We start from the raw sequence: 52331 nt of genomic DNA, 5'->3' as shown, positions 1-52331 counted from the left end.
TGGGTCGGTTCCAACAGGGATTCGGGCGACACGTTGAGGAACAGCTTGCCCTCGAGCTTGAGGTCGCGGAAGCGCGCGCAGGCCTTGCGCCGGCAGAGCAGCTCCAGTTGGCTCAGGCGGCCGCTGCTGCGGGCGATGCTGAACAGTGGCAGGGGCGAGTGCAGGGGGCCGTTGGATGGGCCGCGCGTAAGGGCTTCGTAGCCCACCAGGCGCCTTTCCGAAAGCGACAGGATGGGCTGGAACAGGCAGTGCAGGTCGCCGTGAGCGAGGATCTGGTCCAGCGCGCTCAACTGCTCGGTGACGGTCATGACGGTTCTCGGTGGCTGGAAAAGCAAAGGGCCGGTTTCCCGGCCCTGTGCATTTCACGACAGTGTCATGACTGTTTGATGTCATCCGATCAGTGTTTGGCCACCTGAGAGTCCAGATTCAGGTAGTCGATCAGGATATGCCCGGACTCGGTAAGGTAGGCGTCGTCCTGCGGTTTGGTCTTGTCCTCTTCCGGCAGGGCGTTCTCGTCTTCCTTCTTCAGCTCCTTGAGCGGCTCCTGGCCCTTGGATTTGCGCAGGGCGTTCTCCATGGCCAGTTGGCGGTTCTCGATGCTGGTCTGCTGGGCGCGACGCTTGGCTTCGTTGAGGCTGACGGTCTTCTCCTTCATCAGCTCCTGGGCCAGGGCGAGGCGCTCGCGGGCGTAGACGAAGTCCGCGTTGTGCTCGGTGCGCGCGTCGTGGCGGGCGCGCAGCTGGTCGAGGAACGGCTTGAACGGATCGGCCTGGGCCTTCAGTACCGGCTTGATGGTGTCCCACGGCATCGAGTCGGGCAGGGCGCTTTCGCCGATTTCCTTGTCGTCGACGATGGACGGGTAGCCGATGTCCGGGATCACGCCCTGGTGCTGGGTGCTCTGGCCGGAGACGCGGTAGAACTTGGCCAGGGTCAGCTTCAGCTCGCCGTGATTGAGCGGCTGGATGGTCTGCACGGTGCCCTTGCCGAAGGTCTGGCCACCGACGATGAGCGCGCGGTGGTAGTCCTGCATGGCGCCGGCGAAGATCTCCGAGGCCGAGGCAGACAGGCGGTTGACCAGCACGGTCATCGGGCCGGTGTAGAACGCCTTGCCCTCGTCATCGTTGAGCACGTCGACGCGGCCGTCGCTGTTGCGCACCAGCACGGTCGGACCCTGGTCGATGAACAGGCCGGTCAACTCGGTGGCTTCCTGCAGGGAGCCGCCGCCGTTGTTGCGCAGGTCGATGACGATGCCGTCGACCTTGTCCTTCTGCAGTTCGGCGATGAGCTTCTTCACGTCACGGGTGGTGGACTTGTAGTCCGGATCGCCGGCGCGATAGGCCTTGAAGTCGAGGTAGAACGCGGGCACGTCGATGATGCCCAGCTTGTAGTTCTTGCCTTCGTGGTCGATGGTGATTTCCGACTTCTTCGCCGCCTGGTCTTCCAGCTTCACCGCCTCGCGGGTGATGGTGACGATCTTGCTGGTCTGGTCGTTTGGCGCGTTGGTGGACGGAATCACTTCCAGGCGGACCTGCGAGCCTTTCGGGCCCCGGATCAGCTTGACCACTTCATCCAGACGCCAGCCGACCACGTCGACCATCTCGCCCTTGCCCTGGGCGACGCCGATGATCTTGTCGGAAGTGGCGATCTGCTTGCTCTTCTCGGCGGGGCCGGCCGGTACCAGGCGCACGACCTTCACATAGTCGTTGTCGCTCTGCAGTACGGCGCCGATGCCCTCGAGCGAGAGGCTCATGTTGATGTCGAAGTTTTCCGCGCTGTCCGGCGACAGGTACTGGGTGTGCGGGTCGTAGGTCTGCGCGAAGGCGTTGATGTAGGCCTGGAAGATGTCTTCGCTGCGGGTCTGCTCCAGGCGCATCAGCTGGTTCTTGTAGCGCTTGGTCAGCTGTTCCTGGATGGCCTTGTTGTCCTTGCCGGCGATCTTCAGGCGCAGGACTTCGTCCTTCACCTTCTTGCGCCACAGGTCGTCGAGCGCCGCGCTGTCTTTCGCCCAGGGCGATTTCTCGCGGTCGATTTCCAGCGACTCGTCGGTCTTGAAGTCCATCTTGTCGACGCCCTTGTTCAGGGTGGCCAGGGCGAAGTCCAGGCGCTCCTTCAGGCGGTCGAGGTGACGCTTGTAGATGGTGAAGCCGGGCTCCAGTTCGCCGCTTTTGAGGAAGTCGTCGAACTGGGTGCGCCAGGGCGCGAACTGGTCGATGTCGGCCTGGGTGAAGTACATCCGCGCCGGATCGAGCGTCTTCAGGTAGCTGTCGTAGATCTTCGCCGAGCGCTCGTCGTTCAGCGGCGGCTTGTTGTAGTGATGGCGCTTGAGCAACTCAACGATGTTGAGGCTGGCGATCACTTGATCCCGGTCAGGCTGCAGGCCGTCCCAGACGTTCGGGCTGGTGGTTGCCGCGAACGAGGAAAAGGCGGTTGCGCCGAGGATGAACAACAGGGCGGTACGGGGCAAAAATCGCTTCATGCTGATTCGACTGATCGCGGAGTTATGACGCATATTAGGCCTTAATTGGCGGCGCCGGGTTCAATCGCAGGTGAATTCGGCGCGAAGAAAGGGCCCGACCTTTCGGATCGGGCCCTGCAGGATCACTATGGAGGCAGCGTGAACGCATTGCAAGGCATCGAAGGGCGAGTGGAGTGGGCCGAGCGCCCGAACCCTGCTTGCGCACAAGGACAGATCCGCATCCAGGTCGCCGCCGCGGGACTCAACCGCGCCGACCTGCTGCAAGTGGCCGGGCTCTACCCGCCGCCGCCGGGGGCTAGCGACGTCATCGGCCTGGAATGTGCCGGCGTGGTGACCGAAGTCGGTGCCGGCAGTACCTGGCAGGTGGGCGACCGCGTCTGCGCCCTGCTGGCCGGCGGCGGCATGGCCGAGGAAGTGGTGGTGGACCAGCGTCATGCGCTACCGGTGCCTGCCGGTTTGAGCCTGGCCGAGGCTGCTGCGCTGCCTGAGGTGTACGCCACCGCCTGGCTGAACCTGTTCATGCTTGGCGCTTTGCAACCCGGTGAAAAAGTCCTGCTGCATGCGGGCGCCAGCGGCGTAGGCTCGGCGGGCATCCAGCTGTGCAAGGCCTTCGGCAGCCCTTGCTGGGTCAGCGTCGGTTCAGCCGATCGCCTGGCCTACTGCGAGGCACTGGGGGCCGAGGGCGGCGCGTTGCGTGGCGAGAGCCTCGAATCGCTTCGGGATTTCGCTCCCTTCGATGTGATCCTCGATCCGGTGGGCGCGAACTACGCCAAGCTGGACCTGGAAATCCTGGGTCGCGATGGTCGATGGGTGGTCATCGGCCTGATGGGCGGTCGCAAGGCCGAGCTGGACCTGGCGCTGCTACTGGGCAAGCGGATTCAACTGATCGGCTCGACCCTGCGTTCGCGCGATGCCGACTTCAAGGCCCAGCTGATCGCCGAGCTCGGGCAGAAGGTCTGGCCATTGTTCGAAACCGGCAAGCTGAGCCCGCAACTGGAGCGCACCTTCCCGGTCCGCGATGCGCAAAGCGCGTTCGATGCGCTGGCGAGCAATCAGGTGCAGGGCAAGGTGGTCGTGCTGATCGACGAGAGCCTGAGCTGAGTCGACGTCTTACGCAGGGAGCGCGAATTTGATGTCTGACTCACAGGAGCTTGCAGATGGCCTCCGGAGCGCGGGTTTCTGTTCTGGAGCTTGCCCAACTGGCTGAATGGCCCGTTGTGCCTGCTGCAGATGGCTCTGGGTATTGCCGCCACCATGGTGAGCCTGATGCTGTTCATGCTCACCTTGCCTAAAGAACCCATTTGGATCGTGCCAGGATTCATCGTGGGGTTTTCTGCGGTTTTCCTGGCGGTCGTCACTCATGAGTTTGGTCACTTTCTGGCCGCGCGTTGCTGCAGGATCGCGGTATTGCGCGTGCGGGTCGGCCGCTGGGATGTGCGCATACTCCGCCATGGCTGGAAACTCAGCCGGCGCCCGAAAATTGAGCCGCGATTGGGAGGCTTCGTCATGGCCTTCATGGACCCGCGTGGTGCTTGGCGGCGCCAGCAATTGTGGTTCGTCGCAGGCGGCCCTCTCGCGAACCTGACGCTCGCGGCAGTCGCGGGTCTGGGCGCGTTGCTGGTGGGGAATGGATCAACTCGAGGGGCATTGCTGGCGCTGGCGGCCGCCAACGTTTGTCTGGGCATCGCCAATCTGCTGCCGACACAACGCAAGGCAGTGACCAGCGATGGCCTTTGGCTGTTGCGCTGGTGGCGCGGCCTGGATATCAATCATCCGCAATTGGCGTTCATGCGTCTGATGGGGCTCGCCTGTGCAGGGAAGTGCTCTGACGAGCTTCCTGAAAAGGACCTTCGCTTGCTGGAGATTCAGGAGCAGCCCATGCCGCTAATGGCCCTGTATATCCGTCTCAGGGCACTTCTCGTTCAGGGGAGATGGCAGGAGGCCATGGGTCTCGGCATCGCGTTCCAGGCATATCGCTCCAGCCTTCCTGAGGCCTTGCAGCGTGCCTTGTACGAGCTGCTGCGTTTGATGCTGGTGGAGTTGTCCTTTGCCGAGGCCATGGCGCGGCGGGATGCATCGGGTCTGGTCGACGACTTATTGGTGCCGCGCCTGCGCAGAGAGTACGCCGGTATCTGGGCGCGCTGTCTGGCACTTCGGGCTCAGCTGGCAGGAGATGAAGAGGAGCTGCATCGGCAACTGGCATTGGGGCTCGAGCATGCCGCAAATTCGCCGGATCTTTCCCTTGAAAAGGAAGAGTCGCGAATTCAGCACTGCATGCTCCAGTCATTGCTGGGCTGAACAGCTTACTTCCAGTTCAGAACGTCCCAGCCCATCTTCTGCGCATGCTCCAGCAGCACAGGGTCGGCATTCACCACGTGCGGGTTGCCCACCAGCTTGAGCAGCGGCAGGTCGTTGCGCGAGTCGGAATAGAAGTGTGCGTCGGCCAGTTGGCTGTCGTCGCCTTCGAGCTGGTCGAGCAGGCGCAGCACCTTGCCTTCGCGGTAGGTGAGGGTGCCGACAGTACGGCCGGTGTAGTGCCCGTTCAGCACTTCCAGGTCGATGGCCAGCACTTCGTCGATGCCGATACGTGCGGCAATGGGTTTGACCAGGTGCACGCCAGAGGCGGAGATCACCAGCGGGCGGTCGCCGGCTTCGCGGTGGCGGGCGAGGGTGGCGCACGCGTCGCTGTGGATCAGCGGCTCGATCACGTCCTCGACGAAGGCTTCGACATCGCGCTCGATTTCCTCCACGCTGCGCCCGGCCATCGGTTCCAGGGCGAAGGCCATGTAGTCCTCCATGGGCAGTTTGCCCTGCGCGTACAGCGCCATCAGTTCGGCGTCGCGCTTGAGGAACGACTCCGCGTCGACCCAGCCGAGATCGGCCATGCGCTTGCTCCACAGGCTCGCGCAGTCGCCGTCGATCAGGGTGTCGTCGAGGTCGAATATCACCAGGGCCATCAGGCCACCTCCCGAATGCTTTCAATGTCTACGTGCAGGCCGAGCGTGGTGCCGGCTGGGTACAGGCGCTCGGCGCTGCGGTTGAGGACGTCCACGGTCAGCTCGACGCCATTGGCGTCCACCCGGTAGCGGATCACGTTGCCCAGCAGGCTGTGGGAGAGTACCCGAACCGGAATGCCCTCGCTCGCTTCGGCGCTCAGGCGCAGGGATTCGGGGCGGATCGCCACCTGTTGGCGGAAGGGGCGGTCGAGCAACCGGGTCGCCTGGGCCGCGTCGAGCAGGTTGTAGTTGCCGATGAAGCCGGCAGCGAAGGCGTTTTCCGGCGCGGTGTAGAGGGTTTCCGCATCGCCGCTCTGGACGATGCGTCCGGCATTCATCAGCACGATGCGGTCGGACAGCGTCAGCGCCTCTTCCTGGTCGTGGGTGACGAAGACCGTGGTCAGTTTCAGTTCCTGCTGGATGCGCCGGATCTGTTCGCGCAGGTGCTTGCGGATGCGTGCGTCCAGTGCCGACAGCGGCTCGTCGAGCAGCAGCAGGCGCGGGCGGGTGACCAGTGAGCGGGCCAGGGCGACGCGCTGGCACTGGCCGCCGGAGAGCTGGTGCGGATAGCGAGCGGCGAGTGGGCCGAGTTCGACCATTTCCAGCACCTCGGCCACGCGCTGGGCAGATTCCGCTGCCGGCACCTTGTGCATGCGTAAACCGAAGCCGACGTTCTGCTCCACGGTCATGTTGGGGAACAGCGCGTAGCTCTGGAACACCATGGCGATGCCGCGCTTCTGCGGGCTCTTGGGCACGATGTCCTCGCCGTCCAGCAGGATGCGCCCGCTGTCCACTGCGGTGAGGCCGGCGATGCAGCGCAACAGGGTGGACTTGCCGCAGCCGCTGGGGCCGAGCAGGGTGACGAACTCGCCGCTCTCGGCGGCGAAGTCGATGTCCTGGAACACCGTGGTGCTGCCGTAGCTCTTGTTCAGTGTCTCGACGCTGAGGAAGCTCATGCCTTGTCCTTGCTTAAACGGTTCGCCGCCCAGGTGAGCAGCAGGACGAAGAGGAAGTACGAAACCACCACCGCGCTGGTGTAGTGGCCACTGCTGTTGCGCATGTTGTTGAGGAACACCTGCAGGGTTTCGTAGCGGGTGCCCACCAGCAGGTTGGCGAAGACGAACTCGCCGATGAGGAAGCTGAAGGACAGGAACAGCGCCACCATCAGGCCCTTGCGCAGGTTCGGCAGCACCACCAGCAGGGCGGCCTGCCAGGTGCTGGCGCCGAGCAGGTGGGCGGCGTCCATCAGGTCGTGCAGGTTGATCGCCTGCAGGTTGTTGCTGATCGCCCGGTACATGAAGGGCAGCGCGATGGTGAAGTAGCAGCCGATGAGGATCCATGGCGTGCCGACGATGGGTACCGGGCCCGAGGCGTAGAGCTGAAGCAGGCCGACCGACGAGACCACCGGCGGCACCGCAAAGGGCAGCAGGATCAGTACGTTCATCAGCGCGTCCAGGCGCGGGAAGTAGTAGTGGATGACGAACATCAGCGGCAGGACCAGCGCCACGCTCAGGATCAGCGCGCCGAAGCACACCAGCAGCGATTGGCCGAAGGCGACGAGGAAGCGCGGGTCGCTCCACAGGGTCAGGAACCACTTCAGGGTCAGCCCGTCCGGCAGCACGCTGGCGCTCCAGGAGGTGGCCAGCGAATAGAGCAGGGTGGCGGCCAGCGGCACCAGCAGGATCAGGAATAGCGCGTAGACCACCACGCGGTGGTACAGCGCGTTAGCGTTTCTCGACATGGTAGCTCCGGCGCAGCAGCCACTGGTGGGCCAGGGTAATGATGCTCATCAGGCCGACCAGCACCATCGCCAGGGCGCTGGCCATGTTCGGGTCGAGGAACACGTCGCCCGAGACCAGCCCAGCGATGCGGATCGGCACCACGTTGAAGTTGCCGGTGGTCAGCGAGTAGACCGTGGCGTAGGCGCCCAGCGCGTTGGCCAGCAGGATGACGAAGGTGCCCAGCAGCGCCGGCGTCAGCACCGGGATGCCGATGTGCCGCCAGAACGCCCACTGGCTGGCGCCCAGTAGGGCGGCGGATTCGCGCCAGTCTTCGCGCAGGGCGTCGAAGGCCGGGTAGAGCAGCATCACGCCCAGGGGAATCTGGAAGTAGGTGTAGAGGATGATCAGGCCGGTCTTCGAATAGAGATTGAAGTCCTCGATGATCCCCGCCTGTTTCAGCAGCAGCGTGATGGCGCCGTTGAAGCCCAGGATGATGATGAAGGCGAAGGCCAGCGGCACCCCGGCGAAGTTGCTGGTCATGTTGGCGAAGGCCATCACGAAGTCGCGCAGCTTGCTGTCCACCTGGCGCAGCGAGTAGCTGCCAAGGATGGCGATGAACAGGCCGATCAGGCTCGACCACAGCGAGATTTCCAGGCTGTAGCGGATCGCCTGGAGGTAGAAGGGCGAGCCGAAGATCTCGCTGAAATTGCCCAGGCCCCAACCGTCGCCGGTGCGCACGCTGTTGATCATTACCCACAGCAGCGGCGCGAGCTGGAAGGCGAAGAAGAACAGCGCGAAAGGCAGCAGGCAGAGCAGGGCGAACAGTTTTCCGGTGTTCGATCTCATGCCTTGAGCAGCTCCCGGCAGACCGGTTTGTCGTGGGGCGCGCCGAGGATCTCGCACAGCGTGCCGCAGAGTTCGACCTGGCGCGGGCGTGCCTGATCATCGAGGCTGAATGCCTCGCCGAAGACGAACAGCGGCACTTCGCGCTCCTCGGGGAGGATGCCGCCGTGGCTGCGGTCGTCGTTCATGCCGTGGTCGGCGGTGACCATCACCTGGTAGCCGGCGGCCAGCCACTGGTGCAGGTATTCGGAAAGAATGATGTCGGCATGCCGCGCGCTGTTGCGGTACTGCGGCGTGCCGAGGCCGTGCTTGTGGCCGGTGTCGTCGATGTTCATCGGGTGCACCAGCAGGCAGTTGGGCGCGTGCCGGCGGCGCAGCGACTCGGCATCGGTGAACAGGTGCGAGTCGGGGTAGTGGTCGGTCCAGTAGAAGTGGCCGTGCTGGATCGGCAGGGATTCATCGGCGGTATGACGGTCGCGCGCCGGGTCGAAGGGCGTGCGGTTGTACAGCTCGCTGACCCAGTGATAGGCCGCCGCGGCGGTGGTCAGGCCGGCGTCGCGGGCATAGTGGAACAGGCTGCGCTGGTTCGACAGACGCGATACATCGTTGTGCAGGATGCCGCTATCGATGGGGCGCACGCCGGTGAGGATGCATTCATAGAGCGGGCGGGACAGCGACGGCAGCTCGCATTCGAGCCGATAGAGCTGGCCGCGGCCGGCGTTGCACAGGGCTTGCAGGTGGCCCATGCAGTCGTGGGCGACGCTGTAGTTGAGGCCGTCGAGAACGACCAGGATGACGTCGTGGCGCATGGGCGGGGCCTTGGTCAGACGCGGCCGCCCCGGCGCGAACCGGGGCGGCTGGGCGTCACTGCATGTTGATGATGACGTTTTCCTGCCACTGGCGCGGCAGGCGCTTGGAGGTTTCTTCCCAGGCCTTGGGATCCTTGATCGGTTGGGCCTTGGCGTACTGCTCGTTGGGCAGCAGCTTGGCCTTCACCTCGGCCGGCAGGGTCAGGTGCTCGGCGCGGATCGGACGGGCATTGCCCTTGGCCAGGTTGATCTGGCCGGCGTCGCTGAAGATGTACTCGCGGGCCAGCTTGGCGGCGTTCGGGTTCTTCGCGTACTTGTTGATGATGGTGGTGTAGCCGGAGATCACCGAGCCGTCGGAGGGGATCAGCACCTCGAAGCGCGACGGGTCGATCTGGTCGCGGTAGCTCAGGCCGTTGAAGTCCCAGACGATGCCGACTTCCACTTCACCCTTCTCCAGGGTGTTGATCACCGGGTTGGTCAGCGACAGGCGGCCCTGCTTGGCCAACTGGGCGAAGAACTCCAGGCCCGGCTTGATGTTCTTCTCGTCACCGCCGTTGGCGATGCTGGCGGCCAGCACGCCGTTGACGGCCTGGGCGGCGGCGCTGACGTCACCGATGGTGACCTTGTACTTGCCCTTGAGCAGGTCGGCCCAGCTGTGCGGAACGTCCTTCACCAGCTGCTTGTTGACGATGAAGGCGATGGTGCCGGTGTAGGCGAGTGCCCAATGGCCGTCCTTGTCCTTGGCCCATTCCGGGACCTGGTCCCAGGTGCTGGGCTTGTAGGGCTGGCTGACGTCCATCTGCATCGCGATGGGCCCGAAGGCGGCGCCGACGTCGCCGATGTCGGCGCTGGCGTTTTCCTTCTCGGCCTTGAACTTGGCCAGCTCCTGGGCCGAGCTCATGTCGGTGTCCATGTGCTTCAAGGCGTACTTGCTTTCCAGGTCCTTCCAGGTGTCCTTCCAGTTCGCCCAGCTGTCGGGCATGCCCACGCTGTTGACCTGGCCTTCCTTGCGGGCAGCGGCTTCCAGCGATTGCAGATCGGCGTTGGCCGCCATGGCGAGGCCGCTGCCAAAGGCAATGGCCGATCCCAGCAGTGAAGCAAGCAAGCGTTTCATTCGGTGCTCCTTCGGTTCAGTGTTTTCAAGCGTGGTCTAGATCAGCAAGACGCAGGCCAATCTAAGCGGGGCGGATGACAGTTTGATGTATGCCCCAGGCTCGCCGGCCCGGCCTCGAGCGCCCAGCGGGGTATCGGGGAAAAGCGTAGACCATGGCCAATGCCTTGATCCGCCTGGGCTACGCTGATGTCGTTAACTGGCATGGGCGCTGCTTGCAAAGGCACTGTCACGGGACGGTCATCGGGCTTTCCTAGGATAACGACACCCCATCGGGGGTAAGAAATGCCCTGTTCTGGGGCTGGACTAGTCCAAAAGAGGGAATCGAATGCGCGATACGGCGCTACCCACGGTCACGGCGATCTGCCGCGCACTCATCGAACAGATCGACAGCGGCCTGCTCAGCGCAGGCGGCAAGCTGCCGGCCGAGCGCAAGCTGAGCGAGCTGTTCGATACCACGCGCATCACGTTGCGCGAGGCGCTGGGGCAACTCGAGGCGCAAGGCCTGATTTACCGCGAGGAGCGTCGCGGCTGGTTCGTCTCACCGCCGCGCCTGCTGTACAACCCGCTGGTGCGCAGCCACTACCACGCGATGGTGGAAGGGCAGGGACGCGTGCCGGCGACTGAGGTGCTGTCGGCGCGGCAGGTGCCCGCCAGCGCGGCAATCTGTGAGCTGCTGGAGCTGCCGGCGCTGTCCAGCGTGTACCAGATTCGTCGCGTACGACGAGTGGATGGGCGGCTGGTGCTCTACGTCGAGCACTACCTCAACCCGGCTTACTTCCCCGGCATCCTCGACAGCGACCTGACCTGCTCACTGACCGAGCTGTATGCCAGCCGCTACGACATTCGCTATGGCCGCGTGCGCTTCGACATGGTGCCAACCGCGTTGCACGGTGAAGCCGCCAGCGTACTGCGAGTCGCCGAGGGCAGCCCGGCGCTGCGCATCACCCGCATCAACGGTGATCAGCACGGACGCATCATCGATTGCGATCTGGAGTTCTGGCGACACGACGCCATTCACGTGAGTGTGGAAGTGCCGGATTGATCGCCTGCCGTCGAGCCTGAGTTGTAGGGAGTTATGGACTCGCCGGCCAACTCCGATTCATCAGCTTGCGCCGAACGGCTCCCTCTCCCTTCAGGGAGAGGGCGGGGGAGAGCGAGCTCCACGCCATTCTGAGGCTGGGTGGTTCGTGTGCAAGCTCGCTCCTACAGGATCAAAGGCCGATTCAGCGATCCGGATTCCACTCCGGATAGGCCGGAATCCCATCCTGCGCCAGCCAAGGCCGGTCGTGGGACACCCAGATATGCCGCGCTGGCCGAGAGCCCGGATCCTCGTCCAGGCTGGCTACCCGCACGATGACGTGAGGTTGGCCGTCGCGCTCGGCGATCAGCTGCGTGCCGCAGCGCGGGCAGAACTTACGCAGCTTGCCGGGCGAGGATTCATAAGCTGCCAGCTTGTCCGCGCCACGGGTCCAGCGAAAGTGCTCGCGCATGACCCCCGCCGTACTGGCAAAGGCCGCCGCGTGCGCCTTCTGGCAGGTCCGGCAGTGGCAATGGCCGATAGGCATGTCCAGGCCGTCGATCTCGTAGGCGATGTCGCCGCACAGGCAGCTCCCGCTGAAGGGCATGGCTGGCTCTCCTCGAAGACTCTTCATACAAAAACGCCCGGCGGGGCCGGGCGTTCGGGTCAGGGCAGGTCGGCGCTGTCGTAGAAGGCGCTGAGGACCTTGGCCAGGTAGTGCAGGTCCTGGCTGCCGGCCAGTTCGCGGATGGAGTGCATGGCGAAGGTTGGCAGGCCGATGTCCACGGTACGCACGCCGATCTGGCTGGCGGTGATCGGGCCGATGGTGGAGCCGCAACCCATGTCGCTGCGGGTCACGAAGCTCTGCACCGGCACTTCGTTTTCCAGGCACAGGTGGCGGAAGAAGCCGGCGGTCTCGCTGTTGGTGGCGTAACGCTGGTTGCTGTTGATCTTGATCACCGGGCCGCCGTTGAGCTTCGGGCCGTGGTTGCCGTCGTGCTTGTCGGCGTAGTTCGGGTGTACGCCGTGCGCGTTGTCGGCCGAGACCAGCAGCGAGCGCTGTACGGTACGGGTGAAGGCGTCGCCTTCGGGCAGCAACCGGCGCAGCACTTGCTCCAGGAACGGACCATCAGCGCCGCAGGCGGAGCAGGAGCCCACTTCCTCATGGTCGGTGCAGACCAGCACGCCGCTCTGCTCGTCACTGCTGCCCAGCAGCGCCTGCAGGCCGGCGTAGCAGGACAGCAGGTTGTCCAGGCGGGCACCGGCGATGAACGCCTGGTCGAGGCCGATCACGGCCGCGCGCTGGGTATCGTAGAAGCTCAGCTCGTAGTCGAGGATGGCGTCGGCGGTGATGCCGTGCTCCAGCTGCAGCTGTTCGCCGAGCAGGTCGCGGAAGTCGCGGGTCTCGCCGGCGGCGACCTGGGCGAGGATCGGCGGCAGCTCGGTCTGCGCGTTGATCGACCAGCCGAGGTTGGCTTCGCGGTTGAGGTGGATCGCCAGGTTGGGGATCACCGCAATGGGCGCCCTGAAGTCGATCAGCTTGCTTTCCACCTTGCCGGCCAAGCGGAAGGTGACGCGGCCGGCCAGGGACAGGTCGCGGTCGAACCAGGGCGCGAACAGCGCGCCGCCGTATACCTCGACGCCCAGCTGCCAGTAGCCGCTACGCACCAGCTCGGGGTTCGGTTTGACGCGCAGGCACGGGCTGTCGGTGTGGGCGCCGACCAGGCGCAGGCCGTTCTCCAGCAGCGGCGCGGTGCCGAGCTTGAAGGCGATCAGCGAGGAGTCGTTGCGGGTGACGTAATAGCGGCCACCAGCTTCGGTGCGCCAGGCATCGCGCTCGTCCAGGCGCTGGTAGCCGGCCTCTTCAAGGCGGAGGGCGAGGGCCTGGGTGGCGTGGAAGGGGGTGGGGGAGGCCGCGAGGAAATCGATCAGGCCCTGGTTGAGTTCTGCACGCATGGGTAACTCCGGACAGCGAATGGCCGGAAGTTTAACGTAATTGGGCAAATCTGCGGCCAGGGGAGGACGTTGTAGAAGCGAGCTTGCTCGCGAACCGCCCTGGCTCCGACTTCAACCTCGGTTCGCGAGCAAGCTCGCTCCTGCAGTTCGGTGATGCAGGTAGAGCGGATACAGGCGATCAGAACGGTGTGGGCGACTCGAAGCGCAGGCGCTCGCCGGTCTGCGGGTGGGTCAGGGCCAGCATGCTGGCGTGCAGGCACAGGCGGTCGCGCAGGGTCAGGGCTTCGCCTTCGGCGTACAGGCGGTCACCCAGCAGCGGGTGGCCGATGGTCAGCATGTGCACGCGCAGCTGGTGCGAGCGACCGGTGATTGGCGTGAGTTCGACGCGGCTCCAGTTGCCGTGGCGCTCCATGACCCGCCAGAAGGTCAGCGCATGACGGCCCTGTTCGAAGTCCACCACGTGGCGCGGCTTGGTTGGCGGGTCGTAGCGCAGCGGTGCCTCGATGCGGCCACTGTCCAGTTCCGGCTCACCCCAGCACAGGGCGGTGTAGGCCTTCTCGGTCTCGCGGTCGTGGAACTGGCGGGACAGCTCGCGGTGGCTGTCGGCATCACGGGCCAGCACGATCAGCCCGGAGGTCTCCCAGTCCAGCCGGTGGACGATGCGCGCTTCCGGGTAGCCGTTCTCCTGCAAACGGGTGATCAGGCAGTCCTTGTTGTCGTCCGCCCGGCCGGGCACGGAGAGCAGCAGGGTGGGCTTGTTCACCACCAGCAGGGCGGCGTCCTCATGGACGAATTCGATCTGGGAAAGCGGCATGGAAGCTCTTGCGCGAATAAGAATGACGAAAACGACTGCGGCGGCCGAAGCCGCCGCAGGTTCACCACAGCCGGATCAACGCTCCGGCAGGGTGATGTTGAGTTCCAGGATCGAACAGCTGCCCTGGTTGGCCAGCTCGACCTGGACTTGTTCCTGGTCGATGGGCACGTATTTGCGGATCACTTCCAGCAGGTCTTTCTGCAACTGCGGGAGGTAGTCCGGTTGCGAACGGTTGCCGCGCTCGTGGGCGACGATGATCTGGAGTCTTTCTTTCGCGATGGATGCGCTGTTTTGCGCCTTCCGGCTGCGGAAGAAATCTAAAAGGCTCATTCACGTCCTCCGAACAGTCGTTGCAGGAATCCTTTCTTCTGCACATCGAGGAACCGATGGGGCATTTCCTTGCCCAGCAGTCGCTCGACGGCGTCGCTGTACGCCTGGCCAGCATCGCTCTCTTCATCGAGGATGACCGGTACGCCCTGGTTGGATGCCTTCAGCACGGCCTGGGATTCCGGGATCACGCCGAGCAGACGGATGGCCAGGATTTCCTCGACGTCCTCGACGCCGAGCATTTCGCCCTTGGTGACGCGCTCGGGGTTGTAGCGGGTCAGCAGCAGGTGTTCCTTGATCGCGTCCTCGCCTTTCTCGGCGCGGGCGGACTTGCTGGCCAGCAGGCCGAGCATGCGGTCGGAGTCGCGGACCGAGGAGACTTCCGGGTTGGTCACGACGATCGCCTCGTCGGCGTAGTACATGGCCAGGTGGGCGCCTTTCTCGATGCCGGCCGGGGAGTCGCAGATCACGTAGTCGAAGGACTGCTTGAGTTCTTCGATGACCTTGCCGACGCCTTCCTGGGTGAGGGCGTCCTTGTCGCGGGTCTGGCTGGCAGCCAGTACGAACAGGTTCTCGAGGCGCTTGTCCTTGATCAGGGCCTGGGTCAGGGTGGCTTCGCCGTTGATGACGTTGACGAAGTCGTAAACCACGCGGCGTTCGCAGCCCATGATCAGGTCGAGGTTACGCAGGCCCACGTCGAAGTCGACGATGACGGTCTTGTGGCCGCGCAGGGCCAGGCCGGTGCCGATGGCTGCGCTGGTGGTGGTTTTACCGACGCCACCCTTACCGGAAGTGACTACGAGGATCTTGGCCAAGGTGATTCACCCCAAAGAAAAAACGAAGAATTCTGGTCCCTGAAAGTCGCGGCAGTATCCGTTAAAGGCGGGTGATGTTCAACACGTCACCCGACAGGCTGACGTGCACCGCCTGCCCCCATTGCGGACTGCGTCGAAGGTCTTCGGCGACCTTGTAATTACCAGCGATGGACACGAGTTCCGCGGCCAGCTGCTGGCAGAAAATACGTGCGCTGGTATCGCCCTTGACACCTGCCAGGGCGCGTCCGCGCATCGGACCGTACACATGGATATTTCCGTCGGCGAGAAGTTCCGCACCCGGGCTGACGGGGGCGAGCACGATCAGGTCGCCGCCAGCGGCGTAGATCTGCACGCCGCCGCGGACCGGAGTGGTCACCAGCTTGGTCGGGCGGACGACCGGTGCCGGCGGTTCGGCGGGCTTTTGCTCAGCGGCTTCCTTGGCCGGCTCCAGCGTTTCGGCAGTTGCCTCGGCGGGCGCTTCTGCGGCGTTCTCCGGCTTGGCCTCGGTGGACTGCTCAGCTGGTTTCTCGGCCGGTTTCTCGGCCTGCACGCCAGCGCCGGCGGCCTGCTCGACCACTTTTTCCGAAAGTTTTTCGCCGCGCGGGCGACGTACCGGCGCGGCGCCGGTCACCTGCGGGACGGCGTCCTTGGGTTCGACCGGGCGCTCGCGGGAGGAGCCCGACGGCGGCAGCACGGGGATGTCGAACATGGTGGCTAGGCGGATGTCTTCCTCGCGGCTGGCGCGGATGGCCAGGGTGCGCAGGCCGTGGCGGCGGCAGATGTCCAGCACGCCTTGCAGGTCGAGCTGGCCTTCGCCGTCGGGCAGCTTGTCCAGCGCCAGCACCAGCGGGGTGTCGCGGAAGAAGTTGGGGGCCTGGGCGACCTTGTCGGCGAGCTGGCGGTCCAGGCGCGGCAGGTCATTGTGGGCCAGTTCCAGAACGGTGACGGCCAGCATGCTGCCCTTGAGCTGGAATACGGGATCGTGGTCGAGAAGGTCGGCTTGGCTCATGGTCAGGCTGCATCACTAAATGGTGTGGACTTATAACGGAGCGCCCCGGCAGCCGCAAGCGTGGCGCACGGCCAGGGCCTGAAGGCGGGCGCGGTGTGCGCCGGCAAGGTAGAATGTCGGGCTTTGACCTAGCCGGAAAGTTCCATGGACCGCCCCACCTTTCGCCGTGAGTTCCTCCATCCCCGCCACTGGCCGCTCTGGCTCGGCCTCGGCGTGCTGTGGCTGGTGGTGCAGCTGCCGTACCCGGCGCTACTGGGCCTGGGCCGCGGACTGGGGGCGCTGATGTACCGCGTGGTCGGCAGCCGCCGAGCGATCGCCGCACGCAATCTGGAGTTGTGTTTCCCGGAACTGTCCGCCGCCGAGCGCAAGCGTCTGCTCAAGGAAAACTTCGCATCCACCGGCATCGCCTTCTTCGAGATGGCCATGAGCTGGTGGTGGCCCAAGGCCCGTCTGGCCAAGCTCGCCCACATCGAAGGCATCGAGCACCTGAAGAAGGCCGAGGCCGAAGGCAAGGGCGTGATCCTCATGGCCATGCACTTCACCACCCTGGAGATCGGCGCGGCGCTGCTGGGCCAGGTGCAGACCATCGACGGCATGTACCGCGAGCACGATAACCCGGTGTTCGACTTCGTCCAGCGTACCGGCCGCGAGCGGCATAACGCCGACGCTACCGCCATCGAGCGCGAGGATGTGCGCGCCATGCTCAAGGTGCTGCGCGCCGGCCGGGCCATCTGGTACGCGCCGGACCAGGATTACGGCGCCAAGCAGAGCCTGTTCGTGCCGTTGTTCGGCATCCAGGCGGCTACTGTCACCGCCACCACCAAGTTCGCCCGCCTGGGCCGCGCGCTGGTGCTGCCCTTTACCCAGTCGCGCCTGGCTGACGGCTCGGGCTACCGCCTGACCATCCATCCGCCGCTGGAAGATTTCCCCGGCGAGAGCGAAGAGGCCGACTGCCTGCGTATCAACCAATGGGTGGAAAGCGAGATTCGCCGTCAGCCCGAGCAGTACCTCTGGGCGCATCGGCGCTTCAAGAGCCGCCCCGAGGGCGAGCCGAAGCTCTACGACAAGAAGTAGGCCGGGGCGGTCTACGCTGGTAACGACGCGACAAGGACTTCAGCTGTGACCGACTCCGCCACTGCACCGACTTCCCCGGCCGTCACCGGCCTCATACTTTCCGGCGGCGGCGCGCGGGCGGCCTACCAGGTCGGCGTGCTGGCCGCCATCGCCGAGCTGCTGCCCGAGGGGGCGGAGAATCCCTTCCCGGTGATCGTCGGCACTTCAGCTGGCGCCATCAATGCCGTCGGCCTCGCCTGCGGTGCGCTGTCCTTCACCGGCGCGGTGGAGCGCCTGACCAAGGTCTGGAAGGGTTTTCGCACCGGGCAGGTGTACCGTTCCGACTGGCCGGGCGTGTTCAGCCAGGCCTTCAAGTTCCTCGGCCACAGCCTGCTCGGGCTGGGCAAGCGCGAGCCGGTGGCGCTGCTGGACAGCACCCCGTTGCGCTATCTCCTGGAGCGCGAATTGGACCTGTCCGGCATCGCCGCCGCGGTGCGCCGCCGCAACCTGCGCGCAGTGGCAGTCACCGCATTCGGCTACGAGTCCGGGCAGGCGGTGACCTTCTACCAAGGCCGCGCCACCATCGATCCGTGGCTGCGCCACCGGCGTATCGGCGTGCCGACGCGCCTGCAGATCGAGCATTTGCTGGCCAGTTCGGCGATTCCGTTGCTGTTCCGCCCGGTGAAGATTCTCCGCGAGTTCTTCGGCGACGGTGCGGTTCGGCAGCAGGCGCCGATCAGCCCGGCGTTGCATCTGGGCGCCAACCGCGTTCTGGTGATTGGTGTGAGCGGCAATCCCACCGTCGGCAGTGCCAACGAGTCCGTGGCGAACTACCGTACCGGCCAGCCGCCGAGCCTGGCGCAGGTAGGTATCCATCTTCTCAACAGCACCTTCATCGACAGCCTGGAAGGCGATATCGAGTTGCTGCACCGCATCAACTTCCTCAGTTCGCTGGTCCCCGAGGAGGCGCGCCGCTCGACGTTGGGGCTGGCGCCGGTGGACGTGCTGCTGATTTCGCCAAGCCGGCCGCTGGACGAGATCGCCGCGCAGTATCGCCACGAACTGCCGCGCGCGTTGCGCCTGTTCCTGCGCGGGCCGGGGGCGACCAAGGCGAGCGGGGCGGGCGTGCTCAGCTACCTGCTGTTCGAGCCGGGCTACTGCAATGCGCTGATCGATCTGGGGTATCGCGATGCCATGGAAAAGCGCGCGGAGATCGCGCGCTTTCTGGGGATGGAGGAGTGGTCGCTGTAGGAACCCTTCGTGGGATGGCGTGGAGCGAAGCGATACCCATCATTTTTCCGGCCGCTCCGGACGATGGGTATCGCAAGCTCCACCCATCCTACGAAAGCTCATTGGGCTTCAGTCAGACCGCGAAAACGCCATCGCGGTAGTCGCGCAGGGCCTGCTCGATTTCCTCGCGGCTGTTCATCACGAACGGGCCGTACTGCACGATGGGCTCATTGAGCGGCTTGCCGGCCAGCAGCAGGACGCGCGCGCCTTGGTCGCTGGACAGCTGGATCTTGTCGCCCTGGCCCAGGCGCACCAGGCGGTTGGTGGCGACGTTCTCGTTGCCGCGCTCGCCCGGTACCTGCAGCGAACCCTCATAGACGTACAGCATCACCCGATGGCCCGCCGGAATCTGCGGAGCCACCGAAGTGCCCGCCGGCAGGACCAGATCGTAATAGTGCGGTTCGGTGCCCGGACGCTGTACCGCGCCATCGACGGCGGTCTCGCCGTCGTCGAAGCGCCCGGCGATCACGGTCACGCCCACACCTTGCCCGGTGGTCACGCGCGGCACGTCTTCCGGCTCGATATCGCGGTAGCCGGCCGGGGACAGCTTGTCCTTCGCCGGCAGGTTCAGCCACAGCTGGAAGCCACGCATGGCGCCTTCCACCTGCTCGGGCATCTCGCTGTGGATGATGCCGTGGGCCGCCGTCATCCACTGCACGCCGCCGGGCTTGAGCAGGCCGGTATTGCCCAGGTGGTCTTCGTGGCGCATGCGCCCTTCGAGCATGTAGGTGACGGTCTCGAAGCCGCGGTGCGGGTGCGAGGGGAAGCCGGCGATGTAGTCGTCGGGGTTCTGCGTGTCGAACTGGTCGAGCATCAGGAACGGATCGAAGCGTTCGATGCCCGCACCGCCAATGACGCGGGTCAGGCGCACGCCGGCGCCGTCGGAGGCCGGGTGGCCGATGTGCTGGTCGATCACGGTACGTAAACGGGTCATGGGGACCTCCTTGATCTGTGAATGGAGATCATCCTAGTCCCAATTGATGGATAAATGGTTGCGAGTTTTTCAGCTTACCAATCGATAAAATAGATGTATTAATGAAAAGAAAACCGCCGCCCAAGGGCGACGGTTCCGATTCACTCCTGAATCTGCAGGCGCCGGGCTTCGGTGTAGAAGTAGCGCAGCTTCTCGTACTCGAAGGGCGTGTTCATCTGCCCGTAGCGGAAGCCATTGCTGTAGCGCTTGTCGATGATCTCCAGCACCGGCAGTTCCCAGTACTCGCGGCTGATCTCCGAGTAGTCCAGGTAGTTCACTTCGCGGGCGGCGACGAAGTCGGTGACCAGCCCGCCGGTGTCGCGCAGGTTGGACGGGCCGAGGATCGGCAGCATCAGGTAGGGGCCATCGGGGACGCCCCAGTAGCCCAGCGTCTGGCCGAAGTCCTCGCTGAGCTTGGGCAGGCCCATGGCGGTGGCCGGGTCCCACAGGCCGCCGATGCCGAAGATGGTGTTGAACAGCAGCCGCGCGGTGCTGTTCGCCGCGCGCTGGGGCTTGAGCTGGGCAACGCTGTTGAGCAGCGTCGGCACTTCGCCCAGGTTGCTGAAGAAGTTGCTCACGCCAGTACGCACGAAGTGCGGGGTGACGTACTCGTAGCCGTGCACCACGGGCAGGAAGACCCACTCGTCGAAGCGGTAGTTGAAGTGATAGACCCGGCGGTTCCACGACTCCCAGGGGTCGTAGACGTTGAGCGCGTCGAAGGTGGCGCGCTCGAACTCGCGCTGGTCCAGGCCGGGGTTGAACTTCAGTGCGTCGAGCGGGTGCTTGAAGCCGTCGTCGTCCGGCGCCATGTCGAACTTGGTGGTGATGGGCGTCTGTACCGGTTGCGCGGTCTCGGCCTGGGCGACGCCGCAGGCCAGCAGCAGGGCAAGAGTCCAGGAATGGCGGAGTGGCATGGAGTCAGTTCCCTGTCTGCGCGGTGGCCAGGCCGTCGGCCGGAGCACCCTGTCCCTTGAAGAAGCCCAGCATGTCCTGGGCGTTCACGCGGTAATTGAGGTTGCCGCAGTGGCCGCCGCGTGGGTAGAGCGTCAGGCGATCACCAAAGGTGCGGCGCAGGAAGCCGATATCGCCCGGGCCAAGGATGACGTCGTCGGCGTTGTGCATGACGGCGATCTTCGGGCTCTGCTTCAGGTAGTCCTGGACCCCATACAGGCTGACCTGGTCGACCAGCTGCGGGAGGCTGCCGCCGTCGTACTTGGCGCGCCATAGCGGCATCAACTGGTCGGTCATGTAGCACTCGAAGTCGCACTGCATGGCGCGCTTGAAGAACGGCGTCAGGCTGGTGCCTTCGGTGATCGGGTACTTGGGCGGGGTGATCAGGCCGCGGCGGTTGATCAGGTCGGAGGTGAAGGCGATGTCGGCGGAGGAGAAGCGGAACACCGCGCCGATCAGCATCGCCATCTCTTCATTGGAGAGGTGTTGCTTGGACTGCTGCAGGTCGAAGAGGAAGGCGTCGTTGAGGTCGACGTAGCCCTTCTGGTTGAAGTAGCGGGTCAGCTTGGCCAGGATCACCTGGTAGAAGGTGTTGGTGTCGTTGATGCCCTTGACCTGGGTCTGCACCAGCTTGTCGAGGTTGCTCACCGAGGTGTAGAGGTTCACCGGCGGGTTGAGCAGCAACACTCGCTTGAAGTTGAAGCTGCGGCGGGTTTCGTCGAGCTTGCTGACAAAGGCTGCGTGCAGCGCGCCCAGGCTGTAGCCGGTCAGGTAGTAGTCGCTGACAGGCAGGTCCGGATGCTGCGCGCGCACCGCCTGCATGACTCTGTACAGGTCGTCGGCATCGTCGGGCGTGTAGCCGGGAGTGGCGACGTGGGAAGCGCCGACCATGAAGTCCCAGCTGGTCGGCGAGGACAGTTGCACCACGTGGTAGCCGGCGCCGTAGAAGAGGCGCTTGAGGTACTCCGGCGTCGTGCTGGCATAGTTGGCGCCGGTGCCGGCAATGATGAATACCAGCGGCGCCTTGTGGTTCTGCCAGGCCAGGCGGTAGTGCAGCTTCTTCACTGGCCAGAAGTTGCTCGGCAGCTCGTACTCGCGCTCGGGGCGCAGCTTGAGTGCGTAGTCCGACTGGCGGATGTCCTCGTCCGCCGGCAGTTGCGGGCGCAGCTCCGGCGGGGTGGTGGCGATGGTCGCCTCGAACGGGTTGATCAATGGGTAGCCGTAGCTGGCCTGATCCACATCGCGGGCAAATGCCGGCCCGGCGAGTCCCAGTGCGAGGCAACCGATCAGGGCAGCCAAGCGGTCAAGAAATGTCATGGTTCGGAGTCCTTTCAAGAGGAGGCCAACTCAAAGGTGACCGGCGATTAAGACCAGCACATTTCCGACAAGTGCAACTTGCTTGTCAGCCTTTGCGCGCGAGGTCCCCGAGTGCGTCACCGGTTAGACGATAGACGCTCCATTCGTCCTGTGGGCGCGCGCCCAGGCTGCGATAGAAACCAATGGCCGGTTCGTTCCAGTCCAGCACCGACCATTCCAGCCGGCCACAGCCACGTTCCACTGCCAGCCGCGCCAGCTCCGTGAGCAGTGCCTTGCCCAGGCCGGCGCCACGCGCCGCGGGGCGCACGTAGAGGTCTTCGAGGTAGATGCCGGGCTGGCTCAGCCAGGTGGAGTAGTTGTGGAAGAACAGCGCAAAACCCTGGGGCGCGCCGTCCACCTCGCCGATCAGCACCTCGGCGTAGGGGCGCGGGCCGAACAGGTGGTCGTGCATGCGCTGGGCGTCGGCCTTCACCTCGTGGACCAGCTTTTCATAGTCGGCCAGCTCGCGGATGAGGTCGAGAATCAGCGGGATGTCGTCGGGGACGGCAGGGCGCAGGGTGGCACGAGGCATCGGTAATTCCTTGCAGGGCGGGATCGCAGCGAGGATGCCCAAAGGCAGGCGCGGCTGGCAACCGGGCGCTTCAGTAATGCTCCAGGCTTTCCACCCAGACCAGCTCGCAGGCGCCGGCGCTGGTGTCCTCGCGGGTCAGCGAACTGACCCAGCGCCAACCGTCATCGCCCTCCACGCGTACCAGCTTGCCGGAGAGGCGAATGTGCTCGCCGGCGCTGACCTGGGCCAGGGTGCGCGCCACGTCGTCATTGGCCGGGATCATATGCATGTTGGCGGCATGGGTCTCCAGCTCCCGGCGGGGAATCGGCAGCTTGTCGGCGTGCCAGTAGAACCAGCGGTTGCCCTGGGTGATACGGATATCGGCCAGCACGCGCGGATCATCCATCGGCCCCCAGCCCAGGGCGAGATCGGTGGGCGACAACTCCGCCTCGCGACCCAGGCGGTAATCCTCGCGGCCCAGCACGCGCGCCTCGATGCTGAAATCCTCCAGCGGATAGATGGAATAGCGCTCCAGGCGGAAACCGCCATTGGCCAGTGTCTGGCTGTGCTGCTGCGGCGCCTGGGGACGCTCGGTCGGCCAGAGCCACCAGAAGCTGCCCGCCAGGCAGGCCAGCAGGAACAGGGTCGATCGTTTCATCGAAGGCTCCATTACTGGGCGAAGTCTAGGCTGCAACCGGCCCCCCTTGCATCGGCCCTTGCGCTGGTTATGCTGGGCGCCGATTTCCCGCCTGCCCGGAGTAGTGGCGCCATGTCCCGTCGTTTGCCCCTGATCCTCCTGCTGCTCGCCCTGGCCCTGTGGCTGGCCGCCAGTTATGGCGTACGTTTCGGGCTGATGGAGGATGGCCGCTGGGTCGGCATCTGCGCCGACGAGGCCGCGCGCTGGGAGTGCGGCGTGCGTTCGCAGCTGGGTTGGGCGATCCACTTCGGCGTATTCGGCAAGCTGGCCCTGGGGCTTTCGCTGCTGGCGTTCTTCGTGCCGCGCCAGGCCGGCTGGTGGCTGGCGGTGCTGGCGATGCTGGTCACGCTGCCGGCGTTGGTGCTGTACAACGCCGGGCTCGCGGTGTTCGCGGTGGTATTGGCCGGGTTGCGCCTGGTGCGGGCAGCAGGACGCTGAGTCAGGCCTTTTGCGGCGCCAGCCGTCCGCGTAACAGTGCGCCGAGCAGGAGCAGGCTCACCGCAGCCCAGCCCAGTGCCTGAAGATTGCTCAAGCCTTCCAGCGCCAGCTGTGCCGGAATCCCGGCGGCAATGATCAATGCCAGCAACAGTGCTTCTCGACGTGGTGTCGCAACCGGCCGGCACAGATAGACCAGCGCCGGGAACAGCAGTGCCGCGCTGGGGAAGCTGCGGTAGCGCGCGTCGAAGACCATCCCGAGCATCAGTACCGCGCCAGCGAAACCGGCCGCCGCCAGCCACAGGCCGGCGTGGCGCTGCAGCCAGCCGAACGCCTTCGACCGCCAACCCGCGCGGGCTGACAGCGCCAGGCTGATGTGCAGCAGCACCAGCAGGTTGAGGCCCACCAGTGCCGCCGACCAGAGCCACTCGCCCCAGAAGCGGCTGGTGATCACCGACAGCTCCAGCCACAGGCCGATGCAGCCGGCGCCGAGTGCGCCAACCAGCGGCAACAGGAAGGCATGGCGGGCAGAGGCGGGGCGGCCGCCGACGAGCAATCCAGCGAGCAGGATCACGCCGGAAAGTCCCAGCCAAAGCGGCCAGCCCGGCAGGTTGCTGACCGGCCCGGCGAGCACGCCTTTCTCCTCGCGATCGGCGCTGAACAGGCCCCAGTAACCGCCCACCGCGCCTTCGCTCTGGCGTTTCCAGGGCTGGTCGAAGGCTTCGATCAGGTTGTAGCGCCAGCCTTTCTCCTCCGCCATGTGCACGAAGCCGCGGATGAAGCGCGCCTCGTTGACGCGGCTGGGCAGGGCGGTTTCGCGCTGGCGGCCTTCGCTGGGCCAGCCGGTTTCGCCGATCAGGATGTCCTTGGGGGCGAACTCGCGGCCGAAGTCTTCGCGGATCTTCGCCACGTGGGCGAGTGCATCGTCGATCCCGCTGGGATTGTCTTCCCAGTACGGCAACAGATGGATGGTGACGAAGTCTACCGCCGGGGCGATCTCCGGGTGCTGGTGCCAGAAGTCCCAGACGTCGGCGTAGGTCACCGGTTGGCGCACACGAGCCTTCACCTTGTGGATCAGCCCGGCGAGGTAGCGCCCGGTAACTTCCTTGCGCAACAGGGTCTCGTTGCCGACGATCACCGCCTGTACCACGTCCGGGTACTGGTTGGCCGCCTTGATCAGTGCCTCGACTTCCCTATCGGTATCCACCGGGTTGGCATTGACCCAGGCGCCGAGCATCAGCTTCAGGCCGTGCTTGCGCGCCAGCGCCGGGATGCCTTCCAGGCCGGTCATGGAATAGGTGCGCACGCACTCGAAGCGCGTTGCCAGCAGCGCCAGGTCGGCGTCCATCTGCCCCGGGCGCAGGACGAAGGGCTGGTCGAAGGGCGACTGGTCCTTGGCGAACGGGCTGTAGGACGCGCATTGCAGCTTGTGTGTGGGCGTGGCCGCGTCGGGCAGGGCCACCGGTTTGCCCAGGCCGTACCAAAGGCCGCCGAGGGCGATCAGGGCAAGCAGCAGGGCGAGAAGGTAAGGGAGAAGCGGAAAGCGCGAGGACTGGGGCATGGGGGCACGCGAACCGTGGCGAGGCGCGCATCTTAGCAACGCCGCTCGCCGCCGTCAGTGCCCGTGCGAGGCGTTCACGCGTGGCGGTGAATCCAGTTGTGCGTCGGCTGGGCCGCGTTGCCCTCGATGCGCTTCCAGAACTTCTCGTGGAAGTGGAAGCCCACCGCGTTGCACAGCGGCTCGACGATCGCCACCAGGCCGCCCACGGTGATGCTGCCGGTCAGCGCGTAGGCGACGCTGAAGGCGATGGCGAAGTGCATCAGGGTGAAGGTGACGGTCTTGAGCATGGTGGCAATCCTCCAGTCGAGAATGATTCTCCGTTGCTGAAAGACTACTGCGCGGGAACCCCGCCGGGTAATCGAGCCTCTGTATGGAGGCGATAGGCCGGCACCTTCGTCGCGGATGGAATGGCGCGGTCGTGGATGGACGGATTCTGTCGTGGATCGGACCGTTTGGCGTCGTTCTCAGAGCAGTTCGCCAGCAGCGGGCGCCGATCATGAAAGGGCGGCCAAGACCGCGAATGGCGCCGGGTCCACTCGGACGCCGCAACGAAAAATCACGGGGAGAAAACCATGTCTATGATGCGACGCCTGTTGGGCCTTGGCGCAGGGCTGGTGCTGTCGGCAGCGGCCGGGCTGGCCGGTGCGGCGGCCAAGCCGGAAATCACCATCGGTTACGTGGACGGCTGGTCGGACAGCGTGGCCACCACGCACGTGGCCGCCGAGATCATGCGCGAGAAGCTCGGCTACCAGGTCAAGCTGATGCCGGTTGCCGCCGGGATCATGTGGCAGGGCGTGGCGCGCGGCAAGCTCGACGCCATGCTCTCGGCCTGGCTGCCGGTCACCCACGGCGCCTACTACGAGAAGATGAAGGACAAGGTCACCAACCTGGGCGTGAACTACCCAGGTGCGAAGATCGGCCTGATCGTGCCCGAATACGTGAAAGCCAACAGCATCGAGGACCTCAAGGCGCAGAAGGATGACTTCGGCGGCCGCATCGTCGGCATCGACGCCGGCGCGGGGGTGATGCTCAAGACCGACCAGGCGATCAAGGACTACGGCCTGGACTACAAGCTGGTAGCCAGTTCCGGCAGCGGCATGATCGCCGAGCTGACCCGCGCGGAGAACGACAAGAAGGCCATCGCCGTCACCGGCTGGATTCCGCACTGGATGTTCGCCAAGTGGAAGCTGAAGTTCCTCGAAGACCCGAAAAAGGTCTACGGCGAAGAGGAGCATGTCGACAGCGTCGCCAACCCGGCGCTGGAGAAAAAGGCGCCGGAAGTCTGGGCCTTCCTGAAGAAATTCCAGTGGAAGGACGGCCAGGAAATCGGCGAAGTCATGCTCGCGGTGCAGAACGGCGAGAAGCCGGAAGTGGCCGCCAAGAAATGGGTCGAAGCGCATCCGGATCGCGTGAAAGAGTGGCTGTGATCTTCTAGGCCGAACTGACGCGAGCAACAGAAGAATCCCCCGCGAACGCCATCGTTCGCGGGGGATTTTTTTATTCCGAGGCGTCTATTCCGGGCTTGTTCGCAAGAGAGGGCAAATCGCTACGACTAAAGTCGTCTGGAGCGCTTGCAGCGGACACATAAATTAGGGATCGACGACATCCGCGTCATCCCCGCTGTGAGGACAAGAACAAAATGAACGACAGCATCTACCAGCGGATTGATACCAATCCGCGCTTCAAAGAGTTGGTGGCCAAGCGCGAGCGATTCGCCTGGCTGCTCTCCCTGATCATGTTGGGCCTGTACGTGGTCTTCATCCTGCTCATCGCCTTCCAGCCGCAGCTGCTCGGCGCGAAGATCAGTGCCGATTCGTCCGTCACCTGGGGCATCCCCATGGGCGTCGGGCTGATCCTCTCGGCCTTCGTGCTCACCGGCATCTACGTGCGCCGGGCGAACGGTGAATTCGACCGCCTCAACCAGGAAATCCTCAAGGAGGCCCAGCAATGAAAGGCCGTATCGCCGCGGCCCTCGCGCTGGCCGCATTCGCTCCCGCACTCTGGGCTGACGCCCTCACCGGCGAGGTACAGCGCCAGCCGCTGAACGTCTCCGCCATCGTCATGTTCGTCGCTTTCGTCGGCCTGACCCTTTGCATCACCTACTGGGCCTCCAAACGCAGCAAATCCGCCGCTGACTTCTACACCGCGGGCGGTAGCATCACCGGCTTCCAGAACGGCCTGGCGATCGCCGGCGACTACATGTCCGCCGCCTCCTTCCTCGGCATTTCCGCGCTGGTGTTCACCTCCGGCTACGACGGCCTGATCTACTCCATCGGCTTCCTCGTCGGTTGGCCGATCATCCTCTTCCTGATCGCCGAACGCCTGCGCAACCTGGGCAAGTACACCTTCGCCGACGTGGCGTCCTACCGCCTCAAGCAGAAGGACATCCGCACCCTGTCCGCCTGCGGCTCGCTGGTGGTCGTGGCCTTCTACCTGATCGCGCAGATGGTCGGCGCCGGCAAGCTCATCGAGCTGCTGTTCGGCCTGAACTACCACGTCGCCGTGGTCCTGGTCGGCATCCTGATGGTGCTGTACGTGCTGTTCGGCGGCATGCTCGCCACCACCTGGGTACAGATCATCAAGGCCGTGCTGCTGCTCTCGGGCGCTACCTTCATGGCGATCATGGTGCTCAAGCACGTCAACTTCGACATCAGCACCCTGTTCTCCGAAGCCATCAAGGTCCACCCGAAAGGCGAGGGCATCATGAGCCCCGGCGGCCTGGTGAAGGACCCGATCTCCGCGTTCTCCCTGGGCTTCGCGCTGATGTTCGGCACTGCCGGCCTGCCGCACATCCTGATGCGCTTCTTCACCGTCAGTGACGCCAAGGAAGCCCGCAAGTCGGTGTTCTTCGCTACCGGCTTCATCGGCTACTTCTACATCCTGACCTTCATCATCGGCTTCGGCGCGATCCTGCTGGTCAGCACCAACCCGGACTTCAAGGACGCCACCGGCGCCCTGCTGGGCGGCAACAACATGGCCGCCGTACACCTGGCCGACGCCGTGGGGGGCAGCCTGTTCCTCGGCTTCATCTCCGCCGTGGCCTTCGCCACCATCCTCGCGGTGGTTGCCGGCCTGACCCTGGCCGGTGCCTCGGCGGTGTCCCACGACCTGTACGCCAGCGTGCTCAAAGGCGGCAAGGCCAACGAGAAGGATGAGCTGCGCGTGTCGAAGATCACCACTATCTGCCTCGGCGTGGTGGCCATCGTCCTCGGCATCCTGTTCGAGAAGCAGAACATCGCCTTCATGGTCGGCCTGGCCTTCTCCATCGCTGCCAGCTGCAACTTCCCGGTACTGCTGCTCTCCATGTACTGGAAGAAACTGACCACCCGTGGCGCGAAGATCGGCGGCTGGCTCGGCCTGATCACCGCGGTGACCCTGATGATCCTCGGCCCGACCATCTGGGTACAGATCCTCGGCCACGAGAAAGCCATCTACCCGTACGAGTACCCGGCGCTGTTCTCCATGGCCGTGGCCTTCATCGGCATCTGGTTCTTCTCCATCACCGACAAGTCCGCCGCTGCCGACGAGGAGCGTGCACGCTTCTTCCCGCAATTCATTCGCTCGCAGACCGGCCTGGGTGCCACTGGCGCCGTTGCCCACTGATCGCTTGAGCTAACCTGCCGGGGCCGGAGGTGGAAACACCTCCGGCCCTGCTTTTTTGACAGGGATGGATAACGGATGTCCGACGATTTCAACTTCACCTCACCTCCCTTCGATCAGCTTCGCGCGCTGGAGCGCGAGCAGCTGCGCGATGCATTGAGCGTGGGTTACTACACGGTCGACGAAGTACTGCTCGAGGCCGGTGCGCCGGTGCCTTGCCTGTTCGTCCTGATGAAGGGCGTGATCGAAGAGCGCGGCGAGGACGGCAGGCTGTTCGCGCAATACGGCGCCGAAGACCTGTTCGATGTTCGCGGATTGCTCTCGGGCAGCAGCAAGCACCGATACCAGGCAGTGGAAGAAAGCATCGTCTACGAACTGCCCGCGGCGGTTTTCCATCAGCTCTGCGCGGACAATCCCGAGTTCGCGCGATTCTTCCGCGCGGACCTGGCCAGCAAACGCCAGCTGGAGCGTCGCGACGGGCAGAACCTGGCCGAATTCATCCTCACCCGCATCGCCCCCGAACACCTGTTGCCGGCCATCGAAGTCGAGCCCACGTTGCCGCTGGGCGATGCGGCGCGCCTGCAGCTGAGCCGCGGTGCCGATGCCTTGCTGGTGCGCGAGGACGGTGCGCTGGGCATCGTTACCCGCACCGACCTGATGACTGCACATTTCCGCGATGGCTTCAGCGAGGCGCAACCCATCGGCCCGCTGGCGCACCGACCGCTGAGCCATGTCGAGCTGGGTGACTTTCTCTTCGACGCGATGATCCTCATGACCCGCCAGCGCATCGAACGCGTGGCGGTGTGCGAGGAGGGCAGGGTGGTTGGCCTGCTGCACCTGACCCAGGTGCTCAGCCTGTTCTCCACCCATTCCCATGTGCTGGCGCTGCGCATTGCCCGCGCTGAAAGCGAAGCCGAATTGCGCGCCGCCGCGCAAACCCTGCACACCCTGATCGCCACGCTGGCCGGCAATGGCATCCGCCTGCGCTTCATCATGCAACTGGTCAGTGCGCTCAACGAACAACTGCTCGAACGCCTCTTCGAACTGCAGGTACCGCCGGTGCTGCGCGGTCGTTGCTGCCTGCTGGTGATGGGCAGCGAAGGGCGCGCGGAACAGCTGCTGAAGACTGACCAGGACAACGCCCTGATCCTCGACGACGGCCTGCCGGTGGAGCAGGGGCTGTTGCTGATGCAGCGATTCTCCGCCGCTTTGCTGGAGTTCGGCTATCCGCCGTGCCCCGGCGGCGTGATGGCTAGCCGGCCGGAGTGGTGCAAACCCTTGTCGGAGTGGCAGCGCGAGTTGCGCGAGTTGCCGTTGCAGGGGCGCCCGGAGCAACTGATGCGCCTGTCGATTCTTGCCGATGCCTGGCCGGTGGCGGGCAACCGACGGCTGTTCGACAGCCTGCGCGAAAGCCTGGGTGAGCTGGCTGGCGACAGCGGCCGCTGGATGAGCGACCTCGCCTTGCCGGCGCTGCAATTCGACACACCACTGACCTTCCTCGGCCAACTCAAGACCCAGGATGCGCAACTCGACGTGAAGCGCGGCGGCATCTTCCCCATCGTCCACGGCGCCCGCGTGCTGGCCGTGCGTGAAGGCCTGGAGGAGCGCGGCACGCTGGGCCGGCTGACTGCGCTGAAGGCGCTCGGCGTGCTGGACGAGTCGCTGGTGGACAACCTGGTCGAGTCCTTCGAGCTGTTCCTTCAACTACGCCTGCGCCAGCAATTGGACGGCAAGCGTGACGGTCGCGAGCAGGGGCTCGACGTTTCCCGCCTGAGCCGCCACGAGCGCGACCTGCTGCGCTTCGGCTTGCACACGGTGAAGAAGTTCAAGCAGAGCCTGACCCGCCAATTCCATCTGGAGACCCGATGAACGCCTGCGTCGCCGCCCCCGATCCGCATTGGTCCGCCTGGCGCCGCCGCCTCTACTGGTGGCGGCATGATCCGGCCGAGGCGGAGGAACTGGTGTCGCTGGACCTGGAAACCACCAGCCTCGATCCGCGCAAGGCCGACATCCTCAGCATCGGCGCCGTGGTGATCCGCCGTGGCAAGCTGATCCTCGGCGAACGCCTGGAGCTGCTGGTGGAACCGCCGCCATCGCTGGACGGCGAGTCGATCCGCATCCACAAACTGCGCCGCGCTGACCTCGAAGGCCAACTGCCGCTGGCGGAGGCGCTGAAGCGGGTACAGGCGTTCATCGGCGACCGCCCGCTGCTGGGTTATTACCTGTCCTTCGACGTCGCCGTGCTGCGCCGGCATCTGCGCGAGCAACTCGGCGCGCGGCTGGACAACCCCCGCGTCGAGGTCTCCGAGATCTACCACCGCAAGATGAGCCGGCGTTTTCCCGACCTGCACCTGGACCTGCGTTTCGACACCCTGGCGCGCAACCTGGAAATCCCCATCGAAGGCCGCCACACCGCCATCGGCGATGCGCGCACTGCCGCGCTGATGTTCCTGCGCCTGCGCAAGGGCTCATTACCCCGCGACCTGAACTGATCCCGGCGGCGCGCAGATTCTTTGAATCTTCCGCGCAGCTGCCCGGTCGGAACTCATAAGCGCTGGCCAATCGCATCCCGCGAGCCATCGCCCCTCGTCGACTGAAAGAGGAGAGACGATATGGGACTCGGGACTATTCTGTTGATCATCCTGATCTTGATGCTGATCGGTGGCTTGCCGGTCTTCCCCCACTCGCGCAACTGGGGTTACGGCCCCTCGGGCGTCATCGGTGTCGTACTGGTCGTCCTGCTGGTGCTGTTGTTGCTCGGACGAATCTGACCGAGCGGATCGGCGTGAACCATTAAACCCCTCACCCTAGCCCCTTCCCCAGGGGAGTAAGGGAACGTTCGGCACAGGATGAATCCGAGGCGTCAGCCGGCAAGAGCGGCTCCCTCTCCCCGGGGAGAGGGCTGGAGTGAGGGGAATGACCCTGCACGGTGGCGCCAGGCAAGTCGTTTTTTGTCACCGCGCTGATACGCCACAGGGTGATTCGTCGCACAGCCCGTTGGGGTGGCCTGTACTAACATACTGGGCCTTTGCCATCAGGGAGTCGTAGGGATGCTGGGCGTTGTACTGGTTGTGCTGGGCGTGGTGTGGTTGCTCGTTCAGTGCGGGCTGGGCCTGCCACCGCTGGCCGAAGCCATGACCCTGGACCCGGTGGTCGACCCCGACCGCTATTGGCAGTTCGCCTTCCTCGGCCCGGCCCTTCCCGTGGCGCTGGGCATCTTCATCCTCCGCTACCGTATCCGGGGCTTTGCCCAGCTCAAGCGCGAGCGCATCAACTGCGCTGCCCACCTGCTCGTCTCCGCCGGCATCGCCCTGGTGCTGGGCAAGCTCTGCGTGCTCGTCCAGGCCTGACCCGGCAACCCGTGAAGCGCTAGTGCGCCGGCGGTTTGCCAGGGGCATTCAGCGCCCTGATTTCACCGCTGGTGGTCGAAAGCCTTGGTTACACTTCGGGCCACAGTCGTCGACAAATCCTCGTCGACCACCCGTCCCGAACAAGACAAGAAAAGGCAGACCTCCCTTATGCAAAATCGCATCATGATCACCGGCGCCGGTTCCGGCCTCGGACGCGAAATCGCCCTGCGCTGGGCCCGCGAGGGCTGGAAGCTGGCGCTGGCCGACGTCAACGAAGCAGGCCTGCAGGAAACTCTCAAGCTGGTGCGTGAAGCCGGCGGTGACGGCTTTACCCAGCGTTGCGACGTGCGCGACTACAGCCAGCTGACCCAGCTGGCGCAGAACTGCGAAGAGAAGTTCGGCGGCATCGACATCATCGTCAACAATGCCGGCGTCGCTTCCGGCGGCTTCTTCAGCGAACTGTCGCTGGAGGACTGGGACTGGCAGATCTCGATCAACCTGATGGGCGTGGTCAAGGGCTGCAAGGCCTTCCTGCCGCTGCTGGAAAAGAGCAAGGGCCGCATCATCAACATCGCCTCCATGGCCGCACTGATGCAGGGCCCGGCGATGAGCAACTACAACGTGGCCAAGGCCGGCGTGGTGGCACTGTCGGAAAGCCTGCTGGCCGACCTCAGCCTGGTGGACGTGAAGGTCCACGTGGTCTGCCCGTCGTTCTTCCAGACCAACCTGCTGGACTCCTTCCGCGGCCCGAGCCCGGAAATGAAGACCCAGGTCGGCAAACTGCTGGAAAGCTCACCGATCAGCGCCGCTGACATCGCCGATTACATCCACCAGGAAGTGGGTCGCGATGTCTTCATGATCCTGCCCCACGAGCAGGGCCGTATGGCCTGGCAGATCAAGCAGCAGAACCCGCAGGCGATCTACGACGAGATGGCGAAGATGGCGGAGAAGATGCAAGCCAAGCGCCGCAGTCTTTCGTAATCGAAGGGTATTTTCGCCCCCTTTCGGTGCAATGAAAGACAGGGCTTGCCCAGGCCGGTGCAAAGGGTTAGTTTTAGTCACCGGCCTGCCTGGCTGATGTACGTTGGACCCCGGTGAAAGCCCCGCTCATGTCGCGGGGCTTTTGCTTTTTCGGGCTACTGCCCAGCTCTTGGGGTTCGTGCTTTGCGCATCGTCGGGCCTGTGTTAGAAGGCTCCGGTGTCATTGAAGGAAGAACCCGCTTGCACTGTGAATCCATCGTCTATGGCTGCATCCGCGACTGGCCCGGCGACTCGATGGAGCGCCGCCTGCGCCGCGCCGCCAACCGCAAGGTGCTCGACAGCCTGCCCATGGGCGAGGCCTGGCCGTTCCTCGGCCGCGAGATGTTCAGCCGCTGCGAGACCGAAGGCGCGGGCCTGTACCAGTCCCAGGTGATCCATTTCGGCGCCAGCTACCAGACCATCGAGTACGAGTGGAAACTCTGGGTCGAACAGTTCGAAGCGCTGCTGCGCCGGCTTTACTGGGCCAGTGCGGTGGTGCACCTGGAAACCGAAGTCAACGGCAGCCACACCTTCCGCTGGGAGTCCGAGAACGGCTTCCACAGCCCGCGCGAAGGTGAACTGAAAGTGCGTTGCGCCTGGGAGCGCGAAGGCGGCCTGCGCGGCTGATCGCGCGCCTCCCGTTACGGAAAGAATCCATGATCAATTACCTCTGGTTCGTCCTCGCCGCGTTCTGCGAGATCGCTGGCTGCTACGCCTTCTACCTCTGGCTGCGCCTGGACAAGAGCGCCCTGTGGGTCATTCCCGGGTTGCTCAGCCTGACGGTATTTGCCCTGCTGCTCACCCGTGTCGAGGCAAACTACGCCGGGCGTGCGTATGCCGCGTACGGCGGCATCTACGTCGCCGCATCGCTGTTCTGGCTGGCCTTCGTGGAAAAGAGTCGCCCGATGTGGAGCGACTGGGTCGGCGTGGCGCTCTGCGTGATCGGCGCCAGCGTGGTGTTGCTCGGGCCTCGTCTCGCGCCCTGAGTCTGAGTACAACGCAAACCTGTAGGAGCGAGCTTGCTCGCGAACAGAGTAGCCAGTTGCGCCTGAGTCGCCGGCGAGCGCCAGGTTCGCGAGCAATAACGATGGCGTCCCCCTTGCTCCTACGAAAAGCGCTCCGGTCTATCAGCTGAGCTTCATCGTAGGATGGGTGGAGCGCAGCGATACCCATGCGATGGGTGCGCGCAATCGATGGGTATCGCTGCGCTCCACACCATCCTACGGGGTGTTTCTGCGCGGGTACTTCAGTCCTCCAACCACTCCCTCGGCACTTCGCTTTTCAGCATCAGCTGGCACTGCTGGCTTTCCGGGTCGAAGACGATCACCGCCTCGCCGCGCTTGAGCGCATGGCGCGCGCGCTCCACGCGCACGTCCAGCGGCGTGTCGTCGCCGTTGTCGGTGCCTTCGCGGGTGACGAAGTCTTCCAGCAGGTTGTTGAGGGTGTCGGCTTCGATCAGGTCGTAAGGAATCAGCATGGCGGGGTACTCGAAAGCGCAGCGCGGGATTGTAGTCCCGCGCTGCCGCGAGTGCAGCTTCCGATCTAACGGCGGTCGGGTTCCTTGCCCTTGTCCTTGCTCTTGTCGGGAGCGTCGCCGCTGTCGATCAGGTCGTCCACCGGCGGTACATGGGTGGTGCTTTCCATGTGCACCGGATGCTCCAGTTGCTTGCTGAAGCGCTCCAGCGTGCCCTCGCTGGGTTCCGCGTCGCTGTCGAACACCGGAGGGCTGAGCAGGTAGGCGGTGAGCAGTTTCGACAGTGCGGCCAGGCTGTCGATATGAGTGCGCTCATAACCGTGGGTGGCATCGCAGCCAAAGGCCAGCAACGCCGTGCGGATGTCGTGGCCGGCGGTGATCGCCGATTGCGCATCGCTGTGGTAGTAGCGGAACAGGTCCCGGCGCACGGCGATCTCGTGGCGCTCACCCAGCCGCAGCAGGTGCCGGGACAGGTGGAAATCGTAAGGCCCGCCGGAGTCCTGCAGCGCCACGCTGACCGCATGTTCGCTGGAGTTCTGCCCCTCGGCCACTGGGGCGATGTCGATGCCGACGAATTCGCTCACATCCCAGGGCAGCGCGCCGGCGGCGCCGGAGCCGATCTCCTCGGTGATGGTGAACAGCGGGTGGCAGTCGATCGGCGGCACCTGGCCGGCTTCGACGATGGCCTTGAGCGAGGCCAGCAGCGCGGCCACGCCGGCCTTGTCGTCGAGGTGGCGGGCGCTGATGTGGCCGCTCTCGGTGAACTCGGGCAGCGGGTCGAAGGCGACGAAATCGCCGATGGCCACGCCGATGGATTCGCTGTCGGCACGGCTGGCGGTGTAGGTGTCCAGGCGCAGCTCGACGTGATCCCAGCTGATCGGCAGCGTATCCACCGCGGTGTTGAAGGCGTGCCCGGAGGCCATCAGCGGCAGCACGCTGCCGCGGAATACGCCGTTCTCACAGAACACCGTGACCCGGCTGCCCTCGGCGAAGCGGCTCGACCAGCAGCCCACCGGCGCCAGGGCCAGGCGGCCGTTGGGCTTGATCTCGCGGACGATGGCGCCAATGGTGTCCAGGTGCGCCGAGACGGCGCGGTCCGGGCTCTTGCGCCGCCCCAGCAGGGTGGCGCGGATGGTCCCGCGGCGGGTCATCTCGAAGGGCACGCCGATCTCCTCCAGCCGTTCGGCGACGTAGCGCACGATGGTGTCGGTGAAACCGGTGGGGCTGGGGATGGCGAGCATTTCCAGCAGCACGCGCTGCAGGTAGTTGAGGTCAGGTTGTGGCAGTTGGGTCATGCCGGGGCCTCTTCGTTGGGGTGAGGCTGATCACGGTTGTCGCGATGCAGGAGTTCGCGGCTCAGCGGGAAGAGCAGGTCGACGAAGCGTTCGGCGGTCGGCTGCGGCTCGTGGTTGGCCAGGCCGGGGCGCTCGTTGGCTTCGATGATCACGTAGTCCGCCTGGTCGGCCTCGGTGACTAGCAGGTCGAGGCCGGTGACCGGGATTTCCAGCGCTCGCGCCGCGCGGATGGCGGCGTCGGCCAGGGCCGGGTGCAGGCGCTCGGTGACGTCTTCCAGGGTGCCGCCGGTATGCAGGTTGGCCGTGCGGCGTACGGCCAGGCGTTGGCCGCTGGGCAGCACGTCGTCGTAGCTGAAGCCGGCGGCGGCCAGGGTGCGCTCGGTCTCGCCGTCCAGCGGGATGCGGCTTTCGCCACCGGTCGCGGCCTGGCGCCGGCGGCTCTGCGCCTCGATCAGCTTGCGGATGCTGTGCCGACCATCGCCGATCACCTCGGCGGGGCGGCGAATGGCGGCGGCCACCACCTCGTAGCCGATCACCACGATGCGCAGGTCATTGCCGGGGTGGTAGCTCTCGAGGATGACGCGGGTGTCGAACTGCTTCGCGTGGGCGATGGCGCTCTCCACTTCCTCGGCTGTGCGCAGGTCCACGGCGACACCCTGGCCCTGTTCGCCGTCCACCGGCTTGACCACCAACGCGCCGTGCTCTTCGAGGAATGCAGCGTTGTCTGCGGTGCCAGCGGCCAGGCGCTGCTGCGGCTGGCGCAGGCCGGCGCGGTCGAGGGCGCGGTGGGTGAGGGTCTTGTCCTGGCACAGGCTCATGCTGACGGCGCTGGTGAGGTCGCACAGCGACTCGCGGCAGCGGATGCGCCGGCCGCCCTGGGTGAGAGTGAAGAGGCCGGCGTCGGCGTCCTGCACCTGCACCTCGATGCCGCGTCGATGGGCTTCGTCGACGATGATTTTCGCGTAGGGATTGAGTCCCTTTTCCGGGCCGGGGCCAAGGAACAGCGACTGGTTGATGCCGTTCTTGCACTTCACTGCGAAGGTCGGCAATTCGCGGAAGCGCAGCTTGCGGTACAGCGACTTGGCCTGCTGGTTGCCGTGCAGCACCGACAGGTCCAGGTACGCCAGGCCGCGGCTCATGAAGTGCTCGATCAGGTGGCGCACCAGCGCTTCGCCGACGCCGGGCCGGCTGGACTGCGGGTCCACGGCCAGGCACCAGAGGCTGGAGCCGCCTTCCGGGTCGCGGAAGGCCTTGGCGTGGTTGATGCCCATGACGGTGCCGATCACCGTGCCGGTCTCGGCGTCTTCCGCCAGCCAATAGGCCGGGCCGCCCTGGTGGCGCGGGGTGACGTTGGAGGGATCGACCGGCAGCATGCCGCGCGACAGGTAGAGGCGGTTGATCGCCGTCCAGTCGTCGTCGCTGTGCACGCGGCGGATGCGGAAGCCACGGAAGGGGCGGCGCGCCGGGCGGTAGTCGGTGAACCACAGGCGCAGCGCGTCCGAGGGGTCGAGGAAGAGTTGCTGCGGGGCGTGGGACAGCACCTGCTGTGGCGCGGCGACGTAGAGGGCAATGTCGCGCTCGCCGGGTTGTTCGTTGAGCAACTCGGCCGCCAGCTTGTCCGGGCTGGAGAAGGTATGGCCGATCAGCAGGCGACCCCAGCCGCATTGCAGGATCAGCGGGCCGTGGCTTTCCGCGTGGTCGCCGGCGAAGCGCGCCTGCAGGCGCTCATAGGTCGGCGTCTGGCCGCGCAGCAGCCTCTGGTTGTGGGGATGGGGCAGGTTGGAATGGGGTTTCATCGTGCGCTCCCTGATAAGCATCTGTCCTGGGCTGTGGGGAAGGCGGCGCCACGCACGGCGCCGCCGGGCTCTAGAGGCCTTGTTCCGTCAGCCAGAGATTGAGGGCCGCCAACTGCCACAACTTGGAACCGCGCAGCGGAGTGAGGTCGCTCGCCGGGTCGCTGAGCAGACGGTCGAACATCGCCGTCTCGAACAGGCCACGGTCCTGGCTCGGGTCCAGCAGCAATTCGCTGACCCAGGCGCGGGTATTGCCTTGCAGGTGCTTGAGGCCGGGCACCGGGAAGTACCCCTTGGGCCGGTCGATCACCTCGCTGGGGATGACCTTGCGCGCGGCGGCCTTGAGCACCTGCTTGCCACCGTCGCCAAGCTTGAAGCGTGACGGGATGCGTGCCGACAGTTCCGCGACGCGGTAGTCGAGGAACGGCACGCGGGCTTCCAGGCCCCAGGCCATGGTCATGTTGTCGACGCGCTTGACCGGGTCGTCCACCAGCATGATGGTGCTGTCCAGGCGCAACGCCTTGTCCACCGGGTCTTCTGCGCCGGGTTGGGCGAAGTGGTCGCGGACGAACTCGCTGGCCACGTCCTCGACCCGCATCGCCTCGCGCACGGTGTCCAGGTACTCGCCATGGCTGCGGTCGAAGAAGGCCGCGCGGTAGGCCTGCAGCGGGTCCTTCGCGCCGGCCACTTTCGGGTACCAGTGGTAGCCGGCGAACAGCTCGTCGGCGCCCTGGCCGCTCTGCACCACCTTGCAGTGCTTGGAGACTTCCCGCGAGAGCAGGTAGAAGGCGATGCAATCGTGGCTGACCATCGGCTCGCTCATGGCGCGGAAGGCCGCCGGCAACTGCGAGATGACTTCGTTCTCGTCGATGCGCAACTGGTGGTGGCGGGTGCCGTAGCGTCGGGCGATCAGGTCCGAGTACTGGAACTCGTCGCCGCGCTCGCCGCCGGCATCCTCGAAGCCGATGGAGAAGGTCAGCAGGTCTTCGACGCCGGCTTCGTGCAACAGGCCGACCAGGAGGCTGGAATCGACGCCGCCGGAGAGCAGCACGCCGACTTCGCGGGCAGCGCGCTGGCGCACGCTCACGGCGTCGCGCAGGCTGCTCAGCAGGCGGTCTTCCCAGTCGTCCAGGGTCAGCTCGCGCTCATCCGGCAGCGGGCCGTAGTCCAGGGTCCACCAGCGCTGGCGCTCGGTGTGGCCGTCGGCGTCGATGGTCATCCAGGTGGCCGGCGGCAGCTTCTGCACTTCGGCCAGCAGGGTGCGTGGCGCGGGCACCACGGCGTGGAAGTTCAGGTAGTGGTTGAGTGCCACCGGGTCCAGCGCCGGGTCGATATCGCCGCCCTTGAGCAACGCCGGCAGGCTGGAGGCGAAGCGCAGGCGCTTGCCGGTCTGCGACAGGTACAGCGGCTTGATGCCGAGACGGTCGCGGGCGATGAACAGGCGCCGTTTGTCGCGTTCCCAGATGGCGAAAGCGAACATGCCATTGAGGCGTGGCAATAGTTCTTCACCCCAGGCGTGGTATCCCTTGAGAAGGACCTCGGTGTCGCCACCGGAGAAGAAGCGGTAGCCCAGGGCTTCGAGTTCCTGGCGCAGCTCCGGGTAGTTGTAGATGGCGCCATTGAAGACCAGTGACAGGCCCAGGGCGGTATCGATCATCGGCTGACCGGAAGCTTCCGCCAGGTCCATGATCTTCAGCCGTCGATGGCCCAGCGCCAGGGGACCTTCGCTATGGAAACCCCAGGCATCGGGGCCTCGCGGTGCGAGGTGATGAGTGATGCGTTCGACTGCGGCAAGGTCCGCAGCCTGGTTATCGAAACGTAGTTCTCCTGCAATTCCGCACATAGTGCTGTGGGCCCAGTAAAATCAGGGCCTCAGTCCTCCTTAGCTTTCCTCCGTACCAATTTCGTACCAGTTTTTAGCTTTTCCATCTCGCTCCAGTCGGACGTCGAGTTGAGCCACTTGGCGTAAGTCGAAAGCAGAACTGGCACGCTGTGGCCGAGCTGCGAGGCGATGAAAGCCGGATTCATCCCGGCCATCAGGCACATCGTCGCGTAGGTGTGGCGAGTGTCATACGTCCTGCGTTGGCGCATGCCGAGCTTCCGCAAGGCGTCGCGCCAGTAGCGCTTGGGTCCAGTCTCCGACTTGATGTACAGGTCGGAGCGCTCTGCCTTCAGGCTGGGAGCAAACACGTAATCCGATCTCGCCGCAGTCAGCGGCCTAGCTTGTTCGAGGGCATGCAGCGCGCGATCGTTCAACAAAACTTCGCGAACGGTCTTCGTTTTGGTGCGCTCGTAGATTTTCCCGCGCTGCTGGATGCGGCAGACCCTGGCCTTTCGGCTGCGCGTGTCGACCTCTTCCCACCGCAGGGCCATTGCCTCGCCCGGGCGCATGCCGGTGTAGAAAAGGAACTCGAATAAGCAGGCGTAAATCCGCTGTAGTCCGGTGGCCAGCAGGTACAGCTTGTCGATGATGGCGTCGGCCTCCTCTCGTGTGAGCGGATCAATCTCCCGCTTGGGAACCCTGGCCTTCGGAATGGATAGGGTGGGATCGCGCTGCACCAGCTCCTCCTTCAGGGCCAGCTTGAACAGGCACGCCAATACCCGAACGGCGTACTTGCGCCGACCCGGAGATGGCCAGTTCGTCTGTGTGGTGATGCGGCGCAGCATCTGTGGCGGGATCTGATCCATGGGCAGCTGTGCCAGGTGAGGAATCCAATAGAGCTGCAGTGCGATCCGGTAGCCCTTGCGGGTGCTGTCCACGATCTCGAGCGAGTCCAGCCATTCCTGGGCGTATTCGAAGAACGTGGGGCAGGCGGTGGAGGGGATCTTCGCGCGGGAGGATGGGAAGAATTCCAGGTACTTCTCGTGGGTCAGGGCGCCCAGCTTGTTGAACTGGACTACCTGAGTACGTAGAGCGTCGGCTGCTGCGATCCCTTTCTGGGTCGGAGGGTAGGCGAGCGTCTCACAGCGCCTGCGCTTTCCCCACTGGAATCGAATGCGGACCGACTTGCCGACGACTTCAACGCCGGTCGGCAGGTCCAGAGGCTTTCTAGCCACGCGTCGTACCTCCTTTTGCTGTAGATGATTCGGCCGTCAATTTTCATCCAGATTCCTGCCGGGATGATCCCCCGCTCGCGCTTTCGCTGCAGGGCCTTTGCCGTAGTGCCGATCAACTCGGCCATCTTCTTCTCGGTGACTTTGTCCACCTCATCAATGAGGCGCTCTGCTGCACTCATGGGCAATACCTCACCTGCCAGCCAATGCTGGCAATGAATGTTCTAGGGTTGTGGCCAGGACCTGGCCTGAGAGGTCGCCCGTGTCGGGCAAGGATGGGGGTGGGCTGTCAGGCCGGGTTCTGCTTCTCGCGGCGCTTGCGGATCAGCTGCTTGGATGCCATAGCCACTCCCTTCACAACGTCTTCAGGGAGGATTGCAGCGTTGCAGTGCGGGCAGAGCGGGGCCATGGTGGTGCTGCGCCAGGCCTCATCCATCACCTTTGCCGCCCGGCTGCGCATGGCGAACTGCTCTGCCTCGTGAATCTCACGGCGTCGCCGGTTCAAGTCCTTCAGGCCGCCATCGAACACCTCGACCAAGTACATGAATGCGTCGAAGGGCTCTACCTCCGTCTCGCAATCGCTGCACCAGATGCGGCGCTCCTTGTCGTCGTACACCATCTTCCGGTGGCGACAGGACGAAAGTGGGCGCCGGGTAAGGCCGCGCGCGACCCTCAGGTCTTCGATCTGAACGACCTTCACGCCGTAGAGGTGTTCGTGCGGCTCGATGGGTGCGTCGCTCATCTCCCGCCTCCTTCCAGGGCTGCTCTGTACTCCGCAACCTCGGCCATGTCGCGGTCATAGTCGCGCCGGGTGACCGGGTGCATGTCATCCGGCAGCTGTCCGCCGTACTTCTGCAGCATTTCGGCGTGCAGGGAATCGGCGCAGTCGGTCAACTTCTCGCGCAGCCCCTCGTTCTCCGCCTTGAGCCGGTCGCACTTCTCATCCAGCCCCTTTATCGTCTCGTCGCGGCAAGCAATGCCGTCATACGGATGCTTGTCGCTGATCTCCAGCCTGGCGCGCAGCCGCTCCACCTCGGCAATCAGCGGCAGCTCCACCCTCAGAGCTGCGCGGCTGGCTTGCCATCCGACCCATGCGCGCTGGATCATCTCGTTGCAGTATTCGCCGTAACGCGGATCGTCCTTTGGCAGTGCGTCGCGGACGTGGTGCAGCGGTGCGGCCGGCCAATCGCGCTGGACCCAAGCTTCAAACTCTTCTCTCATGTCAGGCACGGTCGTCTCCCTGTTTCTCCGGAAACCATTCGTTGTCGTACTCGTACTGGGTCACGCGCTGGGGGTAGATGTGCGGCACCTCTTCGGCGAACCGCCTGGGCGCATAGGGCTTCTCGGCGTAGTCCTTGGCCTCTGACATGAACCTTTCCTTGAAGATTCGCAGCAGGTGCTCTGCGGCTTTCTCGTATTCGTCCTCGCGGTAGAAGGCGTCGTTGTAGGTGCCGTTGTTCACCACCCACACGGTGCGGTTCGGCGCCTCTTCGGCCCTTTTGATGATTTCCTCAGCCCTGGTCTTGGCGTGGCGGACCTGATCAAGCGTCAGGCCCTTCAGCCACTCATCGGTTCCGAGGTGTTTAGAGCGACCACATTCGCAGCGAATCTCGGGCACGGTCATGCCTCCCATATGGGTGTGCGGTTAAGGGCAACGGTTAGGGGTGGAGGATGGCGCGGAGGTCTTTGGCTACCTCTTCCTCGGCGCTGCATGCTGGCGCCAAGGCATCAAGATAGGTCGCGGCAGAGTGTAGGAGCGAGCGCGACACCAGCACCTGGTCGGCGGGGATGGCGGTGAATTCACGAACCTCATAGCCCGGCCAATCATGCGGATTGGCCTTAACCATGTCGTGATGCTCCTTGGAACAGGGGAGCCAGTTCTGCGGACGCTCGCTGAAGAATGAGCAGCAATAGATCAGCTCACTCATGCTCCTTCCCCTCGCCGAGCAGGGCGCGCAGGGCTGCGACTTCCTCCCTGAGCGCCTGGGCCTCGGCTTCGAGCTTGGCGTAGTGGTCATGCAGCACGAACGAGCCTTCAAGGTCTGGCCGCATGTTGTAGCCGAGGAAGGTGTTCTCTGGCTCCCAGCGCTGGACATTACTCATCAGCAGACCCTCCCTGCGCCGACCACGGGGTCAGCGGCGTGTCGTAGCCGAGCATGAGCGGATGACGCGGCTCGCCACCCTTGGTCAGGCCGAAGTGCATTACCGGCTTTCCGCTGCTTTGCAGGATGTACAGCAGAGTCTTCAGGCGTCCGCGCAGCGACTTGAGCACCTTGTCAGACGACCCCCAGCAGGGAACCAAAACGTCAGCGTCGGCGATGATCTGTTTCAGGTGGTGCAGGTTGTCCGGTCCCACGGCGTCATCGGCGTGGAACAGCGCCCCAACGTCCGTTGCGCGGAAGGCGAACACGTTGCCAACGATGAAGCGGTGCCCGCCGTTACGCAGCGTGAAGCCGCGCCATTTTCGAACCGTGGCGTCGTCGATGGTGGCATCCGCTGTGCTCGGGTTGACGCCGAAGAACGCGAACACCTTGGAGCCCTCGAAGGGCATGCCGCATTCGCGCTCCAGGCGGTAACGGTACTTGCCGCACGGACTGATGATCGCGCTCATGACTCACCTCCCTGCGCCGGAGCGGCGGCGAGCAGTGCGGCAAGCTTGCAGTGCTCCTCATGCCCTTTGTCTTTTTCACCGCCACACTGCGGACAGTAGTAACCCTGCGGACGGTGCCAGTGGTCGTCGTGGTCACGGTAGTGCCATTGCAGACTGGCGAGCATATCGCGCCATTCCTCCGGCACCTGCCCAGCCTGGCGGATACCGCCGATATGTCTGGAGGCCTGCCGCTCTTCCAGCTCGGCCACCTTGGCGCGGAGCTGTTCAACCAGACGCTTGGAGTGGCGGGCTACCTCGAAGGCGTCAGGCTTCTCCACCTCCTGCGCCGGAGCGGCGGCGAGCGCTTGCTTGGCGAACGATCCGTCCTCGACGCTGGCTGTCCCGGCCTCGTCGTGCAGCCAGTTCATAGGCTCACCGCTGCATGTGTCCCAAGCATCAGGATCGGCCAGCAAGAGGTGGTCGCCCTTGGCGTAGAACTCCAGGGCCTTGCGCCACTCCTCCGGCACCTGCCCAGCCTGGGCGACCGGGGCGGCGTAAAGCGGGCCGAGGCTTTCGATGATATGGGCAAACTGATCCACGGCCTCGTCATAGCCGTAACGCATGGCCTCATAGCGGTCAGTGATCCCGCGATCTTCGAGGCCGCAGCCCATGGCTACCGCGTGGAACTCGGGGTAATCGAACTCGACCGGCACCTGCTTCCCAGGCTGCTCGGCGAGAAGGGTGCGCAGCTCTTCCTCTTCCGGGGTGAAGTGAGTGATGTAGTTATCCAGCAGGTTATGGATGCGCTCCAGCAACTCAACTGGCACTGCTACTGTGCGGGTCATGGGCGGGGTTCCTTATAAATCCGACGTGCAACGGCGTTGCATTCAGCTTCCAGGGCAACAGCCTCCTCATGGTTTAGATCGTCAAAACCACCACTCGCTATTGGCTCTGCGTTCTCTACCAGACCCGCGCAAAAGTATCGGGCCATCTGTTTTATTTCGCGGCGCCGCTCTCTGCTTATGCTCATTCCCCATCCTCCTTCCCGCCGATGGGCTGGGCTTGTAGGGCTGCAACTTCGTCCAGCTCCGGCACAGGGGAGAGTTGCGCCAGGGCTGCGCGGGCTTGGATCAGCTGCGGGTAGAGATGGCGCCATGCCTGGAAGGCGAACGTGCGTTCGTAGTCGCCGCCGCCAGATCGGCAGAACTGTCCGTCATCTTCCCACCAAGTCATGAACTCGGCTTCGAACACCTCATCATGGACGCGCACGCCCTCTGCCGGCACTGGCTGTGGCGCGAAGTGGTCGAGGGAGGTAGTGGCCATGGCCTCCTCTACCGCATTGCGGCATTTCGGGCCGATGTAGTCAGACAGTGCGCGCAGTCCGGCCCTGAGCGAGGCTACGGCGATCTTGGCGCTGTTCTTGTTCCAGTTACACCGGGCAGCAGTGTGCCCATCCGCACCGCAGAGGGTGCAGGCTTGTTGTTCGGTCATGGCTCAGCCCTCGACGGGGTATTGGATGGTGCCGCGCTCGCCCTGGCGGGAGTCGATTGCGGCCTGGATAAGCTGCCGGCCCAGCGCGTGGGCCTGGTCGGGATCGAGTTCGGCGCCAAGTCGTGGAAGGCCGTCGATCAACAGGTACGGCTTCCCGTCACGGCCCTGGCGGTGCTCGACGGTCAGTTGGATGGCTTGCATGGTGCTCGCTCCTGGAGGGCAGGCCTGCAGCGCAGGCAGATGCATTCGAGAACAGGGAGGCCGGTGCCGCGGCAGAAGGTGGGGCTGGTCATGGCGTCACCCGCTTGAACTCGACCACCCAGACCCAGGGGTTGGCATCCCAAGCACCGGCGCCGTTCACGTCATCCCATAGGCGCATGAACGCTCGACGCCGGCCGTCTTCAGTAACCCAATGCGAGCCAGGGGGAGCAGGGAAGGCCAGGCCAGGAGGTCCCTCAGCAATAGCCTGCTCCTCGCTAATGTCCTGCAGGCGCTCGACGTACACCGCGGTGATTTCCAGCAGGATGCGGCAGGCCCAGCGGGGCATGTGGATGCTCGGCCGGTGGCGCCAGATCTTGTTCGGTTCCGCTGCGGAGTAAGCCCCGTTGCGCAACCCGGCTGGGTAGTGACGGTTGGGTTCGTTCGGCGGCGCGCCGTCGGCCGAGTAAACAATCCGCTTGCTACCGAACCAGGCACCGGTGTCGTCTTCCGGGTAGGTGGACTGCCAGTCGCCAGCCTGCCACCAGCTCTCGCGCACCCACAGTCGGTCGCCTGGCTGGCCGTAGGGACAGACGCAGCCGCGTTCTCCATCGCTCCACCATGCGCCGAAGACTTCAGGGCCTGGCTGTTGCTCGCCGTGGCGATCCACAACGGTGACGTTGTAGTTCTCCACCGTGACGCTCGCGTCTTCGTGTGGCTGGTGCTTCATCACTCGGCGCGTGACCGTCTTCCGGCCTTCCAGGATGGCGCGGACCATCGGCCCGCTGAACAGGATCGGACGTTCCTTCATTGCTGATCTCCGGTATAGGTCCGCCAGTGCACCTTCTTGCCGGCGACGAGGAATCCCCATTCGCCTTGCCAGGGGCTGGTGATGAAGAGAGTCCAGACGCCGCCCTCGGCTACCTGGTCGATTCGGTGATACTCGCCATGGCGGAGCGCGGCAGTGTCGCCGGCATTGCGGCGGATGAACTCGGTCACCTGGGCACCGGGCGGCGCGTCGACCATGGTCAGCAGGCGGTCGTCAGCCAGTCGCTGCTCGATGTACCAGCCATCAAGGATCACGGTGCGGGCGTTCCACGGGTGGTCGTGTAGGTCGCGGTCCTGATCGGCGCGCATGATGTGGTGGACGCGAACCGACCACGGGAACCACCAGTGCTTGGCCTGATGGGTGTTCCGGTCGTAGGGGTTGAACAGCCACCAGCGGCCCATGTAGGTCTCGGAGCCGTCGGCGGACATGATGTGGTGGTAGGGAGTGCGGCCGGCGCGCTGGATGATCCAGGCGGCGACGGCGGGGATTGCCAGCAGCTTGGCCAGCAGGCTCCAGATGATCTGCTTCATGGCAGTACCTCTTCACCGATCTGGCGGGCGTGCTCGATGGATGTGGCCTTGATTCGCGTCCAGCCCTTGCCCCAGTCCTGGGTCAGTCCACCTTGGTCACGGAAGAAGGGGCCGTGTTTCACGAAGACGGATTTGCCGGCGTTGCGGTGGACGAAATAGGTATCGTCGTCGACCGGATCATCGGCGCGGTTGTGCTCGATTGCCTTGTCCGTCGGCGACGTGCGCCAGTCAGGCCAGGTCCGGGCCTCGTTCTTCGCCTGCTTGGCGGTCAGGGCTTCGATGATCTGCTCCGGGGTGGCGCCGGTGCGCCAGGCGCCATCCAGGCCAAGAATCACCACATCGATCCACTCGGCCAGGTCGCCGGGGCTCTCCTCGATCTCGCGCAGCTCCTTGCGGATGTGGTCCACCACGCCGGCGGCGCGGGCGCCGGGGCCGAAGGTGCGCTCACTGAAGTCGCGCTGGCGCTGCAGGTGCTGCTCGAAGTTGAAACCGTCCTGCTGGCCACGGGCGCGGCCCATGGCGTAGGTGGCATCCTGGAAGGCAATGAGGCGATCGCTGATGTTTTCAGACAGGAGCCCGTGCAGGGCTTCAATTGCCGCCTGGTCGGCGGGATGGTTGTTTGCTGGCATGAAGAGATCCTTGCGCCTGCTGGCGCGGAAAAGAGTTTCCGGAAAAGGGCAAATTGTTGCGGAGGGTCAGGCTGCTCGCTGCGCCTGGAAGGTGTTCCAGGCTTCCTGATCGGCCTGGGCGATGAACCAGTGCAGCTGCCCGTCGCCGTCGTCTCTGACTGAGCCGCCGTATTTCCCACCGGGGAAGGTGTACTCCGCGCTTTGTGTGATCCGTGGCCAGCCGACGTTCCACTTCGTGAAGGTCAGGTACGGGCGCTCCTGTAGGGCTTTTGCCTTGAATGCTTCGCCCTTCGCGTTGGCATCGGCTATTTCCCGCTCGTGCCCATCCTTACAGACCTGGTCGCAGTAAGCGTGCTGGCCGTCGTAGACAAGCTGTCGCGGGTTGCCGTCTTCGTCCTCGGCGTCTTCGTAAAGCCTGGTCTCGCAGTGATTGCAGTACAGCCACCAGCCGTTGTCGTGATAGGACGTGGCCGGGATGAAGCGCTGGCCGGCGAACTCATCAGCCCACGGTGCGCGGCGGCAGAACTCGACCTCCTCGAACTCCAGGCTCAGTTCATTGCCACCTTTCCGGCGGCCGGCAGCCCCGCTGGTAGCGAAGACGATCACATGCTCCCCATCGGAGCCTTCGCCTACGTGGTAGGCCTTCAGCGGTTTTTCAGGCATGACGAGTCCTCGCGCCGTAGTGGCACAATGGCATGGAGTGGGGTAGGTGAATCAGGCTTGAAGCTGTTGAAGCAGGCGGCGACCAATCCAACGCACCACGGGAATAGCCTTGCTGTTCCCGATGGCCTTGTAGCGTGGGCCATCCGGGCATTCCTCGGCGGGCTTACCGCGCCAGGGGATCAGCGTGTAGTTGTCAGGGAATCCCTGGCAGCGCTCCCATTCGAGCGGGGTGGTACGCCTGACGCCATCGGGCTCCAGTACATATGCCTCTCGGTCATCGAGAGCGCCGCCCCCTTGAGCCGTGAGAGTAGGATGAACCGTGAACTCCTCCGGCCGTCCCGGCGGCTGATCCCGGCGAGTGCCTTCGGACTCAAATAGAACCGCGGCGGGATCGAATCCTGCTCGAGCACTTGCGACAACGAACACACGGCGGCGTCGTTGGGCCAGGCCGAAATATTGGGCATCCAGAACCAGCCATGCGACTGTTCGCCGGGGTCCATACACACAACCAGCGTCCTTCCATTTTCCCCCTGGCGGCTGAAGTTCTTGGGATTCGCCCACCAGGGCGCCGAGGAAACACCCGAACGCGTTGCCCTTGTCGGAGAGGACGCCGGGGACGTTTTCCCAGAGGCAGACGGCTTCAGGCTCGCCTCGCTGGGTTCGAACATGGTCAATTGCATCGAGCAGCTCCACGTATTTGATGGTTAGGGCGCCGCGCGGATCGGCCAGGCCTTCGCGCATACCAGCCACGCTGAAGGCCTGGCATGGGGTTCCGCCCACCAGAATGTCCGGCGCCGCGACTGCGCTGACCAGCACGCGCTTGGCGATCTTGGTCATGTCGCCCAGGTTCTCCGCCTCTGTCCAGCGCGCCGCCAGAACGGCAGATGGGAAGGGCTCGATCTCGGAGAGCCAGGCGGCGCGCATGCCCAGCGGGTGCCACGCAACGCTCGCGGCCTCGATGCCGCTGCACACTGAGCCGTAGGTGATGGTCATGCCGAAAGCTGCTCCGTGCTTGGGTCGTACTTCCGCCAGCCAACCTTCGGCGCCTTGGTCTTCTTGTCGATGATTGGCTTGCCCTTCTCATCGGTAAGGATGACCTTCGCTTTTATGTGCAGGTCGCGGCACTTCAGGGTCTTCCGCGCGACCTGAATGAACTGCTCGGCGAACTGCGGCGCGTCGAAATAGCGGGCCGAGCTGCTTGGTCTTGGTGCCGGCCATTACCTGGTCGGCAGTCTTCTCACACAGGGCGAGCCATTCGGTCATCGGAATGGGCTGCTCACCGAGCGGCGTGCGGCGACTGGTCTTCACGGTCTTGCGGGCATCATCCAGCGCCAGGTCGCGGGTCATGCCGAACACTGCAAACGTACTCATAGCGATACCCACTTGTTGGATTTGTCGTAGTAGCCGCGCCAGTCGCGGTAGCTGAAGCAGAGGGTGCCGGGGCTGCAGAGCCAGGCCATGCTCAGCGGCCCACCCCGGAGCAGGAAGTTGATCTTTCGAGCCGAGGGTCGCGGACGACGCAGGCGCTGGCGATCCAGCGACACCCGTTTGATGCGGGGAATCGATGTGAGCTTCATGGTTTCTCCAGGTAGAGCGCCGCCGCGCCGCGAGTGCAGCGGAGGGCGAAAGCGTTGTGTGACAGGTAGGCGTGACTAGTGGCTGGCCAGATCGGCCAGTGACTCGTCGTCGAGGCGGTCAGCGCCATGGATCAGTCGAGTCAGCACGTCCTGCGGCTCGTCGATCTGCAGGCGCTCCATGATCCGGGCGAGCTTGGCGTCGGTGGCCTTGAACAGGTCCAGGCTGATGCGGCGGGAGAGGAGGCGCGCCAGGCGTTCCTCCTCGTTCATCCTGTCCCGTTCGCGCTGCTCGGCCTTGCGCTCTGCTGCGGTCTTCGCTGCCATCACGCGCGCTCCCTGCGGAAGAACTCGATCCCGTGCTCTGCAGCGATCCGGCGCACGGTGTTCCGGTCCAGGTCCATGGCGTCCGCTGTGGCTGAGATCGTCATTCGCTGCTCGGCGCAGTAGCGTACGGTCTGGGCGAGAAGGCGGCGCTTCTCCCTGGCGTTGTTCTGGAAGGCTGCATGGGCCTTGTCGGTCTGCCCAGGAGAGCGCTGCTTGTTGTTCCAGACGCTGAATTCCTTCTCGCCGGAGACGCCAATGGGGATCAGCTCGATCTGCCGGCCAGCAGCCAGGTACTCCGCCACCTTCCCCGCGATCTCTGCGCGGGCGATATCGACCGGAGGGGTAGAGCGGTAGTCGATGGGGATCATGCTGCCTTCTCCCGGAGCTTGGTTTCGTACTGGTCGACCAGCAGCTTGAACTGCCACAGGTCGTCCTCCAGCGCCTCGATGTAGTCGTCGTCGCGCTTGAACTCCTGCCACCAGAGCTGGCGGCCGACGGACTCAAGGGCAGGGCAGTACATCCCGACGTGCCAGAACTTGCGGCCCGTGATCCACATGCAGCCTTGCACCTGGTCCATGATCCCGCTGGCGTCGTTGTCGATGTGGAAGGCGCGAAGCTTCTCGGGCGCGATGAAGCACTTGTACTCGCTGCCACCGTCCTCGCCGATCAGGCCATCAGCACTGGCGCCGAAGCAGCCATCGTCGGTGGTCACGAAGCCGGCGCGTTGAACCATCAGCCCGGTCTGGATTTCGTGCTCCATCCTGGCCATCGGCTCCAGTTCGTGGCCGCGCTTCATCTGCCAGGTTTCAAAGCCGCCATCCAGGGGCTCGCCGCTGATGCGCTCCACTGCGAGCTTGAAGGCGTAGTCGAGTGCTGCAGAGGTCGGCTGCCCTTTGTTCGGGCCAGACTTCAGCCTGGCCCGGGCGTCACTGAACATGCTCGCGGTGATTACGCCGGCGCGGGCACGGTGCCACGCTTCGCTGCCTTGGTCACATGAGATGAGGATCATTTCGACTTCTCCAGTTCAGCCTTACGCGCGGTTACGGCGGCGCGGAGTTCATCTGCCCCAGCCACATCCTTGGCGGCCTGCAGAACCTTTAGGCCTGACTGCCATACGCCTTGGAGTTCTGCGCCGGTTTTCGCTGCCTTGACCTTGGCGATCAGGTCATCCAGCACGGCATTGCGAAGATCGTCGCTGCCGGCGGCGTTGCCGTCGTCGTCTTCCTCGCCGATGGCCACGTTGAAGATCATCTTCAGTAGGTAGCGCATTCCGTAGGAGGTGCCGGAGCCAAATGCGTGGGTCTTGGTCATCACGTCGCCGCCCTTGGCGCCCTTGCCATCGGATGGGACGTGCGCGCGATACTGGCGGGTGTGGCCGGAACGGTGGCTTACGAAGCAGATCATGCCGACCATGCCTTCCGGGGCTTCCTCGGTCCCAAACGACAACGAGAAACCCTCAGCCGTGTACACGGGGCGGAGGGCCTTATCCAGCTTCCCGTAGGTGGCGTAGGCGCTGCGGGTTTGGTTGTTAGTGGCATCAGCAGCCACTCGGCCCATGTTCGCCTGGACACGGGAAAGAGCGTCGTTGAACTCGACTTCCGCTGCCCTAGCGTCCATCCGCTCCTTCATGGCCAGCAGGCGTTCCATCTTCTCGATGTCGCATTGCGGGTCAGCGGCTGCGCGCTGGATCACCTGCAGGATGGTGGCCGACTCGGCCTGGACAACAACGGCAGATTCCTGCCGCTCTGCGATTGCAGTAGACATGGTGTGACCTCGCCGCGTGACCGCAGCCAGTGAAGGGAAAGGGAAAGGGAAAGGCGCGTTACGTGCGCCACTCGGCCAATCACGCCCGCGGTCGAAGGAGGTGCTAGACGCTTGGCTGCCGGGGTTTTTGAACCGGGTACTGGCCGGCTGAACCCGCCGCAGATATCCGCTCAGCGGCCCGCTGCGGCCGGGTGTGGATGCCGCTTGAAACGGAGGACACAGAGGTCTCCGCAAATCTGGGTGAATACCGGGTTGAAATAGCCCTTGCGGCGCGCCAGGCTGGTCGCCGCACGGATGCTCTTGCCGGCGAACTCTTCGTACTGGCTTTCGGTGGCGGCGCTCATGCTGCGGCCTCCTGAAGCTGCCGGGCGGTTACTTTCTTCGGCGAGCCGCGATAACCCTCACGGCCGGCTTCGATGGTGGCCTCGGTGATCGCCTGCGACTTGCTCACCGCTTCCAGGGTGATGCCGTATACCGGCAAGCGCAGCGCTTTCGGGTAGGTCAGTTCGACGTAGTACTTCATGCTGCGTTCTCCTGGATGCATTGCTCAGCGAGCTGGACGACGTGCTCGCGGATTCGGCTGTGGTAGATGGCCGAGGCCAGTTCGGGTTCGTTCTGTTCCAGAGCGATGAGGATTTGCACGACCGGGCATTCCCGGCCGCCGATCTCGCCGAGCAGTTCCATGACCGAGTCGGCGAAGCCCTGCTGCCAGTTCGGCATCGTCTTGGTGAAGAAAAGGATGTTGTCGGCGTCGTTGCCCTTGAGGAGCTTGCCGACCTGAGCGGTGAGCCACTCGCTCGACGCGAGCTGGTGCTCCTCGATCCTGTGGTGCTGGATTGCATTCATGTCTATGACCTCATGGCCGCGAACATGCGGCTGCTGAATCAGGGCGAACGCCGGGCGCTTCCCCGGATGCGTCAGGTCTGGCTGATCAAGCCCCTCGACTCGTTCGCTGTTCGGTTACGCCGCCTCGGCACCGGCCGGCTTGTCGCCACCGGGTACGGCCGGAGAGGCGTCGATGATCTGCTTCAGGATCGGCTTCCAGACCGACCACCAGGCCAGCGCCTTCGAATCCATACCGCTGATCTCTTCGTCGTTGAAGGCCCACCACTCGGCCAAGGTGTGGAACTGGCAGCCGATCTGCATGTGGGTGGCGGTGTAGGTGACAGGCCAGATATCCGCCTGAATAGCCTTCACCTCGCGGAGGTTTCCGGTCGCGCCCCATATTGATGACAACTCGCTCAGGTTGGCGCCGCGCAGGTTGGCGCCGCTCAGGTTGGCGCCGCGCAGGTTGGCGCCGCGCAGGTTGGCGTCGCTCAGGTCGGCGTCGCTCAGGTTGGCGCCGCGCAGGTTGGCGCCGCGCAGGTTGGCGCCGCGCAGGTTGGCGCCGCGCAGGTTGGCGCCGCGCAGGTTGGCGTCGCGCAG

General features: G+C 64.7%; 66 protein-coding genes (1 of these 66 running past the window's edge). 16 read left to right on the top strand and 50 right to left on the bottom strand.

From position 1 onward, the window contains the following. Window positions 1-308, bottom strand: the beginning of a protein-coding gene (locus A6723_RS15180; RefSeq protein ID WP_054911159.1) for a bifunctional diguanylate cyclase/phosphodiesterase. 1441 nt of this gene lie to the left of the window's left edge; only the first 308 of its 1749 coding nucleotides appear in the window; its start codon is at window positions 306-308; its stop codon lies off the left edge, out of view. A gap of 89 nt (window positions 309-397) precedes the next feature. Further along, window positions 398-2476 carry a carboxy terminal-processing peptidase gene (locus A6723_RS15175; RefSeq protein WP_054911160.1) on the bottom strand — a complete coding sequence of 693 codons (2079 nt, stop codon included), beginning with the start codon at window positions 2474-2476 and terminating at the stop codon, window positions 398-400. A 138-nt stretch (window positions 2477-2614) separates the two neighbouring features. On the opposite strand from A6723_RS15175, the gene A6723_RS15170 reads away from it, so the two are divergent. Together A6723_RS15170 and A6723_RS15165 are read left to right on the top strand one after the other, a co-directional pair. Further along, window positions 2615-3577: an NAD(P)H-quinone oxidoreductase gene (locus A6723_RS15170; RefSeq protein WP_054911161.1), complete on the top strand. Its 963-nt coding sequence runs from the start codon at window positions 2615-2617 to the stop codon at window positions 3575-3577. A 90-nt stretch (window positions 3578-3667) separates the two neighbouring features. Continuing rightward, a complete protein-coding gene (locus A6723_RS15165; protein WP_139092994.1) occupies window positions 3668-4774 on the top strand; it encodes a M50 family metallopeptidase in 1107 nt (368 codons plus the stop codon). Window positions 4775-4779: 5 nt separating this feature from the next. On the opposite strand, the gene A6723_RS15160 is transcribed toward A6723_RS15165, so the two are convergent. Genes A6723_RS15160 through A6723_RS15135 form a run of 6 tightly spaced genes read right to left on the bottom strand, consistent with a single transcriptional unit; the run spans window position 4780 to window position 9959 of the window. Continuing rightward, window positions 4780-5433 (bottom strand): HAD family phosphatase, encoded by a 654-nt coding sequence (locus A6723_RS15160; RefSeq protein ID WP_054911163.1) that lies wholly within the window; start codon window positions 5431-5433, stop codon window positions 4780-4782. Beyond that, window positions 5433-6428, bottom strand: coding sequence for an ABC transporter ATP-binding protein (locus A6723_RS15155; RefSeq protein ID WP_054911164.1), 996 nt, complete (start codon window positions 6426-6428; stop codon window positions 5433-5435). The genes A6723_RS15160 and A6723_RS15155 overlap by 1 nt, the downstream gene beginning before the upstream one ends. Further along, complete coding sequence (locus tag A6723_RS15150; RefSeq protein WP_037009239.1) at window positions 6425-7213, bottom strand: ABC transporter permease; 789 nt, start codon at window positions 7211-7213, stop codon at window positions 6425-6427. Before A6723_RS15150 ends, A6723_RS15155 begins: the two co-directional genes overlap by 4 nt. Next, complete coding sequence (locus A6723_RS15145) at window positions 7197-8039, bottom strand: ABC transporter permease subunit (RefSeq protein WP_054911165.1); 843 nt, start codon at window positions 8037-8039, stop codon at window positions 7197-7199. Before A6723_RS15145 ends, A6723_RS15150 begins: the two co-directional genes overlap by 17 nt. Next, entirely contained in the window at window positions 8036-8845 is an 810-nt protein-coding gene (locus A6723_RS15140) for an alkaline phosphatase family protein (protein ID WP_054911166.1), read from the bottom strand. The genes A6723_RS15145 and A6723_RS15140 overlap by 4 nt, the downstream gene beginning before the upstream one ends. 55 nt (window positions 8846-8900) lie before the next feature. Then, window positions 8901-9959 (bottom strand): ABC transporter substrate-binding protein, encoded by a 1059-nt coding sequence (locus A6723_RS15135; RefSeq protein WP_054911167.1) that lies wholly within the window; start codon window positions 9957-9959, stop codon window positions 8901-8903. Between the two features lie 325 nt (window positions 9960-10284). Here A6723_RS15135 and A6723_RS15130 point away from each other — a divergent pair, with 325 nt between their 5' ends. Beyond that, window positions 10285-11001, top strand: a complete 717-nt coding sequence (locus A6723_RS15130) for a UTRA domain-containing protein (protein WP_054911168.1) — start codon at window positions 10285-10287, stop codon at window positions 10999-11001. Window positions 11002-11182: 181 nt separating this feature from the next. Here A6723_RS15130 and A6723_RS15125 read toward each other — a convergent pair whose 3' ends face one another. The 6 genes from A6723_RS15125 to minC all read right to left on the bottom strand — a co-directional run bounded on the left by A6723_RS15125 (window position 11183) and on the right by minC (window position 15898). Next, a complete protein-coding gene (locus A6723_RS15125; protein WP_054911169.1) occupies window positions 11183-11584 on the bottom strand; it encodes a GFA family protein in 402 nt (133 codons plus the stop codon). Between the two features lie 59 nt (window positions 11585-11643). After that, window positions 11644-12933, bottom strand: coding sequence for a M18 family aminopeptidase (locus A6723_RS15120; RefSeq protein ID WP_054911170.1), 1290 nt, complete (start codon window positions 12931-12933; stop codon window positions 11644-11646). Window positions 12934-13111: 178 nt separating this feature from the next. After that, window positions 13112-13747, bottom strand: a complete 636-nt coding sequence (locus tag A6723_RS15115; RefSeq protein WP_054911171.1) for an RluA family pseudouridine synthase — start codon at window positions 13745-13747, stop codon at window positions 13112-13114. Between the two features lie 75 nt (window positions 13748-13822). Further along, window positions 13823-14077, bottom strand: coding sequence for a cell division topological specificity factor MinE (gene minE, locus A6723_RS15110; protein ID WP_045210300.1), 255 nt, complete (start codon window positions 14075-14077; stop codon window positions 13823-13825). Beyond that, a complete protein-coding gene (gene minD / locus A6723_RS15105; protein WP_017522034.1) occupies window positions 14074-14889 on the bottom strand; it encodes a septum site-determining protein MinD in 816 nt (271 codons plus the stop codon). Before minD ends, minE begins: the two co-directional genes overlap by 4 nt. Window positions 14890-14950: 61 nt before the next feature. Next, entirely contained in the window at window positions 14951-15898 is a 948-nt protein-coding gene (gene minC / locus A6723_RS15100; RefSeq protein ID WP_054911126.1) for a septum site-determining protein MinC, read from the bottom strand. A gap of 144 nt (window positions 15899-16042) precedes the next feature. Here minC and A6723_RS15095 point away from each other — a divergent pair, with 144 nt between their 5' ends. Together A6723_RS15095 and A6723_RS15090 are read left to right on the top strand one after the other, a co-directional pair. Next, entirely contained in the window at window positions 16043-16972 is a 930-nt protein-coding gene (locus A6723_RS15095; protein ID WP_054911125.1) for a lipid A biosynthesis lauroyl acyltransferase, read from the top strand. Between the two features lie 45 nt (window positions 16973-17017). After that, complete coding sequence (locus tag A6723_RS15090; RefSeq protein ID WP_064979773.1) at window positions 17018-18202, top strand: patatin-like phospholipase family protein; 1185 nt, start codon at window positions 17018-17020, stop codon at window positions 18200-18202. 112 nt (window positions 18203-18314) lie between these two features. Here A6723_RS15090 and A6723_RS15085 read toward each other — a convergent pair whose 3' ends face one another. The 5 genes from A6723_RS15085 to A6723_RS15065 form a co-directional block, all read right to left on the bottom strand. Beyond that, window positions 18315-19175, bottom strand: a complete 861-nt coding sequence (locus tag A6723_RS15085) for a pirin family protein (protein WP_054911123.1) — start codon at window positions 19173-19175, stop codon at window positions 18315-18317. A 140-nt stretch (window positions 19176-19315) separates the two neighbouring features. Further along, window positions 19316-20128, bottom strand: coding sequence for a VacJ family lipoprotein (locus A6723_RS15080; RefSeq protein ID WP_054911122.1), 813 nt, complete (start codon window positions 20126-20128; stop codon window positions 19316-19318). Between the two features lie 4 nt (window positions 20129-20132). Beyond that, window positions 20133-21482 carry an alpha/beta fold hydrolase gene (locus A6723_RS15075; RefSeq protein ID WP_054911121.1) on the bottom strand — a complete coding sequence of 450 codons (1350 nt, stop codon included), beginning with the start codon at window positions 21480-21482 and terminating at the stop codon, window positions 20133-20135. 85 nt (window positions 21483-21567) lie between these two features. After that, window positions 21568-22053, bottom strand: a complete 486-nt coding sequence (locus A6723_RS15070; protein WP_054911120.1) for a GNAT family N-acetyltransferase — start codon at window positions 22051-22053, stop codon at window positions 21568-21570. A 70-nt stretch (window positions 22054-22123) separates the two neighbouring features. Then, window positions 22124-22690: a hypothetical protein gene (locus A6723_RS15065; RefSeq protein ID WP_054911119.1), complete on the bottom strand. Its 567-nt coding sequence runs from the start codon at window positions 22688-22690 to the stop codon at window positions 22124-22126. A gap of 111 nt (window positions 22691-22801) precedes the next feature. On the opposite strand from A6723_RS15065, the gene A6723_RS15060 reads away from it, so the two are divergent. Then, window positions 22802-23167 (top strand): hypothetical protein, encoded by a 366-nt coding sequence (locus A6723_RS15060; RefSeq protein ID WP_054911118.1) that lies wholly within the window; start codon window positions 22802-22804, stop codon window positions 23165-23167. A gap of 1 nt (window position 23168) precedes the next feature. On the opposite strand, the gene A6723_RS15055 is transcribed toward A6723_RS15060, so the two are convergent. Both A6723_RS15055 and A6723_RS15050 read right to left on the bottom strand, forming a co-directional pair. Next, a complete protein-coding gene (locus tag A6723_RS15055; protein ID WP_054911117.1) occupies window positions 23169-24725 on the bottom strand; it encodes a hypothetical protein in 1557 nt (518 codons plus the stop codon). 74 nt (window positions 24726-24799) lie between these two features. Continuing rightward, a complete protein-coding gene (locus A6723_RS15050; protein WP_024763444.1) occupies window positions 24800-25012 on the bottom strand; it encodes a DUF2061 domain-containing protein in 213 nt (70 codons plus the stop codon). Between the two features lie 285 nt (window positions 25013-25297). Here A6723_RS15050 and A6723_RS15045 point away from each other — a divergent pair, with 285 nt between their 5' ends. From A6723_RS15045 to A6723_RS15000, 10 genes are all read left to right on the top strand, one after another. Then, window positions 25298-26152 (top strand): glycine betaine ABC transporter substrate-binding protein, encoded by an 855-nt coding sequence (locus A6723_RS15045; RefSeq protein WP_054911116.1) that lies wholly within the window; start codon window positions 25298-25300, stop codon window positions 26150-26152. Window positions 26153-26364: 212 nt separating this feature from the next. Then, window positions 26365-26676: a DUF485 domain-containing protein gene (locus A6723_RS15040; protein ID WP_024763446.1), complete on the top strand. Its 312-nt coding sequence runs from the start codon at window positions 26365-26367 to the stop codon at window positions 26674-26676. After that, window positions 26673-28328 (top strand): cation acetate symporter, encoded by a 1656-nt coding sequence (locus tag A6723_RS15035; protein ID WP_054911115.1) that lies wholly within the window; start codon window positions 26673-26675, stop codon window positions 28326-28328. The genes A6723_RS15040 and A6723_RS15035 overlap by 4 nt, the downstream gene beginning before the upstream one ends. A 75-nt stretch (window positions 28329-28403) precedes the next feature. Continuing rightward, entirely contained in the window at window positions 28404-30194 is a 1791-nt protein-coding gene (locus tag A6723_RS15030) for a DUF294 nucleotidyltransferase-like domain-containing protein (RefSeq protein ID WP_054911114.1), read from the top strand. Further along, window positions 30191-30817 carry a 3'-5' exonuclease gene (locus A6723_RS15025; protein WP_054911113.1) on the top strand — a complete coding sequence of 209 codons (627 nt, stop codon included), beginning with the start codon at window positions 30191-30193 and terminating at the stop codon, window positions 30815-30817. Before A6723_RS15030 ends, A6723_RS15025 begins: the two co-directional genes overlap by 4 nt. 120 nt (window positions 30818-30937) lie before the next feature. Next, on the top strand, window positions 30938-31096 hold the full coding sequence (locus A6723_RS15020; RefSeq protein ID WP_017522017.1) for a DUF3309 family protein: 159 nt from the start codon (window positions 30938-30940) through the stop codon (window positions 31094-31096). A 279-nt stretch (window positions 31097-31375) separates the two neighbouring features. Then, the gene (locus tag A6723_RS15015) at window positions 31376-31675 is read left to right on the top strand and encodes a hypothetical protein (RefSeq protein WP_054911112.1); all 300 of its coding nucleotides are present in this window, start codon (window positions 31376-31378) and stop codon (window positions 31673-31675) included. A gap of 168 nt (window positions 31676-31843) precedes the next feature. Further along, window positions 31844-32656 carry an SDR family oxidoreductase gene (locus A6723_RS15010; RefSeq protein ID WP_054911111.1) on the top strand — a complete coding sequence of 271 codons (813 nt, stop codon included), beginning with the start codon at window positions 31844-31846 and terminating at the stop codon, window positions 32654-32656. Window positions 32657-32896: 240 nt separating this feature from the next. Continuing rightward, complete coding sequence (locus tag A6723_RS15005; RefSeq protein ID WP_024766159.1) at window positions 32897-33322, top strand: hypothetical protein; 426 nt, start codon at window positions 32897-32899, stop codon at window positions 33320-33322. Window positions 33323-33351: 29 nt separating this feature from the next. Beyond that, the gene (locus A6723_RS15000) at window positions 33352-33681 is read left to right on the top strand and encodes a YnfA family protein (protein WP_054911110.1); all 330 of its coding nucleotides are present in this window, start codon (window positions 33352-33354) and stop codon (window positions 33679-33681) included. 260 nt (window positions 33682-33941) lie between these two features. Here A6723_RS15000 and A6723_RS14995 read toward each other — a convergent pair whose 3' ends face one another. The 29 genes from A6723_RS14995 to A6723_RS14865 all read right to left on the bottom strand — a co-directional run. After that, on the bottom strand, window positions 33942-34172 hold the full coding sequence (locus A6723_RS14995) for a YheU family protein (protein ID WP_037009258.1): 231 nt from the start codon (window positions 34170-34172) through the stop codon (window positions 33942-33944). A gap of 65 nt (window positions 34173-34237) precedes the next feature. Continuing rightward, on the bottom strand, window positions 34238-35464 hold the full coding sequence (locus A6723_RS14990; RefSeq protein ID WP_064979771.1) for an osmoprotectant NAGGN system M42 family peptidase: 1227 nt from the start codon (window positions 35462-35464) through the stop codon (window positions 34238-34240). Further along, on the bottom strand, window positions 35461-37260 hold the full coding sequence (gene ngg, locus A6723_RS14985; protein WP_054911305.1) for an N-acetylglutaminylglutamine synthetase: 1800 nt from the start codon (window positions 37258-37260) through the stop codon (window positions 35461-35463). Before ngg ends, A6723_RS14990 begins: the two co-directional genes overlap by 4 nt. A gap of 70 nt (window positions 37261-37330) precedes the next feature. Further along, window positions 37331-39100: an N-acetylglutaminylglutamine amidotransferase gene (locus A6723_RS14980; protein WP_054911306.1), complete on the bottom strand. Its 1770-nt coding sequence runs from the start codon at window positions 39098-39100 to the stop codon at window positions 37331-37333. Window positions 39101-39129: 29 nt separating this feature from the next. Next, complete coding sequence (locus A6723_RS14975; protein WP_054911307.1) at window positions 39130-40314, bottom strand: site-specific integrase; 1185 nt, start codon at window positions 40312-40314, stop codon at window positions 39130-39132. 286 nt (window positions 40315-40600) lie between these two features. Beyond that, entirely contained in the window at window positions 40601-41053 is a 453-nt protein-coding gene (locus A6723_RS14970) for a hypothetical protein (RefSeq protein ID WP_054911308.1), read from the bottom strand. After that, window positions 41050-41541 carry a hypothetical protein gene (locus A6723_RS14965; protein WP_139092993.1) on the bottom strand — a complete coding sequence of 164 codons (492 nt, stop codon included), beginning with the start codon at window positions 41539-41541 and terminating at the stop codon, window positions 41050-41052. The genes A6723_RS14970 and A6723_RS14965 overlap by 4 nt, the downstream gene beginning before the upstream one ends. Beyond that, entirely contained in the window at window positions 41534-41929 is a 396-nt protein-coding gene (locus A6723_RS14960; protein ID WP_054911311.1) for a hypothetical protein, read from the bottom strand. Before A6723_RS14960 ends, A6723_RS14965 begins: the two co-directional genes overlap by 8 nt. 40 nt (window positions 41930-41969) lie before the next feature. Further along, a complete protein-coding gene (locus tag A6723_RS14955; protein WP_083192861.1) occupies window positions 41970-42239 on the bottom strand; it encodes a hypothetical protein in 270 nt (89 codons plus the stop codon). Next, window positions 42232-42414: a hypothetical protein gene (locus tag A6723_RS14950; RefSeq protein ID WP_064979768.1), complete on the bottom strand. Its 183-nt coding sequence runs from the start codon at window positions 42412-42414 to the stop codon at window positions 42232-42234. The genes A6723_RS14955 and A6723_RS14950 overlap by 8 nt, the downstream gene beginning before the upstream one ends. After that, on the bottom strand, window positions 42407-42922 hold the full coding sequence (locus tag A6723_RS14945; protein ID WP_054908795.1) for a DUF1643 domain-containing protein: 516 nt from the start codon (window positions 42920-42922) through the stop codon (window positions 42407-42409). The genes A6723_RS14950 and A6723_RS14945 overlap by 8 nt, the downstream gene beginning before the upstream one ends. Beyond that, a complete protein-coding gene (locus tag A6723_RS14940) occupies window positions 42919-43746 on the bottom strand; it encodes a hypothetical protein (RefSeq protein WP_054908794.1) in 828 nt (275 codons plus the stop codon). Before A6723_RS14940 ends, A6723_RS14945 begins: the two co-directional genes overlap by 4 nt. A gap of 181 nt (window positions 43747-43927) precedes the next feature. Continuing rightward, complete coding sequence (locus A6723_RS14935; protein ID WP_054908793.1) at window positions 43928-44392, bottom strand: hypothetical protein; 465 nt, start codon at window positions 44390-44392, stop codon at window positions 43928-43930. Between the two features lie 3 nt (window positions 44393-44395). Next, complete coding sequence (locus A6723_RS14930; RefSeq protein ID WP_054908792.1) at window positions 44396-44593, bottom strand: hypothetical protein; 198 nt, start codon at window positions 44591-44593, stop codon at window positions 44396-44398. Window positions 44594-44681: 88 nt separating this feature from the next. Beyond that, window positions 44682-45401 carry a hypothetical protein gene (locus A6723_RS14925; RefSeq protein WP_054908791.1) on the bottom strand — a complete coding sequence of 240 codons (720 nt, stop codon included), beginning with the start codon at window positions 45399-45401 and terminating at the stop codon, window positions 44682-44684. Next, entirely contained in the window at window positions 45398-45949 is a 552-nt protein-coding gene (locus tag A6723_RS14920; protein ID WP_054908790.1) for a hypothetical protein, read from the bottom strand. Before A6723_RS14920 ends, A6723_RS14925 begins: the two co-directional genes overlap by 4 nt. Continuing rightward, a complete protein-coding gene (locus A6723_RS14915; protein ID WP_054908789.1) occupies window positions 45946-46578 on the bottom strand; it encodes a dATP/dGTP pyrophosphohydrolase domain-containing protein in 633 nt (210 codons plus the stop codon). The genes A6723_RS14920 and A6723_RS14915 overlap by 4 nt, the downstream gene beginning before the upstream one ends. Before the next feature lie 66 nt (window positions 46579-46644). Beyond that, complete coding sequence (locus A6723_RS14910) at window positions 46645-47241, bottom strand: hypothetical protein (protein ID WP_054908788.1); 597 nt, start codon at window positions 47239-47241, stop codon at window positions 46645-46647. Between the two features lie 51 nt (window positions 47242-47292). Then, on the bottom strand, window positions 47293-48234 hold the full coding sequence (locus A6723_RS14905) for a DNA cytosine methyltransferase (protein ID WP_054908787.1): 942 nt from the start codon (window positions 48232-48234) through the stop codon (window positions 47293-47295). A gap of 87 nt (window positions 48235-48321) precedes the next feature. Further along, on the bottom strand, window positions 48322-48588 hold the full coding sequence (locus tag A6723_RS31285; RefSeq protein ID WP_175405555.1) for a hypothetical protein: 267 nt from the start codon (window positions 48586-48588) through the stop codon (window positions 48322-48324). Window positions 48589-48608: 20 nt separating this feature from the next. Further along, a complete protein-coding gene (locus tag A6723_RS14900) occupies window positions 48609-48818 on the bottom strand; it encodes a hypothetical protein (protein ID WP_054908786.1) in 210 nt (69 codons plus the stop codon). Between the two features lie 75 nt (window positions 48819-48893). Next, window positions 48894-49142: a hypothetical protein gene (locus A6723_RS14895; protein ID WP_054908785.1), complete on the bottom strand. Its 249-nt coding sequence runs from the start codon at window positions 49140-49142 to the stop codon at window positions 48894-48896. Continuing rightward, window positions 49142-49510 carry a hypothetical protein gene (locus A6723_RS14890; protein WP_054908784.1) on the bottom strand — a complete coding sequence of 123 codons (369 nt, stop codon included), beginning with the start codon at window positions 49508-49510 and terminating at the stop codon, window positions 49142-49144. Before A6723_RS14890 ends, A6723_RS14895 begins: the two co-directional genes overlap by 1 nt. Further along, the gene (locus A6723_RS14885) at window positions 49507-50151 is read right to left on the bottom strand and encodes a lambda exonuclease family protein (RefSeq protein WP_054908783.1); all 645 of its coding nucleotides are present in this window, start codon (window positions 50149-50151) and stop codon (window positions 49507-49509) included. The genes A6723_RS14890 and A6723_RS14885 overlap by 4 nt, the downstream gene beginning before the upstream one ends. Continuing rightward, complete coding sequence (locus A6723_RS14880; protein WP_054908782.1) at window positions 50148-50906, bottom strand: ERF family protein; 759 nt, start codon at window positions 50904-50906, stop codon at window positions 50148-50150. Before A6723_RS14880 ends, A6723_RS14885 begins: the two co-directional genes overlap by 4 nt. A gap of 170 nt (window positions 50907-51076) precedes the next feature. Continuing rightward, window positions 51077-51250, bottom strand: a complete 174-nt coding sequence (locus A6723_RS32145; RefSeq protein WP_175405554.1) for a hypothetical protein — start codon at window positions 51248-51250, stop codon at window positions 51077-51079. Further along, entirely contained in the window at window positions 51247-51429 is a 183-nt protein-coding gene (locus A6723_RS14875) for a hypothetical protein (protein ID WP_054908781.1), read from the bottom strand. The genes A6723_RS32145 and A6723_RS14875 overlap by 4 nt, the downstream gene beginning before the upstream one ends. Then, window positions 51426-51752: a hypothetical protein gene (locus tag A6723_RS14870; protein WP_054908780.1), complete on the bottom strand. Its 327-nt coding sequence runs from the start codon at window positions 51750-51752 to the stop codon at window positions 51426-51428. Before A6723_RS14870 ends, A6723_RS14875 begins: the two co-directional genes overlap by 4 nt. A gap of 114 nt (window positions 51753-51866) precedes the next feature. After that, on the bottom strand, window positions 51867-52331 hold a 465-nt coding region (locus A6723_RS14865; RefSeq protein WP_139092992.1), incomplete at its 5' end, for a pentapeptide repeat-containing protein.

This window comes from Pseudomonas sp. AU11447 (assembly GCF_001672555.2).
Classification (GTDB): Bacteria; Pseudomonadota; Gammaproteobacteria; order Pseudomonadales; family Pseudomonadaceae; genus Pseudomonas; species Pseudomonas nitroreducens.
Note: the sequence above shows the minus strand (reverse complement) of the source record. Positions and strands in the feature narration are given on the sequence as shown.

Excerpts from the sequence above, each read along its gene's own strand:
- A6723_RS15075 (WP_054911121.1), bottom strand. The coding sequence starts at position 21,482 with ATGACATTTCTTGACCGCTTGGCTGCCCTGATCGGTTGCCTCGCACTG.
- ngg (WP_054911305.1), bottom strand. The coding sequence starts at position 37,260 with ATGAAACCCCATTCCAACCTGCCCCATCCCCACAACCAGAGGCTGCTG.
- A6723_RS14905 (WP_054908787.1), bottom strand. The coding sequence starts at position 48,234 with ATGACCATCACCTACGGCTCAGTGTGCAGCGGCATCGAGGCCGCGAGC.
- A6723_RS15080 (WP_054911122.1), bottom strand. The coding sequence starts at position 20,128 with ATGCCACTCCGCCATTCCTGGACTCTTGCCCTGCTGCTGGCCTGCGGC.
- A6723_RS14970 (WP_054911308.1), bottom strand. The coding sequence starts at position 41,053 with ATGAGCGACGCACCCATCGAGCCGCACGAACACCTCTACGGCGTGAAG.
- A6723_RS15025 (WP_054911113.1), top strand. The coding sequence starts at position 30,191 with ATGAACGCCTGCGTCGCCGCCCCCGATCCGCATTGGTCCGCCTGGCGC.
- A6723_RS14950 (WP_064979768.1), bottom strand. The coding sequence starts at position 42,414 with ATGAGTAATGTCCAGCGCTGGGAGCCAGAGAACACCTTCCTCGGCTAC.
- A6723_RS15120 (WP_054911170.1), bottom strand. The coding sequence starts at position 12,933 with ATGCGTGCAGAACTCAACCAGGGCCTGATCGATTTCCTCGCGGCCTCC.
- A6723_RS14935 (WP_054908793.1), bottom strand. The coding sequence starts at position 44,392 with ATGACCGAACAACAAGCCTGCACCCTCTGCGGTGCGGATGGGCACACT.
- A6723_RS15000 (WP_054911110.1), top strand. The coding sequence starts at position 33,352 with ATGATCAATTACCTCTGGTTCGTCCTCGCCGCGTTCTGCGAGATCGCT.
- A6723_RS15055 (WP_054911117.1), bottom strand. The coding sequence starts at position 24,725 with ATGCCCCAGTCCTCGCGCTTTCCGCTTCTCCCTTACCTTCTCGCCCTG.
- A6723_RS15155 (WP_054911164.1), bottom strand. The coding sequence starts at position 6,428 with ATGAGCTTCCTCAGCGTCGAGACACTGAACAAGAGCTACGGCAGCACC.
- A6723_RS15175 (WP_054911160.1), bottom strand. The coding sequence starts at position 2,476 with ATGAAGCGATTTTTGCCCCGTACCGCCCTGTTGTTCATCCTCGGCGCA.
- A6723_RS15150 (WP_037009239.1), bottom strand. The coding sequence starts at position 7,213 with ATGTCGAGAAACGCTAACGCGCTGTACCACCGCGTGGTGGTCTACGCG.
- A6723_RS15070 (WP_054911120.1), bottom strand. The coding sequence starts at position 22,053 with ATGCCTCGTGCCACCCTGCGCCCTGCCGTCCCCGACGACATCCCGCTG.
- A6723_RS15040 (WP_024763446.1), top strand. The coding sequence starts at position 26,365 with ATGAACGACAGCATCTACCAGCGGATTGATACCAATCCGCGCTTCAAA.
- A6723_RS14955 (WP_083192861.1), bottom strand. The coding sequence starts at position 42,239 with ATGAGTGAGCTGATCTATTGCTGCTCATTCTTCAGCGAGCGTCCGCAG.
- A6723_RS14885 (WP_054908783.1), bottom strand. The coding sequence starts at position 50,151 with ATGATCCTCATCTCATGTGACCAAGGCAGCGAAGCGTGGCACCGTGCC.
- A6723_RS14880 (WP_054908782.1), bottom strand. The coding sequence starts at position 50,906 with ATGTCTACTGCAATCGCAGAGCGGCAGGAATCTGCCGTTGTTGTCCAG.
- A6723_RS14915 (WP_054908789.1), bottom strand. The coding sequence starts at position 46,578 with ATGCCAGCAAACAACCATCCCGCCGACCAGGCGGCAATTGAAGCCCTG.
- A6723_RS15030 (WP_054911114.1), top strand. The coding sequence starts at position 28,404 with ATGTCCGACGATTTCAACTTCACCTCACCTCCCTTCGATCAGCTTCGC.
- minE (WP_045210300.1), bottom strand. The coding sequence starts at position 14,077 with ATGAGCCTTTTAGATTTCTTCCGCAGCCGGAAGGCGCAAAACAGCGCA.
- A6723_RS15085 (WP_054911123.1), bottom strand. The coding sequence starts at position 19,175 with ATGACCCGTTTACGTACCGTGATCGACCAGCACATCGGCCACCCGGCC.
- A6723_RS15035 (WP_054911115.1), top strand. The coding sequence starts at position 26,673 with ATGAAAGGCCGTATCGCCGCGGCCCTCGCGCTGGCCGCATTCGCTCCC.
- A6723_RS14890 (WP_054908784.1), bottom strand. The coding sequence starts at position 49,510 with ATGATCCCCATCGACTACCGCTCTACCCCTCCGGTCGATATCGCCCGC.
- A6723_RS14910 (WP_054908788.1), bottom strand. The coding sequence starts at position 47,241 with ATGCCTGAAAAACCGCTGAAGGCCTACCACGTAGGCGAAGGCTCCGAT.
- A6723_RS15015 (WP_054911112.1), top strand. The coding sequence starts at position 31,376 with ATGCTGGGCGTTGTACTGGTTGTGCTGGGCGTGGTGTGGTTGCTCGTT.
- A6723_RS15140 (WP_054911166.1), bottom strand. The coding sequence starts at position 8,845 with ATGCGCCACGACGTCATCCTGGTCGTTCTCGACGGCCTCAACTACAGC.
- A6723_RS14995 (WP_037009258.1), bottom strand. The coding sequence starts at position 34,172 with ATGCTGATTCCTTACGACCTGATCGAAGCCGACACCCTCAACAACCTG.
- A6723_RS14870 (WP_054908780.1), bottom strand. The coding sequence starts at position 51,752 with ATGAATGCAATCCAGCACCACAGGATCGAGGAGCACCAGCTCGCGTCG.
- A6723_RS15160 (WP_054911163.1), bottom strand. The coding sequence starts at position 5,433 with ATGGCCCTGGTGATATTCGACCTCGACGACACCCTGATCGACGGCGAC.
- A6723_RS15145 (WP_054911165.1), bottom strand. The coding sequence starts at position 8,039 with ATGAGATCGAACACCGGAAAACTGTTCGCCCTGCTCTGCCTGCTGCCT.
- A6723_RS14930 (WP_054908792.1), bottom strand. The coding sequence starts at position 44,593 with ATGCAAGCCATCCAACTGACCGTCGAGCACCGCCAGGGCCGTGACGGG.
- minC (WP_054911126.1), bottom strand. The coding sequence starts at position 15,898 with ATGAGCCAAGCCGACCTTCTCGACCACGATCCCGTATTCCAGCTCAAG.
- A6723_RS14990 (WP_064979771.1), bottom strand. The coding sequence starts at position 35,464 with ATGACCCAACTGCCACAACCTGACCTCAACTACCTGCAGCGCGTGCTG.
- A6723_RS15060 (WP_054911118.1), top strand. The coding sequence starts at position 22,802 with ATGTCCCGTCGTTTGCCCCTGATCCTCCTGCTGCTCGCCCTGGCCCTG.
- A6723_RS14920 (WP_054908790.1), bottom strand. The coding sequence starts at position 45,949 with ATGAAGCAGATCATCTGGAGCCTGCTGGCCAAGCTGCTGGCAATCCCC.
- A6723_RS15130 (WP_054911168.1), top strand. The coding sequence starts at position 10,285 with ATGCGCGATACGGCGCTACCCACGGTCACGGCGATCTGCCGCGCACTC.
- A6723_RS14980 (WP_054911306.1), bottom strand. The coding sequence starts at position 39,100 with ATGTGCGGAATTGCAGGAGAACTACGTTTCGATAACCAGGCTGCGGAC.
- A6723_RS31285 (WP_175405555.1), bottom strand. The coding sequence starts at position 48,588 with ATGACCCGCGACCTGGCGCTGGATGATGCCCGCAAGACCGTGAAGACC.
- A6723_RS15125 (WP_054911169.1), bottom strand. The coding sequence starts at position 11,584 with ATGCCCTTCAGCGGGAGCTGCCTGTGCGGCGACATCGCCTACGAGATC.
- A6723_RS14900 (WP_054908786.1), bottom strand. The coding sequence starts at position 48,818 with ATGAAGCTCACATCGATTCCCCGCATCAAACGGGTGTCGCTGGATCGC.
- A6723_RS14875 (WP_054908781.1), bottom strand. The coding sequence starts at position 51,429 with ATGAAGTACTACGTCGAACTGACCTACCCGAAAGCGCTGCGCTTGCCG.
- A6723_RS15115 (WP_054911171.1), bottom strand. The coding sequence starts at position 13,747 with ATGCCGCTTTCCCAGATCGAATTCGTCCATGAGGACGCCGCCCTGCTG.
- A6723_RS15010 (WP_054911111.1), top strand. The coding sequence starts at position 31,844 with ATGCAAAATCGCATCATGATCACCGGCGCCGGTTCCGGCCTCGGACGC.
- A6723_RS14945 (WP_054908795.1), bottom strand. The coding sequence starts at position 42,922 with ATGAGCGCGATCATCAGTCCGTGCGGCAAGTACCGTTACCGCCTGGAG.
- A6723_RS15065 (WP_054911119.1), bottom strand. The coding sequence starts at position 22,690 with ATGAAACGATCGACCCTGTTCCTGCTGGCCTGCCTGGCGGGCAGCTTC.
- A6723_RS15050 (WP_024763444.1), bottom strand. The coding sequence starts at position 25,012 with ATGCTCAAGACCGTCACCTTCACCCTGATGCACTTCGCCATCGCCTTC.
- A6723_RS14940 (WP_054908794.1), bottom strand. The coding sequence starts at position 43,746 with ATGACCCGCACAGTAGCAGTGCCAGTTGAGTTGCTGGAGCGCATCCAT.
- A6723_RS15020 (WP_017522017.1), top strand. The coding sequence starts at position 30,938 with ATGGGACTCGGGACTATTCTGTTGATCATCCTGATCTTGATGCTGATC.
- A6723_RS14895 (WP_054908785.1), bottom strand. The coding sequence starts at position 49,142 with ATGGCAGCGAAGACCGCAGCAGAGCGCAAGGCCGAGCAGCGCGAACGG.
- A6723_RS32145 (WP_175405554.1), bottom strand. The coding sequence starts at position 51,250 with ATGAGCGCCGCCACCGAAAGCCAGTACGAAGAGTTCGCCGGCAAGAGC.
- A6723_RS15135 (WP_054911167.1), bottom strand. The coding sequence starts at position 9,959 with ATGAAACGCTTGCTTGCTTCACTGCTGGGATCGGCCATTGCCTTTGGC.
- A6723_RS15095 (WP_054911125.1), top strand. The coding sequence starts at position 16,043 with ATGGACCGCCCCACCTTTCGCCGTGAGTTCCTCCATCCCCGCCACTGG.
- A6723_RS14925 (WP_054908791.1), bottom strand. The coding sequence starts at position 45,401 with ATGAAGGAACGTCCGATCCTGTTCAGCGGGCCGATGGTCCGCGCCATC.
- A6723_RS15045 (WP_054911116.1), top strand. The coding sequence starts at position 25,298 with ATGTCTATGATGCGACGCCTGTTGGGCCTTGGCGCAGGGCTGGTGCTG.